50 protein-coding genes, 1 tRNA gene and 13 pseudogenes (2 of these 64 running past the window's edge) are annotated in these 56,445 nt (G+C 69.4%); 21 read left to right on the forward strand and 43 right to left on the reverse strand.

Annotated elements, in window-relative coordinates:
• The 3 genes and pseudogenes from OG392_RS00575 to OG392_RS00585 form a co-directional block, all read right to left on the reverse strand.
• Positions 1–191 (reverse strand): IS5 family transposase gene (locus OG392_RS00575; protein ID WP_443054640.1); it reaches 741 nt to the left of the window's first position. Within the gene, positions 1–191 belong to an annotated coding region that runs on past the window's edge; the region does not span the whole gene.
• Between the two features lie 244 nt (positions 192–435).
• Positions 436–639: a cold-shock protein gene (locus tag OG392_RS00580; protein ID WP_329274233.1), complete on the reverse strand. Its 204-nt coding sequence runs from the start codon at positions 637–639 to the stop codon at positions 436–438.
• A 245-nt stretch (positions 640–884) separates the two neighbouring features.
• Positions 885–1,028, reverse strand: a pseudogene (locus OG392_RS00585) (MerR family transcriptional regulator); the annotation flags it as partial.
• A gap of 1,168 nt (positions 1,029–2,196) precedes the next feature.
• Between OG392_RS00585 and OG392_RS00590 the strand changes: the two are divergent.
• The gene (locus tag OG392_RS00590) at positions 2,197–2,616 is read left to right on the forward strand and encodes an ATP-binding protein (RefSeq protein WP_329274235.1); all 420 of its coding nucleotides are present in this window, start codon (positions 2,197–2,199) and stop codon (positions 2,614–2,616) included.
• 10 nt (positions 2,617–2,626) lie between these two features.
• Here the strand turns inward: OG392_RS00590 and OG392_RS00595 are convergent.
• Positions 2,627–2,822 (reverse strand): annotated as a pseudogene (locus OG392_RS00595) (hypothetical protein); the annotation flags it as partial.
• Between the two features lie 63 nt (positions 2,823–2,885).
• On the opposite strand from OG392_RS00595, the gene OG392_RS00600 reads away from it, so the two are divergent.
• From OG392_RS00600 to OG392_RS00610, 3 genes and pseudogenes are all read left to right on the forward strand, one after another.
• Positions 2,886–4,049 carry a terpene synthase family protein gene (locus OG392_RS00600; RefSeq protein WP_329274237.1) on the forward strand — a complete coding sequence of 388 codons (1,164 nt, stop codon included), beginning with the start codon at positions 2,886–2,888 and terminating at the stop codon, positions 4,047–4,049.
• 600 nt (positions 4,050–4,649) lie between these two features.
• Positions 4,650–4,858 (forward strand): annotated as a pseudogene (locus OG392_RS00605) (IS5 family transposase); the annotation flags it as partial.
• Between the two features lies 1 nt (position 4,859).
• A pseudogene (locus tag OG392_RS00610) lies at positions 4,860–5,399 on the forward strand (transposase); the annotation flags it as partial.
• Between the two features lie 12 nt (positions 5,400–5,411).
• Here OG392_RS00610 and OG392_RS00615 read toward each other — a convergent pair.
• The 6 genes from OG392_RS00615 to OG392_RS37470 form a co-directional block, all read right to left on the reverse strand.
• Positions 5,412–5,918: a hypothetical protein gene (locus tag OG392_RS00615; RefSeq protein WP_329274240.1), complete on the reverse strand. Its 507-nt coding sequence runs from the start codon at positions 5,916–5,918 to the stop codon at positions 5,412–5,414.
• A 269-nt stretch (positions 5,919–6,187) separates the two neighbouring features.
• Complete coding sequence (locus OG392_RS00620; RefSeq protein WP_329286993.1) at positions 6,188–7,123, reverse strand: nitrilase-related carbon-nitrogen hydrolase; 936 nt, start codon at positions 7,121–7,123, stop codon at positions 6,188–6,190.
• Between the two features lie 712 nt (positions 7,124–7,835).
• Complete coding sequence (locus tag OG392_RS00625) at positions 7,836–8,030, reverse strand: hypothetical protein (RefSeq protein WP_329274242.1); 195 nt, start codon at positions 8,028–8,030, stop codon at positions 7,836–7,838.
• A gap of 1,211 nt (positions 8,031–9,241) precedes the next feature.
• Positions 9,242–9,811: a hypothetical protein gene (locus OG392_RS00630; protein ID WP_329274245.1), complete on the reverse strand. Its 570-nt coding sequence runs from the start codon at positions 9,809–9,811 to the stop codon at positions 9,242–9,244.
• On the reverse strand, positions 9,808–10,026 hold the full coding sequence (locus tag OG392_RS37465) for a Ku protein (protein ID WP_443055043.1): 219 nt from the start codon (positions 10,024–10,026) through the stop codon (positions 9,808–9,810). The genes OG392_RS00630 and OG392_RS37465 overlap by 4 nt, the downstream gene beginning before the upstream one ends.
• Positions 9,998–10,255, reverse strand: a complete 258-nt coding sequence (locus OG392_RS37470; RefSeq protein WP_443055044.1) for a Ku protein — start codon at positions 10,253–10,255, stop codon at positions 9,998–10,000. Before OG392_RS37470 ends, OG392_RS37465 begins: the two co-directional genes overlap by 29 nt.
• A gap of 315 nt (positions 10,256–10,570) precedes the next feature.
• Here OG392_RS37470 and OG392_RS00645 point away from each other — a divergent pair, with 315 nt between their 5' ends.
• Positions 10,571–11,218, forward strand: a complete 648-nt coding sequence (locus OG392_RS00645; RefSeq protein ID WP_329274247.1) for a hypothetical protein — start codon at positions 10,571–10,573, stop codon at positions 11,216–11,218.
• A gap of 59 nt (positions 11,219–11,277) precedes the next feature.
• Here the strand turns inward: OG392_RS00645 and OG392_RS00650 are convergent, their stop codons facing one another.
• The 4 genes and pseudogenes from OG392_RS00650 to OG392_RS37475 form a co-directional block, all read right to left on the reverse strand.
• Positions 11,278–11,640 carry an antibiotic biosynthesis monooxygenase family protein gene (locus tag OG392_RS00650; protein WP_329274249.1) on the reverse strand — a complete coding sequence of 121 codons (363 nt, stop codon included), beginning with the start codon at positions 11,638–11,640 and terminating at the stop codon, positions 11,278–11,280.
• 606 nt (positions 11,641–12,246) lie between these two features.
• The gene (locus tag OG392_RS00655; RefSeq protein ID WP_329274252.1) at positions 12,247–13,212 is read right to left on the reverse strand and encodes a S1 family peptidase; all 966 of its coding nucleotides are present in this window, start codon (positions 13,210–13,212) and stop codon (positions 12,247–12,249) included.
• A 173-nt stretch (positions 13,213–13,385) separates the two neighbouring features.
• Positions 13,386–13,817 (reverse strand): SpoIIE family protein phosphatase, encoded by a 432-nt coding sequence (locus OG392_RS00660; RefSeq protein WP_329274254.1) that lies wholly within the window; start codon positions 13,815–13,817, stop codon positions 13,386–13,388.
• Positions 13,818–13,860: 43 nt separating this feature from the next.
• Positions 13,861–14,166 (reverse strand): annotated as a pseudogene (locus OG392_RS37475) (PP2C family protein-serine/threonine phosphatase); the annotation flags it as partial.
• On the opposite strand from OG392_RS37475, the gene OG392_RS37480 reads away from it, so the two are divergent.
• Entirely contained in the window at positions 14,083–14,259 is a 177-nt protein-coding gene (locus OG392_RS37480; protein WP_443054641.1) for a DUF4253 domain-containing protein, read from the forward strand. The pseudogene OG392_RS37475 and the gene OG392_RS37480 sit on opposite strands and share 84 nt — an antisense overlap.
• 85 nt (positions 14,260–14,344) lie before the next feature.
• Here OG392_RS37480 and OG392_RS00670 read toward each other — a convergent pair whose 3' ends face one another.
• Positions 14,345–15,436 (reverse strand): alpha/beta fold hydrolase, encoded by a 1,092-nt coding sequence (locus tag OG392_RS00670; protein WP_329274257.1) that lies wholly within the window; start codon positions 15,434–15,436, stop codon positions 14,345–14,347.
• A gap of 108 nt (positions 15,437–15,544) precedes the next feature.
• Between OG392_RS00670 and OG392_RS00675 the strand changes: the two genes are divergently transcribed.
• Positions 15,545–16,303 carry a TetR/AcrR family transcriptional regulator gene (locus OG392_RS00675; protein ID WP_329274260.1) on the forward strand — a complete coding sequence of 253 codons (759 nt, stop codon included), beginning with the start codon at positions 15,545–15,547 and terminating at the stop codon, positions 16,301–16,303.
• Positions 16,304–16,351: 48 nt separating this feature from the next.
• On the opposite strand, the gene OG392_RS00680 is transcribed toward OG392_RS00675, so the two are convergent.
• The 3 genes from OG392_RS00680 to OG392_RS00690 all read right to left on the reverse strand — a co-directional run bounded on the left by OG392_RS00680 (position 16,352) and on the right by OG392_RS00690 (position 19,047).
• Positions 16,352–16,645 carry a hypothetical protein gene (locus tag OG392_RS00680; RefSeq protein WP_329274262.1) on the reverse strand — a complete coding sequence of 98 codons (294 nt, stop codon included), beginning with the start codon at positions 16,643–16,645 and terminating at the stop codon, positions 16,352–16,354.
• Positions 16,646–17,211: 566 nt separating this feature from the next.
• On the reverse strand, positions 17,212–17,550 hold the full coding sequence (locus tag OG392_RS00685; RefSeq protein WP_329274264.1) for a hypothetical protein: 339 nt from the start codon (positions 17,548–17,550) through the stop codon (positions 17,212–17,214).
• Positions 17,551–17,853: 303 nt separating this feature from the next.
• Complete coding sequence (locus OG392_RS00690) at positions 17,854–19,047, reverse strand: FG-GAP-like repeat-containing protein (protein WP_329274266.1); 1,194 nt, start codon at positions 19,045–19,047, stop codon at positions 17,854–17,856.
• A gap of 190 nt (positions 19,048–19,237) precedes the next feature.
• Here OG392_RS00690 and OG392_RS00695 point away from each other — a divergent pair.
• Positions 19,238–19,315, forward strand: a pseudogene (locus OG392_RS00695) (HNH endonuclease); the annotation flags it as partial.
• 348 nt (positions 19,316–19,663) lie between these two features.
• On the opposite strand, the gene OG392_RS00700 reads toward OG392_RS00695, so the two are convergent.
• The 6 genes and pseudogenes from OG392_RS00700 to OG392_RS00725 form a co-directional block, all read right to left on the reverse strand.
• Complete coding sequence (locus tag OG392_RS00700) at positions 19,664–19,918, reverse strand: hypothetical protein (RefSeq protein ID WP_329274268.1); 255 nt, start codon at positions 19,916–19,918, stop codon at positions 19,664–19,666.
• 12 nt (positions 19,919–19,930) lie between these two features.
• A complete protein-coding gene (locus OG392_RS00705) occupies positions 19,931–20,344 on the reverse strand; it encodes a hypothetical protein (protein ID WP_329287683.1) in 414 nt (137 codons plus the stop codon).
• A gap of 208 nt (positions 20,345–20,552) precedes the next feature.
• A pseudogene (locus OG392_RS00710) lies at positions 20,553–20,714 on the reverse strand (trypco2 family protein); the annotation flags it as partial.
• A gap of 291 nt (positions 20,715–21,005) precedes the next feature.
• The gene (locus OG392_RS00715) at positions 21,006–21,212 is read right to left on the reverse strand and encodes a hypothetical protein (RefSeq protein ID WP_329274270.1); all 207 of its coding nucleotides are present in this window, start codon (positions 21,210–21,212) and stop codon (positions 21,006–21,008) included.
• Positions 21,208–21,462: pseudogene (locus tag OG392_RS00720) on the reverse strand (ATP-binding protein); the annotation flags it as partial. The pseudogene OG392_RS00720 and the gene OG392_RS00715, both read right to left, overlap by 5 nt.
• Before the next feature lie 330 nt (positions 21,463–21,792).
• Positions 21,793–22,024, reverse strand: a pseudogene (locus OG392_RS00725) (telomere-associated protein Tap); the annotation flags it as partial.
• A gap of 376 nt (positions 22,025–22,400) precedes the next feature.
• Here OG392_RS00725 and OG392_RS00730 point away from each other — a divergent pair.
• The 3 genes from OG392_RS00730 (at position 22,401) to OG392_RS00740 (ending at position 25,953) form a co-directional block, all read left to right on the forward strand.
• Positions 22,401–23,702, forward strand: coding sequence for an FAD-dependent oxidoreductase (locus OG392_RS00730; protein ID WP_329274272.1), 1,302 nt, complete (start codon positions 22,401–22,403; stop codon positions 23,700–23,702).
• 11 nt (positions 23,703–23,713) lie between these two features.
• On the forward strand, positions 23,714–24,625 hold the full coding sequence (locus tag OG392_RS00735; RefSeq protein ID WP_329274274.1) for a squalene/phytoene synthase family protein: 912 nt from the start codon (positions 23,714–23,716) through the stop codon (positions 24,623–24,625).
• Positions 24,626–25,458: 833 nt separating this feature from the next.
• Positions 25,459–25,953, forward strand: a complete 495-nt coding sequence (locus tag OG392_RS00740; RefSeq protein WP_329274276.1) for a hypothetical protein — start codon at positions 25,459–25,461, stop codon at positions 25,951–25,953.
• A 266-nt stretch (positions 25,954–26,219) separates the two neighbouring features.
• On the opposite strand, the gene OG392_RS00745 is transcribed toward OG392_RS00740, so the two are convergent.
• Entirely contained in the window at positions 26,220–26,576 is a 357-nt protein-coding gene (locus tag OG392_RS00745; protein WP_329274278.1) for a PRC-barrel domain containing protein, read from the reverse strand.
• Positions 26,577–26,938: 362 nt separating this feature from the next.
• A complete protein-coding gene (locus OG392_RS00750) occupies positions 26,939–27,100 on the reverse strand; it encodes a hydrophobic protein (RefSeq protein ID WP_329274281.1) in 162 nt (53 codons plus the stop codon).
• A gap of 278 nt (positions 27,101–27,378) precedes the next feature.
• On the opposite strand from OG392_RS00750, the gene OG392_RS00755 reads away from it, so the two are divergent.
• Positions 27,379–27,555, forward strand: a complete 177-nt coding sequence (locus OG392_RS00755; protein ID WP_329274283.1) for a CsbD family protein — start codon at positions 27,379–27,381, stop codon at positions 27,553–27,555.
• Between the two features lie 461 nt (positions 27,556–28,016).
• On the opposite strand, the gene OG392_RS00760 is transcribed toward OG392_RS00755, so the two are convergent.
• The 9 genes and pseudogenes from OG392_RS00760 to OG392_RS00800 form a co-directional block, all read right to left on the reverse strand.
• A complete protein-coding gene (locus OG392_RS00760) occupies positions 28,017–28,208 on the reverse strand; it encodes a hypothetical protein (RefSeq protein ID WP_329274286.1) in 192 nt (63 codons plus the stop codon).
• Positions 28,209–28,503: 295 nt separating this feature from the next.
• Entirely contained in the window at positions 28,504–29,274 is a 771-nt protein-coding gene (locus OG392_RS37485; protein WP_443055045.1) for a GNAT family N-acetyltransferase, read from the reverse strand.
• A gap of 183 nt (positions 29,275–29,457) precedes the next feature.
• Positions 29,458–29,673 (reverse strand): annotated as a pseudogene (locus OG392_RS00770) (IS256 family transposase); the annotation flags it as partial.
• Between the two features lie 143 nt (positions 29,674–29,816).
• Positions 29,817–30,073 (reverse strand): annotated as a pseudogene (locus OG392_RS00775) (transposase); the annotation flags it as partial.
• Positions 30,074–30,096: 23 nt separating this feature from the next.
• On the reverse strand, positions 30,097–30,828 hold the full coding sequence (locus OG392_RS00780) for a hypothetical protein (protein ID WP_329274289.1): 732 nt from the start codon (positions 30,826–30,828) through the stop codon (positions 30,097–30,099).
• 140 nt (positions 30,829–30,968) lie between these two features.
• On the reverse strand, positions 30,969–31,346 hold the full coding sequence (locus tag OG392_RS00785; RefSeq protein ID WP_329286997.1) for a hypothetical protein: 378 nt from the start codon (positions 31,344–31,346) through the stop codon (positions 30,969–30,971).
• A 115-nt stretch (positions 31,347–31,461) separates the two neighbouring features.
• Positions 31,462–31,629, reverse strand: coding sequence for a hypothetical protein (locus OG392_RS00790; protein ID WP_329274292.1), 168 nt, complete (start codon positions 31,627–31,629; stop codon positions 31,462–31,464).
• 339 nt (positions 31,630–31,968) lie between these two features.
• A complete protein-coding gene (locus OG392_RS00795) occupies positions 31,969–32,376 on the reverse strand; it encodes a TipAS antibiotic-recognition domain-containing protein (protein ID WP_329274295.1) in 408 nt (135 codons plus the stop codon).
• Positions 32,377–32,877: 501 nt separating this feature from the next.
• Positions 32,878–33,924 (reverse strand): TIGR00341 family protein, encoded by a 1,047-nt coding sequence (locus tag OG392_RS00800; RefSeq protein WP_329274297.1) that lies wholly within the window; start codon positions 33,922–33,924, stop codon positions 32,878–32,880.
• 515 nt (positions 33,925–34,439) lie between these two features.
• Here OG392_RS00800 and OG392_RS00805 point away from each other — a divergent pair.
• Positions 34,440–37,652: an AfsR/SARP family transcriptional regulator gene (locus OG392_RS00805; protein WP_329274300.1), complete on the forward strand. Its 3,213-nt coding sequence runs from the start codon at positions 34,440–34,442 to the stop codon at positions 37,650–37,652.
• A 159-nt stretch (positions 37,653–37,811) separates the two neighbouring features.
• Here the strand turns inward: OG392_RS00805 and OG392_RS00810 are convergent, their stop codons facing one another.
• The gene (locus tag OG392_RS00810; RefSeq protein WP_329274302.1) at positions 37,812–39,293 is read right to left on the reverse strand and encodes an outer membrane protein assembly factor BamB family protein; all 1,482 of its coding nucleotides are present in this window, start codon (positions 39,291–39,293) and stop codon (positions 37,812–37,814) included.
• A 470-nt stretch (positions 39,294–39,763) separates the two neighbouring features.
• On the opposite strand from OG392_RS00810, the gene OG392_RS00815 reads away from it, so the two are divergent.
• The 3 genes from OG392_RS00815 to OG392_RS00825 all read left to right on the forward strand — a co-directional run bounded on the left by OG392_RS00815 (position 39,764) and on the right by OG392_RS00825 (position 41,037).
• Positions 39,764–40,060 carry a hypothetical protein gene (locus OG392_RS00815; protein ID WP_329274304.1) on the forward strand — a complete coding sequence of 99 codons (297 nt, stop codon included), beginning with the start codon at positions 39,764–39,766 and terminating at the stop codon, positions 40,058–40,060.
• 216 nt (positions 40,061–40,276) lie between these two features.
• Complete coding sequence (locus OG392_RS00820) at positions 40,277–40,522, forward strand: helix-turn-helix transcriptional regulator (protein WP_329274306.1); 246 nt, start codon at positions 40,277–40,279, stop codon at positions 40,520–40,522.
• A complete protein-coding gene (locus tag OG392_RS00825; RefSeq protein WP_329274309.1) occupies positions 40,519–41,037 on the forward strand; it encodes a hypothetical protein in 519 nt (172 codons plus the stop codon). Before OG392_RS00820 ends, OG392_RS00825 begins: the two co-directional genes overlap by 4 nt.
• Before the next feature lie 604 nt (positions 41,038–41,641).
• Here OG392_RS00825 and OG392_RS37490 read toward each other — a convergent pair.
• Positions 41,642–41,788 carry a hypothetical protein gene (locus tag OG392_RS37490; RefSeq protein WP_443054642.1) on the reverse strand — a complete coding sequence of 49 codons (147 nt, stop codon included), beginning with the start codon at positions 41,786–41,788 and terminating at the stop codon, positions 41,642–41,644.
• Between the two features lie 1,365 nt (positions 41,789–43,153).
• On the opposite strand from OG392_RS37490, the gene OG392_RS00835 reads away from it, so the two are divergent.
• From OG392_RS00835 to OG392_RS37495, 3 genes and pseudogenes are all read left to right on the forward strand, one after another.
• The gene (locus OG392_RS00835) at positions 43,154–44,416 is read left to right on the forward strand and encodes a family 16 glycosylhydrolase (RefSeq protein ID WP_329274312.1); all 1,263 of its coding nucleotides are present in this window, start codon (positions 43,154–43,156) and stop codon (positions 44,414–44,416) included.
• A gap of 190 nt (positions 44,417–44,606) precedes the next feature.
• Positions 44,607–46,271, forward strand: a complete 1,665-nt coding sequence (locus OG392_RS00840; RefSeq protein WP_329274315.1) for a glycoside hydrolase family 64 protein — start codon at positions 44,607–44,609, stop codon at positions 46,269–46,271.
• Between the two features lie 309 nt (positions 46,272–46,580).
• A pseudogene (locus OG392_RS37495) lies at positions 46,581–47,162 on the forward strand (eCIS core domain-containing protein); the annotation flags it as partial.
• Positions 47,163–49,088: 1,926 nt separating this feature from the next.
• On the opposite strand, the gene OG392_RS00850 reads toward OG392_RS37495, so the two are convergent.
• The 5 genes from OG392_RS00850 to OG392_RS00870 form a co-directional block, all read right to left on the reverse strand.
• Positions 49,089–50,312: an IS701 family transposase gene (locus tag OG392_RS00850; protein ID WP_443054638.1), complete on the reverse strand. Its 1,224-nt coding sequence runs from the start codon at positions 50,310–50,312 to the stop codon at positions 49,089–49,091.
• 588 nt (positions 50,313–50,900) lie between these two features.
• Complete coding sequence (locus OG392_RS00855; RefSeq protein ID WP_329274320.1) at positions 50,901–51,572, reverse strand: hypothetical protein; 672 nt, start codon at positions 51,570–51,572, stop codon at positions 50,901–50,903.
• 144 nt (positions 51,573–51,716) lie between these two features.
• Positions 51,717–51,835 (reverse strand) — tRNA-OTHER (locus OG392_RS00860).
• 184 nt (positions 51,836–52,019) lie between these two features.
• Positions 52,020–53,297 (reverse strand): PP2C family protein-serine/threonine phosphatase, encoded by a 1,278-nt coding sequence (locus tag OG392_RS00865; protein WP_329286999.1) that lies wholly within the window; start codon positions 53,295–53,297, stop codon positions 52,020–52,022.
• Positions 53,298–53,308: 11 nt separating this feature from the next.
• Positions 53,309–54,913, reverse strand: coding sequence for a sensor histidine kinase (locus OG392_RS00870; protein WP_329274322.1), 1,605 nt, complete (start codon positions 54,911–54,913; stop codon positions 53,309–53,311).
• Positions 54,914–55,031: 118 nt separating this feature from the next.
• On the opposite strand from OG392_RS00870, the gene OG392_RS00875 reads away from it, so the two are divergent.
• A complete protein-coding gene (locus OG392_RS00875; protein ID WP_329274323.1) occupies positions 55,032–55,823 on the forward strand; it encodes a response regulator in 792 nt (263 codons plus the stop codon).
• Between the two features lie 76 nt (positions 55,824–55,899).
• A pseudogene (locus tag OG392_RS37500) lies at positions 55,900–56,020 on the forward strand (DUF5133 domain-containing protein); the annotation flags it as partial.
• A gap of 89 nt (positions 56,021–56,109) precedes the next feature.
• Here OG392_RS37500 and OG392_RS00880 read toward each other — a convergent pair.
• On the reverse strand, positions 56,110–56,445 hold the 3' end of the coding sequence (locus OG392_RS00880) for a glycoside hydrolase family 18 chitinase (protein ID WP_329274325.1). It continues 1,527 nt past the right edge of the window; only the last 336 of its 1,863 coding nucleotides appear in the window; the start codon falls outside the window, past its right edge; the stop codon is at positions 56,110–56,112.

Here is a 56,445-nt window from a genome sequence, read left to right on the forward strand (position 1 = left end):
CGCTCGTAGACGGTCTTCCACGGCCCGAACCGTTCGGGCAGATCACGCCACTGCACCCCGGCCCGCACCCGGTGCAGAATCCCGTCGATCACCTGCCGGTGATCCCGCCACCTGCCACAACGCCCGTTGCTCACTGGCAGGAATGGCCGCAGCCGTTCCCACTCGGCATCACTCAGATCACCCCGCCCCATGCTCGTAGGAACGACTCGGGCACGGAGTAGTCACATGATCGACCGGACAAGTCCTAGCCAGGACCTGTCCGGCCGATCATGTACGGAGCCAGATGACGAGGGCTGCAGAGGTGACGGTACCGAGGTGGCGGACGCCTTATTGGTGAAGGAAGAGGGAAAGCACGAAGGCCCTGCTGCTTCTGGGACGGAACCGGAAGCAGCAGGGCCAGACGGGCAGGGTGAGCTGCCAGCGGTGCGGTAAGGGTCAGGCGGGCGTGATGTTCTCCGCCTGGGGGCCCTTCTGGCCCTGGGTGACGTCGAACGTTACGCTCTGGCCCTCCTGCAGCTCACGGAAGCCGGAGGCGTTGATGGCGGAGTAGTGGGCGAACACGTCCGGACCGCCACCGTCCTGGGCGATGAAGCCGAAGCCCTTCTCCGCGTTGAACCACTTCACAGTTCCCGTAGCCATATCCATGCCTTCCAGTCGATGAACGCCTCCCGCACCATGCGGAAGGCGGAGGTGATCGCCCTGGTTCCTGCGGCACAGCACAGCAAAAATCCCACGCCTGGAGCGTGGGCAAAGGGAACTTCCGAACCACGACAGCTGACAGGAACGCTACACGCCCACACCCTGCGTCACCACAGGAAACAGCGGCGCGTTCGAAACCGGCCCGAACAGACGATGCCCGCCGGTATTCGGCGGGCACGGCACTCTCAGGCCGCGACCGGCGGGTGGGCCGCTTCGGCGGCGCGGCGGTATGCGGCGTTGATGCGCTGGGCTTCTTCGAGCAGGTCCTCGATGATGACGATGCGACAGGCGGCCTCGATCGGCGTGCCTTGGCCTACGAGCTGGCGGGATAGTCATCGTCGTCGAGACGGCCGTAGGAGTCGTCTGCTGTCATCTGCCCCTCTCTCTGGGACGCGTGGAGGGGCCCGGAGCCAGTACTGGCCCCGGGCCCCGAAGGAACTTCTACACCACGTGCCGGCCCTGATACGGCGCCGGCCTTCTGTGTCCACAGACCCGACCTGCGTCCGGTCGGGGGTGCGGGGATCGCGGTTGCTTGACCGGAGACCACCTCACTATCGATGTCCTGCGGTACCCGGACTCAAGACTGCCGTCCGGGCGATCCTGATGGTGCTTCGTTCCTCCGTTCTTCCCTCTGGATCAATCACGTACCAAGCGGGATCCGCTTACCGCTTTCACTGCGTACTGCTGGTGTTGCGTACTGCTGGTGGCCTCTCACAGCGCCCCTTCGGCAGCCAGCCCCGTTGCCCGTCCTGCGTCTGCTCTGGCTTAGAACCCCACTGCCGAACTTCCCGGTGCGCGCGCCCGCAGCCGACGCCTTCACCAGGGGTACTGCTCACTTCACTGCTGGGTACTGCGAACTGCACTCGGGAGTACCGCATCTGCCATGACAGCGGTCCCGCCGATGGTGGCCCCTGATCACTGCGAGCCACCCGGTCCGGCCGTCAGTCCCGTCGCCGTCCTGCAACCACCGTGGCTTCGAAACTCCACCGCCGCACCGTCCTGCGAACTGCAACTGCGGTACTACTGCCCGGCAGTTCATCCCTGCCGGGCCCTGCGGTCCTTCTTCGTTACGAGAGAAACCATAACCACACCACCATTGAATGTCTACTTCCGCCGACACAGATTTTGGAGCGTTGAGAGGTGAGGTAATCGGTCTCGAACAGCGACTCGAAGGGCGCAGGCGAGGGAGCGCGCCCCGCACCGGGCGGGGGTGCGCCCGAGAAGCGCACCACCGGCTTGTAGCGCGCCCCCTGGACGGCGGTGGCGCGCACCGCGTGGATCGGACGCGCACCATCGCCAGGCGAATCCACCGCACCGTGCACCCCACCGCATCAGGGTGAGAGCGGGCAGGCCGGATCCTGCTCGTCCGGGGAGTGCCGTGAAGTTTCCGGGGTACGCGAGTCGTGCACAGATTGACGTTTGGGACGTGAGGCGGACTGTACGGACACGGCTGGGCAGGACAAGGGCCAGCAGTTTCTCGTGGAGCGTTGCCCATCGGTGTCCGCCGCGTTCGAGGGCAGCCAGGGCGAGGAAATCGCCCTGGCCCGGGACCTGACCCGCGGCTTTTTGACCGAGGTGCAGGCCGTGCACGGGCTCCCGGTATCCGTGGACGTCATGGGCACGGTGCAGCTGGTCGTGAGCGAGATGGTGACGAACGCCCGGAAGTACGCGCCTGGGCCCTGTCTGCTGACCCTGGAGGTCAACGAAGGCGCCGTCAAAGTGACCGTGTGGGACAGCGCCCCGACGCTGCCCATGGCGCGAGCCGGGGATCCGGGTCGGGTGGGCCAGCACGGCCTGGAGATCATCATGGCGGTCTGCCGGAGCGTGGAGATGCACCGCGAGCCGGTCGGCAAGCGAATCAAGGCTGCGATCTCCCTGTCCGACGACCAGCTCGGTGACGCCGCCCGCCCGCTCTGACCGCGCCGCCGGCCCGCTCGACGACCTTGCGGTGCCGGGTGATCCGGGTACGGGAGATGACCGCCGCGCGAATGTCCGGCCGCCACGTCGGCCCCAAACAGGGCACGCCTCGGCTCGCCCGGCCGCCAGTTCTCGCCCCGGGGCCGCTCACGGAGCTCACCCGGAGCGCCCTTCACCGACGCCTTGATGGCCGCGGTGACGATCGCCTGGCACACAGGACTTTCCGGGCCGGAGCAATCGACTGGAGGCTTCGTTGTCACCCTCAGCCCATGCGTATCCGCCGCGTAACGGGGGAGGCACAGAGCGCGATACCGATCCATCTGCGCAATATGCCGAAGAGGGAGCAGTTCTTGCCTGCCGATCACCGTCTCATCTGCCTGCCGGGCGTGCCCAGCGTCACCATCCACAACCCGTTCCCCATCCGTGTGCACACCGATGAGTGGAAAGCGGAAGACCACGTCCGCGAGTGGGTGCGCCGCTTTCGCCTGGTGACCACCGATGCGGCGGCCGCACACTTCGATCAGGCGGAGTTCGGGCGGTTCGCCGCCCGGATCAAGCCCGATGCCATCGATATTCGCACCATCGCCGAATGGGTGTCCTGGCTCTTTCTGGTAGACGACCAGTTCGACGACGCGGGTGATCCCGCTTCCCAGGCGCAGGCCGTCGACCGGTTCGTCGCGGAGCTGCGAGCCGTACTGCCGGTGGACCTGGGACCCACCCCGGTGCCTACCTGTCCGGGGACAGCGGCGGCCGCCGACATGTGGCCGCACACTGCGCCGCCGATGAGCCGCTCGTGGCGTATCCGCTTCATCGACCACATCTGCGACTACATCGACCTGTACCGGGAGGAGATCGCCTACCAGCGGTACACCACCCCGCCAACAGCAGACGAGTACATCCCCTACCGGCGGGTCATCGGCGCCGCCGACCCGACCTTCGATCTCATCGAAGTGGCTGAAGAATTCAGCCTCGACCCCGCCGTATTCGACAGCGACATCTACCAGCAGATGCGGCTGGCCGGGAACGACATCGCCTGCTGGACCAACGACATCCTCTCCCTCGCCAAAGAATCCGCCCGGGGCGACCTCAACAACCTCGTCGCCGTACTCCAGCACCAGGACAAACTCTCCCTGGAGCAAGCCCTGAACAAGACTGCCGCCATGATCAACCAGCGCGTCAGCACCTACGTACGGCTACGGGACGAGTTCACCAACTCATTCCACGGCTTCAAGCTCCCCGCCACCGACTGGCACAAGACCGTCAGCGCCGCGCACGGGCTGGGTACCTGGGTCGCCGGCAGCCTCGACTGGCACCTCCTGTCAGGCCGCTACACCCACATCGAACACACCGAACCCGGACAGCACCCCAGCTACTTCGAACCCGTCACCCAACCAGTCCCACAAAGAAACCACCCCACCGCCATTCCCGCCTGACCGGGATCCCACCTCGCATCGATGGAAGGACGCCTGCCCGTATCGCAGCACCGCACCACGGCGAGGAGCACGACACCGGGGGCCGGACACCGAAGTGACCCCCGCCGTGCTTTTCTGCCCCAAAGGACAGCAGCACGAGCCGGGCCAGCCCGCGGGGCTCCGCCCTGTGGGAGTGGGCGTCACCGCGAGAGAGGCAACTCGATCCGCGAGGGCGGAAAAGACGACCCGTGCCGCGCGCCGTCAGGACTTGGCGATCATGACATGGTCGTCACCGTGGCCCGGCCGCAAAAACAATCATCCGTCTTCGAACGGAGGACGCCGCTTCCTCCAGAGGGAGGCCGGCCCCTGCACCGCTGCGCAGTCCTGACGCGGCGGCACCAACGCCCTGCCCGGCACAACGCCGCGGCACCCAGGCCCCGGGCTCCCCTCGCCCCCTGTGAGGCAGCGCCGTCGTGCTCAAGCAGCAGCCGGGCACACCGCCGCTCCCGCTTGCACACCGGGGACCGCCAGCCTGTAGGACGCCGAGCCGTCACCTTGACGACACGCCCACGGACAAGGACGTGAGCGCAGCGAAAAGGCGGCCGACCGAGGCAGCGGGGCCAAGTCGCCGCCGAACACCCGGGCATCCGCAAGGTCTGGGGCGACGGCGGCTACCGCCAGCACCTCGTCGAGCACGCCGCGCCCCTCGGCATCGACATGGAGCTCACCGTCCGCAGCCCGGGACCAGGGGCTTCACCTCGGTCCCGAAACGATGGGCGGTGGAGCAGACCTACGGCTGGCTCATGCTGAACCGTCGCCTGGCCCGCGACTAAGCCGCCCGAGCACGACCTGCGGCGGATCATGGAAGCGGCCCTCTGCGTCGACCGCACCGGCATCCCCTGGCGATACCTGACGCACGACTTCCCGCCATGGGAAACGGTCTACGGCTACTTCGCCGCCTGACAGAAGGACGGAGCCTTCGACCAACTCAACGGGCTCCTCCGCCGCCTGGCCAGGGAGGCGGAGGGGCGCGACGGCGAGCCGAGTGCGTGCGTGCTGGACGCGCAGAGCATCAAGACTTCCGCGAATTCCCCGCGGCCGGCCAGGGCATCGACGCGGGCAAGAAGACCGCGGGCCGCGAGCGCCCTATCGGCGTCGACACCCTCGGTCTTCTCCTGGCCGTGCTGGTCACCGCCAGGAGCGTCCCCGACAACGCCGGCGGCATCCAGGTGCTCTCACAGATCTCGAAGGCCCACCCGCGAGTACGAGACCCACCCGCACCGGTCCGAAGCGATGATCAAGCTGGCAATGGTCGACCTCTTAGGCCGCCGCCTGACGAGGGAGTCCACCCTGAACTGGCGTGACGCCTGAACACCGACCGCGTCAATGGAACGGGTGGGACTGCTGGCTCGGACCGGGAGGGTCGAAGCTCACCCCGTTCTCGTCGAGTGCGTTGAAGACGGTCACGCGACCCGAATCGAACGCGAAGCTGATGTCGACGTTGCCCTGAGCGATATCCCTGCCTGTCCATTCGAGCAGTTCGGCCCTCTTGAGGGGCAGCCCCAGCAGAGCGTGCAGTCCCGGGAAAGGTTCGGGGCGCCACTGCAGGTCGAAGCCAGGCCACCGGACTGGGCGGGTGGGGTCGATCTTGTTCCAGGTGAGGGAGAGATCGCCGAGCTTCTGATGGTTGATCTCGACCTGTACGCCATCGAAGTCGAACAGCACCGGGCAGTCGCAGAACCACTCGTCATCCCTGAGGTCCCAGACCATCCAGACTCTCGTAAGCGTCCGGCCAGCAAGACCACGCAGGTGATTTCCATGCTCCTGCACGACGTCACTACGGCCGTCCAACCATGCTGGCCGGTAGCCCGCGATGCCGAAATCGAACATGGCGTCATCCTGTCAGAAGTGCCCCTCCTCGGGTCAGAGCAGTCCCGAACGGCGACCAACCCGTCAACTTCTCAAACACCCCTGCCGAGACAAAACGCTCCTTAGAGCAGCGCTTCGCCCGCCTATGCAGTGCCGTACGTGCGCTGCATTTCCCCCGGGCCCGGCGAGCCGAGGCACCCCACTCTCGTGCTCACCTGCGGCATCTGCCCTGTTGACCCGGTGCACGAGGACGCCGCGGACCGGCCCGCGCGTGGCTGCGGCGACCGTTCTCAGCGGGCTTCGCGTAGAACGGGGTTGAGGGCGAGGCGGTTGTCGGTGGGGTGGTGCCCCTCGGGGCTGAAGGGCGGGATGGCCGCGGGCAGGCAGTCGGCGATCAGGAGGCAGTCGTGGTGGCGGTCCTCCGTGGTGGCCGCGATGAGCGCTTCGCCGTCGGGTCCCCAGATGCCGGAGTTGCCCTGGTACTGCCACGCTCCGGCGGGTACCTGTTCCCAGCCGCGGCGGTTGGCGTAGGCGACGAACAGGCGCCAGATGCTGGCCATCGCGGGGATGATGTGGCGGGTGGCGTCCTGGTAGGGAACACGGCTCATGGTGCCGTCGGCCAGCCGGAAGTGGCCGTCCGCGGCGGTGGGCCCCAGCACGATCCGGGCGCCGCGCTCGGCCAGGTACTGGTACAGCGGCGGGAACTCGCACTCGTAGCAGTTCAGCACGCCCACCGTGATGCCGTTGATGCTGACCAGAGGCGGTAGCTCCTGGCCGAAGGAGTAGTTGCGCCGTTCCGCGGCCCCGTACAGGTGGGTCTTGCGGTAGTTCGCCGCCACCTGCCCGTCGGCGGCGATCACGCTGATGGAGTCGTAGAAATCGTCCCCCTCACGCTCGGGGTAGGGCAGAACCACCGACAGGCCGTTCTCCTTGGCCGCCAGTCGGGCCTTGTCGATCGAGGGCCCCAGGCAGTGCTCCGCCAGTTCCCGGCACTGACCGGGGTCGATGGCGTAGCCGGTGGTGTATTTTTCCGGGAACACCATCACCTGGCAGCCGTAGTCCGCGGCCAGAGCGGTGACCTCGCTCAGCCGGTCCATGTTCTGCTCCACCGCCTCGCGGCTGCCGACCGCCCCCTGCCCCTGGTACAGCGCCACCCGCAGCCCCTGGCCGGCAGCGGGTGGCCGCTCGAGGGCAGACCGGAAGACGATGCGGACGGGTTCCTTCATCACGGTCGCTCCTTCCGGCGGCCTCCTGACGACCGCGTTCGCAGCAAGAACGATCAGCTACCCCATGGGACACGTTCACAAGGAAGCCGGACAATCGCAGGTCATAGCCTCTTCGCACACACCGTGCCGCGCCCGCGATGAACAGGTGACGGCTGCGCAGAGGATGACCACGAAGGCAGGCGGGCGCAAGCCAGGCAGCGCTCAGCCATCAGGTGGCCCGTACCGCGGCCGGGGCGTGCGGTGCCGTTGTCGGTGCTCTCTCCGTGGACGGACAAGGTGACGGGCGATCAGCGCGGCGGTGAAGACAGCGGCCACGCGGGCATTTCTCGTTTCCAGGGTGCAGGAACCGGGTCGGTCAGCCGACCCGGCAGCGATGGATGTCCACGGTGACATCCACTCCTACCCAGAAAGCCTCAACTGGGATGAACCCGCCCCTGACAGCGAATCCGATGCTCCCCAACTCTGCAGGTGCGCGGGCGCGCTGGAAGAAACCGAGCCAGGGGGTGGGTGCGCACGAGTTATTCGACCTTGGCCACAAATAATACTTCTGTTCGATTACGGGAAGGGTCCGACGCGCGCGCCGGCCGGGTGACGGCAGCCCTGCACGGGAGCACCCTGACGCACGGGCTCAGTCGGCAGAGGACCGCTGGCGCTGGGTACCCCAGCCCGGCGCCGGCAGTGTGTCATCAGCCGAGCCGGCCCACCACGCCCGTCACCGCTTGACCGGCCTCTCCCCCGCCTCACTGATCAGGCTGAAACTCGAGAGCACGGACGTGGTCGTCTCGGCGATCGACTTTGCATAGGAGTGGACATCGACGCCGGGGATGGGGGAAGCGGCCTGGGCGGGTGCGGCCGCCATCAGGACGGCAACGGGCAGCATGAGCGCCGGAACGACGCGAGCAGTCATCACACCCACCCCAACGGCCACCGCCCGCCAGAGGTGACAACCCATTCCCGGAACTCACGCCTTCGGCCCGTTAGAGCGCCACCCGAGAGGCCGTTCACCCTCCCGCAAGGGCTGCTGAATTCACATGCGGAGACCACCAGCCCCCGTCCCCTCTCCCCCTTCCTGAGCACTCAGGACTGCGTCCGCGCTGCCCCGAGACGGGCGTACGGGCACGCACATGTGCCCCGGTCGGGCGTCACGTTGCGGACGGCGTCACAGCTCAAACGCGATGTGCTCGACGTCGGTGTATACGACGTCCAGGCCGTGGCCGCGGCGGGCGGGCGTGGGGCGGGGTGACCTGGCGTATGCGGGCGTCGTCGGTGGTGCTGCGGGGACGGTGAGGCCGAAGCGGGCGCGGGGTGTCGATCGGCCCGGCCGTCGTGGCGGCGGCCCTGCGGGCGTGGGCCCGTAGGTGCGGCTGCCAGCGGCGTGACCGGGCCCCTGGGCTCAAGGGGCCCGGGGTCTCCCGCTGTACGGGGCTGGGGTTCGGGCGTGCGGCTGGAGGAGTTACGCGCCGCCCGCGGCCATGGTCCGGTCGCCCGCGGGATCGTCGCTCGCCGCAACAACCAGAGATCGCCAGAACGACACCTCTGCGGATTTCGCCACACGCCGCCGATGACCGTCCGCTCCGCCCGCGCGAGGACCTCCGGGACCTTGCCGCGGCGCGGGGCCGGCTGCTGCTCGTGAGCCCCGATGCTTCGAGGAGCCAGCGAGCACCTCGGAGTGGGGTCTGGCGCCGCTCTGATTGGCGATGACGATCTCGTCGTTCCCTTTGCGCCCGGCAGGGTGCGGCACCTCCAGGGCATACGGCAGGCGGGCGAGAATCAAGGGTCACCCCGCTTCCAGTGCTGTGCGCCGACGCCCGGACTTGAGCATGCGGGCAGAGGCCCAGGCAACGATGAGGCGCCCCCTGACGGCCGATTGCCCCTCTTCGCGCGGCTGGGGCCGAGGAGGGGCACTTGGGAGGCCGATCTGCGATGGGGGCGCCACGGAGCGGCCGATCTGGGAGGTGGTCAGTCGGTGAGGTGTCTCTCGGTGAGCTCCCAGGAATGGCCGTCGGGGTGCATGGCGTGCAGCTCGCACGGGATGTCCGGCCCGACGGTGACATGGCAGTAGAGCCGCCGCTCGACCTTGTGGGGCCCTCGAGCCAGGACGGCGGGATACGGGTTGTGCTAGGTCTGCCGACCCGATTCCGATCTCGGCATCCTCGACTGACACTTCGCTGCCCCGTGGCGTCTGGTCCGCGGCAAGCCGTCGGGCCAGGCCCGCGGCGAGGTCGCGGCCTGCCCGCGGGGGGCGAGGTCGAGTGTCTCCAACAGCCACACGCACCGGCCCGCGTCCCGGGCCTCCGAAGCGGTCAGCAGGCGGAGGCGGGGTTCGCCCGCGTCGGGGTAGTCGCCGGTCATTGCCTGTTCGTCAGTCTCCAGGGATGCGCCAAAAGCCTCCATGACACGATCCGCAGGCCAGGCGGTCTTCCGGCGGAGCGTCTTCTTCTTCGGCTTCGCGGGCATCTTGTGCACGGTCGCCTCCCCCCCCGCCGACGGCAGCATCGCCGCGGCGTTCACGTGCCTGGGAGACGGACTGCTCCAGTGCGGCCATAAGATCGACGACCGCGCGGCCGCCTTCCCCTCACCCTCGGCAGCCCTCGGGGCTCGGTGCTCGGCCTTCGCCTCGATGACCTCGTGCAGTGCCTCGGTGTAGTGGTCGGTGACGTCCAGGTCGCTGAGGGAGTCGACGGTCACTTCTCCATCAGCGTCAGCGCGCCCTCGATCTCCTTCTCGCTGACCTCGGTCTCGGGCGGGGCGAGCTCGGCCGGGGAGCGGATCTCGTCGTCCCAGTGCAGACCCTGGATACTCAGAGCCTCGCCGACCGGGCGCAGCAGTCCGAGGCGTTCGCGGCCGCGCAGGGCGTACTTCACCACCGCGACCCTAGCGGTGCGGCTGAGGACCTGGCGCAGGAGCGTGTAGGGCTTCGCGGCGACCTCGCCCGGGGCGGGCGTAGGAGTCGCCGGCGCCGAAGGCGCCGGGGTCGACGCTGTCGGCGGCGATGAACGCGACGACCTCGACGGCGCGGGCGGTGGGCAGCGGCATCCCGGACAGATCGTCCTCGGTGATCGGGATGAGCTGGTCCTTGGAGACCTCGTACGCCTTGCCGATGTCGTCCTCGGCGAGAGCCTGGCCGTCGATCTCGCACCGCCTCTGATACCGGACGCGGCCGCGTCCTCCACGTGGACCTGCCGGAAGTGCACGTCGTGCGACTCAATCTCCGGCTCCAGAGCACTCAGCACCGTGACTACTCCTCCAGCAGGACTTTGGTTCCTGACCTGGGGCGATGCCGGGCGGTTGGAGTACTGGGCCACGCCGCGAGCTGCGGCCGTCACCGGGAACCGCGCGGTGCCGACCGCCGTCGGCGGAGCTGGTACGTGGACCGGGAGGGACCAGGTCGCCCCCGCCGCGCATGCCGGGTCCCGAGCCGCCGAGGGCCGCCCGTAGCCTTCCTCCATGCAGACGACTCTGATGATCTACGACGGCACGGCAGCGCCCGACTCGGACGTGCCACGGACCGGAGGAGTGCCCCTGGCTCCCGAGGGGTTCACCTGGCCGATGTGCGACGACTGCTGCGGAGGGCCGCTGCAGTTCTTCGCGCATCTGCCGGTCGAGTACGGCGTGCTGTCGGTGTTCGTCTGCCAGAACGATCCGGGCGCGTGCGAGATGTGGGACGCGACCTCCGGGGCGAACCGGGTCTTCGTCTTCCCGTCCGAGGGACTGGTGCCGATGGCCCCACCCGCGGAGGGCATGACCCTGCTGCCCGCGGTCTCGGGGGTCACGACCCGGGTCGTGACCCCCGAGCCCGACGACGGCGACGAAGGTGTCCCGCCCGACGCGTACGACCTTGCCCGTTCAGGGTGGGCGCGGGAGCCCGGCGAGCGGTTCGGGAAGCAGCGTGAGGTGCTCGGATCGCTGGGCGGCAGCCCCTCCTATCTTGAGGACGACCGCTTGCCCGCGTGCCCCTCGTGCTCCGGGGCGACGGAGTTCGCGGCACACCTCGAGGAGGGGATCGACGCACGGTCGGCCATGAACCTCGGCGGCCAACTGGGCTACGTCTTCGTCTGCCGCCCCTGCTCCAAGGGCGCCTTCCTCACCGACTGAGCGCGCCCCTGGGCCGGACCTCCCGAAGGAAGGGAGGTGCTGGCCGGGCGGCTGGAGTGCTAGGGAGCTGTGAGTTCGACGACGACGTCGTACAACCCGGGGTTCGGCGTGATCGGCTGCTTGGTCCGCTCTCGTGCAGCCTGCGTGCGCGACGCGAAGTCGGGGTCGGCGGTTGCGGCCTCCCATGCCTCCTGGCTCTCCCAGTGGGAGACGTTGACGAGCTGGAAGCGGCAGCTGGAGGAACGGGCCCTGTGCATACGGGAGTCGATGAAGCCCGGCTTGTCCCGCATAAGCCGGGCCCGCTGCTCCCACTTCACGACGAACTCGTCGAGCTCGGCGGCGTCGATCTCGAAGACGTTGATGAATGTGACGGACGAGTCTGATGAGTCGGGCGCCTCGGTACGCTGGGTTTCTGTGGTCATGTCGGCAGCCTAACGACGCATCCCAACTGGGCGTTGGCCGCCTCTGATCGACCGGACACGCCCTAGACCGAACGAGATGGCGCCGTTCCACATGGCTCGGGGCATCGGGTCGCGCTCCTCGGGGCCAGCCCCTTGAGTCCGACCTCAGGCCACGCAGACTGCCACCGTGATCGCATGCCCCGGCAGGCTGGACGCGGCAGGGTCCCACCTGCCCAAGGTGGGACCCGCGCTCTCCGTGGCGCGGGCTTCGACATGGACCTAGGGATCCCGGCGATTCCAATCTCAACCGCTCATCCGCCAAGCGAAGCGCTCAGTCACGTTCGGGGGCGCACGAGCTGGTGGGGGTGGCCCGCCGCAGGTCGAACTCGAGGTGCTCGATGTCCGTGAAGCGGACCTCTTCCATGGAGCCGGCGCGGCGGCCGCCGTCCTGGAAGTACGCCTTGAGTCCGCAGCAGGCGGCAGGCCGTGTCGATGGCCGTGGAGGCGGGCCGTTCGACTGGTCGCGGGGGCATCAAAGCCTGTTCCGGACCACGGGGCCGGGATGTCGCACAAGGGGCGGCACCCTGCTGCGGAGGGGTGCCGCCCTAGGGTTGGCGCCGGTTCTGCTCAGGCGGCGCGACGGGTCTTGCGGCGGCGTACCGCGACGGTGATGCCACCACCGGCGACGATCAGCGCGGTGGCCGCACCACCGATGGCCGCAGTGTTGTCGTTCGTACCGGTCTCGGCGAGGTCGGAGTCTTCGGCCGCAGTCGGCTGGGCGCTGTTGGTCTTCATGGTCTTGTGGATCCAGCCCGTGTAGGCGGGTGCGCTGGTGTAGAGGCCAGGGCCCTGCGAGCACGGCACCTTGGGGGCGCCGGGTCCCGAGGTGACGCCGATCAGCTCCCAGCGGCCGTCCCGGCCCTTTTGGACCTGCGGTCCGCCGGAGTCCCCGAAGCACGCCATGGCCTTGGGCACGGTGGTGGTGGTGCACAGCCGGGTCCGGTCGGCGTAGCCGGGCGCACACTCGGACTCGGCGCCCCTGCGGGTGTTCAGCTCCTGCAGCCGGATGGGGAAGTCGAACTCGGTGTCCACGGTGGTGCCGAAGCCCAGGAGTCGGGTCGGCGTGCCGGGCTGGCCGACCTTCTCTGCGATCTTGATGGGTTGCTGGGTGACCGGTCGGTCCAGGCGTATCAGCGCGATGTCGTTCTCGTTGGCGGCCTTGCCGTCGCCGCTCACGAAGCTGGGGTGAACGAAGGTCTGGTCAATCCTTCGGACGGTGCCGCCGGACTTGCGGTGGTCGCTGCCGACCCGCACGATGCCGTCCAGCTCGAGGCCGTCGCCCTTCACACAGTGCGCCGCCGTCAGGACCCACTGCTGATCGATCAGCGACGCCCCGCAGTTCCCGTCGAGAAGGCCGTGCTTCGGGGCGGACTCCGGGATGGTCGCCATGAAGGGGTAATTCTCGGTGGAGTCGGACCCGTTGACAATGGCTCCGGCGCTGCCAGCCATGACGGTGGCGCAGGCCGCGGCGGCGAGAACGCCGACGGCTGTGGTCTGGGCGGTACGGCGGCGCAGCGGCGTGAAGCTGAACACAGTTGGTTCCTTGATGCTCGGTGGATCCTTTACGCATGCAGCCTCGTCGTTCGCGGCGTGCTGGACCATCCGGGTACCGGGCCGGTCGATGCTGTGGTTAGCCCCTGTCCTGAGCTGGGGAAAGTGCGCGCGAACAGAATCACCACCGGTGGCCTCGAACCGGTGCTTCGCCGTTACCAGTCCGCGGGGTGCCTGTCCGGTAGGTCGGGTGCTTGGACGGCGGGTACTCGCGCGCAGAGGAGGGCGACATGATCGTTGTTGTCCGAAGGCCGGACCTCTTCGATGAGCCGTTCGCACAGGACACCGAGAGTGTGGTGGGCGGCAGCCGCGGCGTAGCGGCGGAGTCGGGCGAGACCGTGGTCGATGCCGTGCTTCCCGGACTCGATGAGCCCGTCGGTGTGCAGGAGCAAGGTCGAGCCGGGCGGCAGGTGGACGCGGTCCCGTCCCCGGCGGACGCCGGTGCCGGTGCCGGTGCCGGTGCCCAGGAGCACACTGTTCGGAGTGTGCAGGTATTCGGCGCGGCCGTCGTGGGGGAGCAGCAGGGGCGGCGGATGGCCGACGTTGGTCCACTCCCAGACCCCAGCCGGTTTGCGAAGAGAAGGCAAGGCGGCCCAGAACGAGGGTGGCCGTGGCCAGGTCGGTGGCGCGCGCCATCACCTGGTCGAGCTGACCGACCGCGTTGGGCGGGTGCGGCTCGGACCATGCCAGGGCACGGAGCATGTTGCGCAGCTGCGCCATGCGGGCGGCCGCCTCCAGATCGTGGCCGGCGACATCGCCGATGACCAGGCCGATTGTACCGTCCAGAAGCGGGAACGCGTCGTACCAGTCGCGTCCGACCTGTGAGACGTCGGGCGCAGGCAGGTAACTCGCATGCAGCTCGACCCCTGGTGCATCGGGCAGGCGAGGCAGGACAACGACACCGCCTTCTCTGTAGTCGTCCGCCACTGGGAGCACCGATCCGGCGCCCGTGTCATCGCGGTCGGCTTCTCCGCTCTGCACCTCAGCGTCGCCGCACCGCCGATGAACGCTGGATCACGCCCGCACTGATGGACGGGCCGGAGTCGTCGACGGCGGTGTTGCGAGACGGCTCGTTCTGGCCCGGGCCCCTGGGTATCGACCAGCCGCACCCCGGTCACATGCTTGCCGCAGCGTCCGATCTGCTGGCAACCAGGGGCCGCACTTGAGCCAGCAGCAGCTCCAGGAAACGCTCAGGCCGTCGGAGCGCTGCGAAATGGCTGCAGTCCTCGATCAGCGCGAAGCCCTTGACGGGCGCCTGAACGTCGTCGTAGAAGCCGCGGGCGAGCTCCGGCGATGTGAGAACGTCCTTCTCGCCCTGGAAGAGGAAGAACGGGATCTCGAACTCCGTGCCGTCCGCCCAGTCGTCGAACCCGGACGTGCCCACGGTGATCTGCTCCGAGAAGGTCATGCCCTTGACGAAGTGCCCGAGCTCGCGCAGCGAGTGCAGCGGCGAGAACCACAGGGACCCCATGACGACCTTCTTCATCGTGTCCAGGGTCAGCGGGTCGCTGGTGGCCAGCAGCTTGGCGTGCAGCGCGCGCTCGCGGGCGGTCCACTGGTGCTCATCGGGGTCCAGCGCCTCGACTGCCGCCAGTTCCTTACGCTTTCCGGTCGCACGCAGCCGACTGAGCAGGGCCTGGCGTACGGAGTCGTCGCGGCCGGCGTCGTGGATGTTCTGGTCGGTGCCGACGTACGCGGAGTAGCGCTCGGGGAACTCGCGGGCGAGTCGCAGGCCGAAGGCGCTGCCGTAGGAGTGGCCGAGCAGGACGACCTTGTCGACGCCCAGTCGGGTGCGTATGTGGTCGGTGACTTCTATCGCGTCCGCGTAGATCCGGTCGAAGGTCATCTCGCCCTGTCCGTCGGAGCCGTTGCGGCCGAAGGTCTTGAGGGCGCCGCGCATGTCCCAGCGGACGATCGTGAAGTGCTTCTCCCAGGGTCTGGTCCGAGGCCCGAAGATCGCGGTCGAGGCTCCAGGGCCCCCGTGCAGCTCCAGGACGACCGGGTTGGCCAGGTCCTCGCCTCGGACCGAGATCCACTGGTCGATGCCGCCGACGCGGACGAAGCCCTGCTCGTCGATGCCGTCCCGGGTGCCGATCTTCATCAGGGAGGCGTTGCGGGAGCGCTTCAGGGCCCGGTAGCCGAGGAGTCCGGCCGCGGGTGCCGCGAGGAGTGCGGCGGCAGAGGTGGCGACGATGGTGGCGATCATGACTGCTCCCCGGGTTCAGACGGTTAAACTGTATATACCGTAAGCGGTTGGCTATACGCTATAAACAGTTAGGGTTGGTCGTCAACAGGCGACGCGAGGGAGATCAGGATGGCCGCGAAGAAGCCCGGGTCGGCGAACGGGCAGGAGCCGCCCAAGCAGACTCAGAAGCAGGCCGGTGCGAAGGCGAGTTTCGCGCTGCTCTGGGGCGAGCAGGAGCCGCCGAGCCGGGGCCCGAAGCCCTCGCTCACCGCGGGCCGGATCGCCGAGGCGGCCATCCGGATCGCCGACAAGGAGGGGCTGGACGCGGCCTCACTGGCGCGGGTCGCCAAGGAATTCGGCGTCACCGCGATGGCGCTCTACCGGTACGTTCCCGGCAAGGCGGAGCTCCTCGACCTGATGGTCGACCTCGCGATCGGCCCCCCGGCCCCGGTCGCGGGCATCCCCGGCGGCTGGCGCCCGCAGCTGACCGAGTGGGCCCGGCAGTGCTCGGCCGTGTACAGCCGCCACCCGTGGATCCTGGCGGCCACCGGCATGCGCCGTCAGATCATGGGCCCCTATCAACTCGGCTGGCTGGAGACGGCGTTGGCCGCGCTGGCCGGCACCGGCCTGTCGGCCGCCCAGCAGCACGACACGTTCCTGCTGCTCGTAGGCCATATCCGCAACACCGCCCAGCAGTACGTGGACCACGACGAGGCGGCGAACACGGAGTGGGCACAGCTCACAGCCGACGTCCTGGAGCGCCACGCGGACCGCTTCCCCGCGCTCACGTCGGCGATCGCGGAGGGCGCCTTCGCACCACAGGGCGGGGACCCGCTGGACTTCGGCCTGGAGCGGATCCTGGACGGGGTAGCCGCCCTGATCCCCTAGCGAGCTGCTCCGTAGATGCCAGTCAGACACTCACCGACCGAGTGATCGTCACGCTTCTGCATCCCGCTCCCACGTTTGCCCAGTTGGTTCACCTCGAGAACCAACTGGGCCGGAGAGAGACGCCGACGTCCAGTGCCACGGGTAGGTGTTCACGTATGCGACGAACGCCGTGACCGTGTTCTCCCAGCCCTCCACCGTCGTCCGGGCCAGATTCCGCGCGAGCTGCTGGTCTGCGAACCCGGTCGGCATCGCGGTGAAGACCTGTTCCTCCGGACACAGCAGCGCGACTCCGTCCACCAGGTGCAGCCGTGCCGCACCCGGGATCGACCCGTTGAACCCCATCGGTCCACACCCTCCGTCACTCGCGTCGTATGCGACAAAGCCGCATCTGATGCGAGTCGGAGGGCAAGCCGCAGGTCAGTCAGCCGGACGAGTGACACCGACCGGCGTCATCGTCGTGTCCGTCGCCACCGTCGCCGCTAGTAGGCCGGGCAAGGCCCGTGGTCGACATGCTGGTCGACGCTGTTGCCCACGACGATTCGCGAACCGTCGCGAGTTCGCATCGGATGCGATTGGCGATGCTTGGAACATCGGTACAGCGCTTGGCGCTGAGATTGATCATGGTTGTCGAGGAGCTGTCCGTCCGACCGTGCATGGAGCCAGACCGCTTGGGCTGCCCGCCGCTGATCGGATAGCCTCCGCAAGATCGGCGAACGGCAGCCCTTCGCCGACTCCCCGCTATACGCCGTGATGCTCCGCGGCCTCTGAGCCGGAGAGATCGAAGCGCCCGCCCGGTGCAACGTGCGACGGCTTCCCGGGCGGGCTCTACCCCCATCGTCGGTCAGGGCGACCCCGCCCGCCTGCCAGGACGCTGTGAGGGGCGAACTTCGTGGGCATGGTGACTCTATTCACGGGTCGTCCACCGTCCGTGAAGCGGCCGCTTCGATACCTGATGCCCGCAGCTTCCGCGCCATGAGCTCCATCTCCGGCAGGGTCCCTGAGTACTGCCCGGTCAAGACCTTCTCCAGCACGGCCCGGACACCGTCCGGGCCGATGCCGAGTTCCGCCCGCAGCACCCGCATGATGGCGGCATTCCTCGTCGACGGGGCTACCCACAACCGTGCCCGCCCGTGCTCGGAGAGCAGTCGACCACGCAGTTCCTCCGGCAGGTCGCCGCCACACACAGCCAGGGCGAACCCGCAGGCCGGACACGTCGACTCGACATCCCACCGCAGTGCCTCGCCCACCAGTGCCTGAACACCGCACCACTCCGCCTCGGCACCGCACCCCTGGCACACGGCGGAGTACCTGATGGACTCCGTCAAGATCGACTTTTCCACAATCCCACCACCTCAAAGCGGAGAGGTCAGACGGCAGCCGGCGAACGTCTTTCCGCGCCGCCTCACATGTGCGAGACCACCGCCGTCCACTGCATCGCGGCACCATGACGGCTGTGCCCGGGCAGACCGTCTCCGCGGTCTGCCCGGGCACATGGCGGAGCGGGACCGGTCCGGCCCCGGCAGGTAGCCGACCGGCCGTTCTGGGGCGGATCAGAAGGCGGTGGTGCCTTCCAGGGCCCACCAGGACCAGTTGTAGTTGTCGACCTTGCGCAGACTGCCGGTGGCGAGCCCCTGGTACTCGTAGAGTCGGCCACTGACCGACCCCTGCAGGTCGGGGCGTCCATCGCCGGAGGTGTCGCCGACGGCGAAGATGTGTTCCATGGAGTTCCAGCCGCCCGTGCCGATGAGCTTGCGGGCACCGAGCGTCCGGGTCGACGTGCCGGGGTAGAGCCACAGCTTGCCGGTGGCCTTCTCCCGGGCGATGAGGTCAGCGCGGCTGTCCCCGGTCATGTCGCCGGCGCCGACGAGGGCGTTCAAGCTGTTCCAGCCGCCGGCGCCGATGAGCTTGCGCGCGCCGAGGCCTCCGGAAGCCGTTCCGGGGTAGAGCCAGAGCCTGCCGGTGGCCTTCTCCACTGCAAGGAGGTCGGAGCGGCCGTCGCCGGACAGGTCACCAAACGCGGCAAGCTGGCCCAGAGAGTTCCAGCCACCGCTGCCGATGAGCTTGCGCGCACCGAAGCCCCCGCTGCCAGTGCCCGGGTAGAGCCACAGCTTGCCGGTGGCCTTCTCCCGGGCGATCACGTCCTCGCGGCCGTCACGGCTGAAGTCACCGTGCCGTACGAGGGCGTCGAACGCCTTCCAGCCGCCCGAGCCAACCAGACGCCCGGTACCGTTGCCGGACATGAACCATAGTCGCCCGGCCGCGTCGCGCAGAATCGCGTCCGCCCGCCGGTCGCCGTTCATGTCGCCGAATTCGCCCGTCCTTGGGGACGCCACCGCTACCCACTGGGGATACGGCTCCGCCTCACACTCGCGCAGCGTGGGCACGAGCTTGATGGAGCTGATCTCAGCGCTACCGCCGGAGGTCGGATAGGACTGGGCAGGTTCATCCCATGAGTACCCGCCCGAAAGCCCGTAGTTCTGCTGGTCGTACATGCAGACGTTCAAGCCGGTGCGGTTGAATCGCATCCGGATCTTGTTGTCCCAGCTCCCCAGCGTGGGCACGCTCGTCCTCGTCTTGAACATCGCGCCCGTACCGGCGTCGTTTGCCCAGGCACAGAAGTAGCCCTTGGGGCAGTCGCTGATCGCCGCCTGCGCGGGCGCCGCGCCCGCCGCGAGCAGCCCCAGCGATGTGAGCCCCAGCGTCGTGGCCAACGCGGCCGCGCGCTGAAGCAGAGTGTTGCGCATGGATTCCCTCCCTTACGCGGCACGGAGAAGAGTCTCGACGTGCCGCGCCAGGAAGATATCCCAGCCTTGGGACAGCCGATCAAGCAGCTCGGAGGTCGTCACCGAATTCGAGGCCGCACCCTCCGCCAGTCAGCGACTGGGCACGGCCCCAGCTCCGAATACCGCGCACATGGAATGACGCTCCCCGCCAGCCGGCGCCAGCGCCTGGACCGCAGCCCGGCGTGAGGCATACGCGAACGACCAAGACGCGGCCGCGAGTCTTGTCGCCGGCCGGCGGTGCGAGCCAGCAGCAGGAGCTTGAGCGGACTGGTGCCGGGGTGCTCGACGGCGGCGTCGACGAGCGCGCCGAGCTGGGCGGGGCGGTCTCAGCGTAGTCGAGGACGACCAGCAGCGGCTTCGCTGCCCGCCGGACCTCCAGCAACTGGGATGCCTCGGCGTTGGCGTGTGGCCACGGCACGGTCCAGCCGACGGTGGTGAGCCGGTGGCCGAGGTGGTGGGCGAGGCGCGTCTTGCCCTGCCCGCCGGGGCCGTGCAGAAGCCATGCCCCGAAGCCGTCCCGACCGCACCACGCCTACAGGTCGTGGAGCAGTTTCTCGCGGCCGTGGAAGGGAACGGTCTACCGGCCGGCCTCCAGCAGTGCCGCGGGCGTCACCGGGGCGCGCCGGACGGCGGCGTGGATGGTGGGGTCGGCGATGTCCTGGAACTCCACCGCCTCCAGCCCGCCCGCCGTGCCGCCACCGTGCTGCGCGAGGGCGGTGCGTAAATCTTCGTCGTGGTGCAGGACGTAAGCGGGTACGAGGCTCAGGCGGCCGTGGGCGTAGTTCGTCCGGTCCGAGGCGACGACACCGGTCAGGTATCGGTCGCAGAACACCGCCGCCCCCGATCATCCGCCCCAGGGCGATGTCCCGGCATCCGGCCACCCCACGCCGGGGGTGCGCAGGTCCATGACGTACTGGTTGCCTAGGAAACCGCTGCCCGGATTCACCTCCCCGCCCAGCTGGACGGCCTCCACCGGCTGGGCCTTGCGCTGGGCCTCGTCCGGAACTCCCCAGGTCTCGCACGGCATGCCGGGGCGCTTCGTGTCCGGCCGCCCCCGCACCACCGGCACGGTCGGCGGCTGCCAGTGCGGCGAGTCGTCGACGAGGACGAGCGCCGCGTCATCCCGCCCGCCGGGCGTCCCCGCCCACACCACCGTCCCACCCGCATACCCCGAACCGGCCTCCCGGCCTGATTCCGCCCCCGAACCGGGCTTCGAACTCTTCGGCCCGGTCATCCCCGCCACCCGCAACTGCTCCACGCCTGCCCCTCCCCGGTCCCTGCCGCCTCGCCCCGGATCCGGCAATGTCGGCCGGACCCGGGGCACTGTCAGTCCGGGATGCGCCCCGACACGTCACCAGGCCCTTCCGGGCGCTCCTGCGCGGAGTGGACGAGCAGGTCAGTGCCGTTGGGACGCTTTGGCTGAGGGTGAAGGAGACCTGGTGGGTGCGGCCACGGGAGATGCCGGCCTCCAGCTCGGCGCCGACCGCCCACAGCTTGAACTTTCCCTTCGCCTTCGCGTCCGCGCAGCTCGACCGCGAACACCCCCCCGGGCCATCGCCCGCCCTCGCGGCGGCTTCGAGCAGTTCGTCGCGCACCGCCGCGACCGCGTCAGCCAGCGGAACATCCATCGGATCTACCCCCTCGTCAAGTACCTGATCTACAGTCAGGCCGATGCGAACACCGCAGGGGGCCGCGGGGGTGCTTCACAGCAACACCCGACTTCGGCCGGTGCGCCCGTTCAGCGGGACATGGAGCGAGTGCGAGATGCGCCGCCACGACCACACGGGTTCTTAGTCAGTCATGCCGACGGTCGTACGGAGCGCGGCACCCGCGCTGCAGGCCTACTGGCTACTCGGCTGCCGCAGGGGATCGCGGTCGGGTTGGGAAGGGTGTGGGGGAGCGGGCGATGACATCGGGTGTCAGGGCGGCGGGGTGGCGGCTACGGCGCAGATGAGCTTGGGGTAGGTGACGCGGTCGAGGCCGCCGCCGAGCCGGGAGACGAGTACGGGGCCGGTTGTCTCGCTGGAATGCGGGGGCTTCCATGTACGTACGGGTAGGTAGGCGTCGAGGGCCCAGGCGCTGATGTTGATGGCGGTGAACTCCCAGATCCGGCGGCCGATGGGCAACGAGTGTCGGCGTACTCGCTTGGGTCTTGCCGACTCCGGTTGGCCCGAGGAGGGCCGCGTTGGCCTTGGCCTCCACGAACGACAGGGTCGCGAGGTCCTTGATCTTGCGCGGGTCGATTCCCGGCTGGAAGGAGAAGTCGTACTCGTCCAGTGTCTTGTGGTGTGGGAGCCGGGAGAGCCGCAGGCCGTGGCGTAAGCGGCGGTCGTCGCGGAAAGCCGGTTCCTCGGAAAGGACCAGGTCCAGGAAGTCACGGTCGGCGGCCGACCTCGGCGCGGGTGGCCGCGGCCCGGTTCAGCAGGGCCTGCAGCGATCCGACTTCTCTCCTACTTGGACCCTCGCGGCGGGGTTGGGCGGGGACGTCGCCGGTGGTGGTCCGGGGTCCCTTGCCGGTGGGCAGGCCGTCCCAATGTGTCTCGTCGACGACGCGGACTCCGCGGCCGAGGGCCCGCGGGTGTATGGCCAGCAGCGTCTCCCCGCCCCCGACCATTGCCTACGCCGTCGAACTCGGATACACAGTCCAGCCGCTCGAGGGCTGGCTGCGCCCGGACGCGGGCCGCTGCCTGGTGTCGGCGTACAAGTGGTCGCGTACCAGGCCGGACCTTCGGGGCGCTCGCCGTACGGGGTGAACGGGCTGGGCAGCAGGTCGCCGCGCAGGTCGGTCCAGTTCTTGCCGACCATGACGCGGTCGAGGTCGACGTGGGATAGGTCGACCAGCCAGGAGCCGCGCACCTTGGGGTCGAAGACAGGGTTGGCCGTGTGGACGGGCGGGGTTGCCAGACCGACGACCGCGCCGTTTGGCGGCGGCGAAAGCCATGTCGGCAGGCAGTCATCACGGCGGCCGCGCTGCGCGACGCTGGTCTGCGCCTTCAAGCGGCCCGGCTTCACGCGGCTCGTACCCACAAGGGGCGTCCGGCCCCGCCGGATGCCCCTGCCGCACCACTACCAGGCGACGACACGGGGGCCTCCGACGAGCGTAGTCGGCTCCTGCTCGCCGCCGACTATCTGGACCATCCTCTCGTCGTCTCGGCGCTGCAGGGGCTGAGGTCCAGGGGCGCCTACTCTCCGCAGACCCCGGGTGACCGCGCGGTAGTGTCCTGAAAACCGACGCGACGTACGGCGTTACCGACAGCTTTTGAGGCTCGGCCATCGTGCCGGGTTGGGGGGTTCATGTGAGGCGCGCCATCGTCATGGGCGGAAGCTACGCCGGGCTGTTCGCGGCCCGCGTGCTGAGCGACTACGCCGAGGACGTCGTGGTGATGGAGCCCGACGTCATAGGGGACGACGGCCTCGGCAGGCGTACCCCCCAGCGGCACCAGCTCCATGCCCTGCTGTCCATGGGGCACACGCAGCTCGAACGCTGGTTCCCAGGCATCACCGCTGGCCTGGTCGCGGGCGGCGCTCGCCTCGGCGAGGGTGACGACGTTCAGTTCTACCTGGACGGACGTCTCAAGGCCCCCGTCGCAGGGGCGCGCATGCTGGGTGTCACGCGGCCGTTTCTGGAGCACCACCTCCGCCGGCGGGTGGAGGACCTTGAGAACGTGCGGTTCATCCAGACGCAGGTCGCCGACCTGGTGCTCCAGGGCGACCGCGTGACCGGGGTGGTCACGGCGGCGCCCGAGAGCGGCGGTGGCGAGGGTGAGACGCTCGCTGCCGAGTTCGTGGTGGACGCGATGGGACGGAACAGCCCTGTGGAGGGCTGGCTGGCCCGGCACGGCTGGGAGAGCGCACCCGTCGACAGCATGCGGATCGACCTCGGGTACGCCACCGCCGCGTTCCACCGCGGCGATGAGCTGGGCAGCACGGTCATCGCTCACTCCAGCCCGGGGCCCGCAAGCGGCTACCAGCCCACGCTGACCGAGCCCGGCGCCCTTGCCGCGGTGGAAGGCGAGCGCTGGTCGGTCGTGCTGGCCGGCTACGCCGACCACCGCCCCGGTCCCGACCGTGCGGAGTTCCTCCGGCGGATGCGCCGCTGCGTCGCCCCCATCCGGACGGTGGCGGACACCTCCGAGATGATCGGCGACGTCAAGACGTACCGCTTCGTCGAGAGCCGACGCCGCGTGCACTCCCGCCTCAGCCGGTTCCCCGGCGGCCTCGTCGTCGTGGGCGACGCTCTGGCCAGTGTCAACCCGGTCTACGGCCAGGGCCTGACGCTGTCGGCGTTGGAGGCCAACGCCCTCGGCTCCTACCTCCGCTCCACCCCCTATCCGCAGGCCCCGGCATGGGACTACTTCCGCCTTGCCGAAGCCGTCGTGGACGCCGCCTGGCAGCTCTCCACGGCCGCCGATCTCGCACAGCCCCACGTCACCGGCCCCTACCCCCGCGGCTACCGCGTGCAGAAGTGGGTCGCCGACAAGCTCACCGAGGCCTCCGTGGTCGACTCCGCCGTGAACGCGCAGTACATGGGAGTCGTGAACATGGAACTGCCGCCGAAGGCTTTGACCGATCCCCGGTTCCTCGCCCGGGCCGCCCGCGTGCTGCTCAGCAGCTGAGGCGGTCGGCCATGTGGGGAGGCGTTCTCGACCGCGCCGGGGTCCGGGAACCGGAAACACGCGAGGGATACACGGTGCAGGCGCGGGCGGTCCGGCGGTTCGCGCCTGCCGAGTACATGGCGGCACGGCTGCTCCTGCCGGCGCAGCTCCAGCCCGACCTGATCGTCCTGGTCGCCTTCATGCACGAGACAGACGACCAGATCGACCGCGGCAGCAGGGCCGAGCGCGAAGCGGCGCTGCACCGCTGGGGGCTGCTCGTGAGCGACGCCCTGGCGTCCGGCACGTCCTCGGACCCGCTGCTGCGGACCCTCGCGTGGACTGTCCGCCGACATCCGGCTCTGCGGAGCCGTATCAACGCGTTCCTCGACGGTGCCGCCCGGGAGGTGGCATGGGAGCAGTTCAGCTCGGAGGCCGAGGTCGGGCAGTACATCAAGGAGTACTCACTGCCCGCCCTGATGCTGTCCATGGGCCTGCTGGCGCCCCAGGGCGAACCGGAGGCGGCCGAGTTCGAGCGTGCTTGCCTGGCGCTCATCACGGCATGGCAGCGCCTCGACTTCCTGGAGGACCTGCCGGGAGACGTTCGGGAGGGCAGAGTCGGGATTTCCCACCAGCTGCTCGCCAGGCATGGTCTGACGGTCCATGACCTCCATCCGGAGTTGGCAGACACGGAGCCATTCGGGCAGCTCGTCGTCAGTGAGGTAGACGCAGCCGTCGTGCTCTTGAAGGCGGCATGGCCGATCGCAACCCTCGCGGCCGGGCCGCACCGCCCCTTTCTGCGGGCTGTTCTCCGGGTCCAGGAACTGCGCGCGGCAGCAGTGCGGAAGGCTGGGGTGTCCCTCCTGTCTAGCCCGTCCGGGCCCTCGAAGGTCAGGAGCGTAGCCGCCCTGCTTCTAGAGCTGGGGCGCCGGAGGCTCATCCGCTAGGAGTTGTCCGGCCGATCATGGTCCCGGCTGCACCCAGCAGCCTGCCCACCAGCTCGGGGTATGCGCGTGCCCGGCCGCGGGCCCGGATCCTCATCGAGCTCGCAGCCATACACACGGCGGTGATCATTGTTCATGCGGCCAGCCCGAAAGGTCGGCGACCGGTGAGGTAACCCGCAGGACAACCAACTGAGTAACCAGCCAGGCAACCGGTGGGGCAACCACGGCAGCGCGCGGCACTCGGCGCGCGGCACTCGGCGCGCGGCGCTCGGCGCTCGGCGCTCGGCGCTCGGCGCGCGGCGCTTGGCAGGAACCTGACGGTACGTCAGCATCCTGACGCACCGACCCAGGTAATGCCCAGAAGGTGGCCCTCGCAGGTCAGGCGGCTGGGTCAGGACAGCGGTGAGCACCCACCCCTTGCCCATGAGCGCCGACCCGCGACACCCCAGACGCAACCCCTGGGTTGCGTCTGGACGGTCGGCGTGCAACTCTGGGGTTGCATCCGAAAGTGACGGCGAAAGAGTGCCTCATGCGCGAGGACGACAGCACTCTCGTGGAGTTCACGTTGGCCCCGGAGGGCGACCGACGCGGCTGCGGGTCGCCGAGAGCGGGTTCGCTGCGCTGGCCGGGTCCCAGGAGCTGCGCAGTCAGAACCTGAAGGACCACCGCCAGGGCTGGCCTCTGGAACTCCACGCGCTCAAGACACGCGGCGAACAGCCCTCCACGTAACGGAAGAACGTCCCGGCGCCACCAAGGCCGTCGACAGCGTGCTCGCCGCGCTGCCCGACCCGACGCGACGTCAGAGTTCACCACGCCCCGAATGAAGGAAGCACGCTATGGATACGACGGCACTGCGCAGCGCCTACGACAGCCTGCTCGATGTGGCGGCCATCCCCGACCTCGGCGACGCGCACGACGGAGGATGGAACGCCGACCAGATCCTGGCCCATGTCCTGAGCGTCGACGCCTCGATCGCAGCCGTCGCTCTGGGCATCGTCGCCGGCTCGCGGCCCGCCTTCGACAACCGAATCTCCCTCGACACCTGGAATCTGGACCGGATCATCACCGAGCACTCAGGCCGGACGAACCTGATCGATCGTGTCCGGAATCAGGCCACGATCCTGTGCGACATCGCCGACCAACTCAACGAGGATGCCGCCTCCGTCGCAGTGCCCACGCTCCTCCTGTCCAACGACGCACTCATGCTGGACCAGCCGATTCCACTGGCAAGCCTCATTGCCGGCCTCGCCGAGAACCACGTGCCCGTGCACACGCAGCAGCTCCTCGATCTTCGCGTCGCCGTCCTGGGCACCCCTGAAGACGGCGCCTGAGTCCAACAACGGGCCCCGGTCCCCCAGTCCCCCTCGATGACCGACTGCGTGAACCGGGCCACTCCGGCGACCCCGAAACCGTCGGGGACTCCCCCAGCGACTCCAACCGGTACACGGCGGTGAATCTGCCGTTCGTCATACCCAGTCCCCTTTGCACATCTCCCAGTCGGACAGCGCTCCGCGGTGACCCCGTGTGGAGAGGACATGGGTGTGGGGCGGCAGCCCGGTGGCTGCCGCCCCACACCCGCACCGCCGCTGCGGCTGTCTCAGAGGCGGTTCGAGGGGTCGGCGTAGTAGCCGCCGACCTGGCGGTGGTAGTCCTCGTTGCCGAGGTGCCTGTCCTTCTCGAACTCAGGGGCGGCCTTGATCTGGTCCTTGGTCCAGCCGACGTAGACCTTCTCCTCCTGGACGTCGACCCGGTCGATGGTGCCCGCGGGCAGAAGGACCTCCTTGCCGAAGATCCACGGGCCCGTGTCGACCACGATGTAGGAGGAGCCGACCTCGTCGGAGTGCTTGTCGACCTTGCCGATAGAACCGTCGGCCGCCTCGACCTTGTAGCCCGTCAGGTCGGCTCCGGCCGTACGGCCGGACGTCTCGCGGTAACCCCACACATTCTCAGTCATTCGAACTTCCCTCCGTGAACGGGAACCCGGTCGGGAACGGAATTCCCGACCGGACTTCTTCAGATACATCACGTATACGGCGGAACTCTCGTTCCGGCCTGACCTCCGACTGCCCCGTGTTCGCAACTCCACACATCTGCGCTTTCGGTTCGGGCCGGGACGGCCGCCTTTCTGCGGAGGTGAGCAGGTTCCCCGCCGCGGTACGGCCACCGCCCCGGTCCGCATACGGCTACCCGCAGCATCCGATTCCACCGGAAGCAAGAGCAGCACCCTTCCCGGCATGACGGTGGCCGCCCGCACCCCTTCGATCGGGGGCGGGCGGCCACCGTCATGCCGACCTGAACTGTGCCAGGAGCGGCGTGCTACCAGCGGTACCAGCGGCCACTGCTGTTCTTCGGCCGGGCAACGAAGCCGATCAGCCAGATCACCAACACGGCGATCGCGACCCACCAGAGAACCTTCACCGCGAAACCGGCACCGAACAGAAGCAGAACGAGCAGAAGAACAAGAAGCAGGGGAACCATAGTTATCAACCTCCGAAGCATCGGATGCCCTGACACCCCTCACCCATGCATAGGTTTTTCAGTTGTTTCCTATCGACGCAGATGGGCATAGCGCACGCCCGGCTCCTCACTCCCCACTCCCCGACTATCTGCCTTTTCCGCTGCGTCGTGCCTCGGTCCGATTGACCGCCTCGGGGAACCGGGGGAGATCTGACGCCGATGAGCCGCGCGGGTTTGGGCCTCGGAATCGTGAGCAGGCGGTGGTCACGACCAATCCGGTACTACACGAGGAGGTCCCCATGTCGGGCACCGAGAAGGCCAAGGCACAGGCCGAGCAGGCCAAGGGCAAGGCCAAGGAGATGACAGGCCGCGCACTCGGCAACGAGCGGATGACCGCCGAAGGACACGCCGACCAGGCCAAGGGCAACGCCCGCCAGACCAAGGAAGACGTCAAGGACACCCTCCGCCGCCCCTGAACCGCACACCCCGCCACTGGGCCCCGGCCAATGCCCCCGGTCGGGGCTCAGTCGTGTCCCCGGCCAGGTGCCCCGCGCCTCTCGCCGAGACACAGCTTCCCCGGCTGCCCCGGGATGGCCGTACATTGGATGTACATATGTGCCTGTCAGTCGGCCCGGCCGGCGGATTGATCAGCTCGGGTGACAGCCGTTCTGCACGTTTCTTCGCACACGCAGTCCACCTCTCACAGATGAGATCGATACGGCTGGACCCGCGCGAGCGCATGGCCGACAGCTGCCGCTGTCAGCGGCGGCCCGTACACCGAAGCAGAGGGCCGGGAGCCACCCGCACCCCATCGATGGGGCGAGCTCGACGAAACGGCGCTGGGCCTGCTCTTCGGGAGGGACAGCAGCGGAGGCCAGCCCCTCGAGGAAGACGCCGAAACGTGGGTCGCGCGTGTCCGCCACCGGTCCCCAGACCGCTAGCCTTCTCGCCTCCTGGTCCGCCGGGTACCGGTGCCGCAGCGTGGGCTTGATGTACGGCGGAGCAGCCAGTCCAGGTCGGGGAGCCGGGCTGCGGCGTACTCGAACTCGGGGATCCGGGCGAAGTCGCGGTCGAGCGGGGCCCGGGCGAGCTGCTCGGCCTTGGCGGCCCGCAGGTACTCCAGCGGCACCGCACGCGAAGCGACGTGGCGCAGTCCGCCCCTCCCCCTCCGACGAGCGCGGCCGTCTCCCGGCCGAGCGCGGTCGCCGGGCCGAGCCCGGTGAGGACGGCCTGCACCGGTGGGTTCCGGTTCCTCAGGACCTGATCGCCCGGCCGGGGGCCTGCGGCCACCATCGCGGCGAACGCCTCTTCCTCCGCCTCGCGCCACCGCGCTCCCAGCAGCTCGTGCAGACGCAGGTCCGCGTCCGGGCTGCTTGCCGCCGCAAGGCCGGAGGGCCCGGCTCCGCTGCGTGCGGTGCCGGGCCCTACGGTGGGGCGGGGACGAGGAGCCCGGACACGGTGCGCGACGGTAGGCGTTGGCGAGGCTGCAGAAGTCCGCCCGAGATCACTCGCACCCCGGTCAGGCACCGTGCAACGGGATCAGCCCGGACTCGTGCGCGGCAACGGCAGGCACCACCTTGCTGGTCAGCCGACGCGACATCCCAGAACGCCCCACCAGCGGAAACTGCTGCACCTGATCCGCTGTCACTGACTGCGTCCGCGGCGACGAAACCCGCGCATCGCCCCCGATCCCGGCGACGGAACCCCTCGCTCTCGTAAAGATCGTAGGATCCGTACGGATTTGACAAAGTCCTGCTAGGTCCGTTTCTGAGTGAAACAGGTGTCCGCACACGAATCGACGACCGTCCTCCAAGCCGCGCGTTAGGGGCTGGTCCCGATCGGCCCCGTCCGTATCCGGCAGGGAGTTCGCTACCCGGCTCGGGCAACTGCTGCGGATCGCCCAGCTCCAGCTCGACCAGACTGACGACACGTCGGTAGCCGGCTGAGAGCAGAAGCGCTGTGGCGTCCTGCTCGGAGAGCATGGCGTTCGCACCGATCACTGCAGTCCGCGCCGTGCCATGCTTTTCGACGAGCTGGCGGATCCGCTCTTCGGCCCAGCGCAGCATGGCTGATCCGATGCCCTGGTCGCGATGCTCGGGCAAGAGGTAACCGTGATGCAGATACAGCCACGTATCGTCTCGCTCCTGCCACCACCGGATCGTCGAGTAGCCGACGACGCTCCCGTCGCGCACCACCAGAACCTGGTTCCTGGACGGCTCGTCCGGCTTGGCAGAGGTCTCGGGATCTCGGCGGCTGTCGGGAGCCCTTCCACGACCGAACGGGCGTCGACCTGGGCCCGTTCGGCACTTTGCAGCCGCACCGCGGCCATGGGGCCGTGGTCCCCGTCGCCCCGATTCGGCCGGAACCCGAAGCCGGCTGACCTCGTTGACCGCGTTCCAGATGCCGAGGGCACCGCCTCCGACGGCGAGGACCGGAGTGCGCATGCCGCGCCGCTGACAGTCTCGCAGCAGGCCGGCCCCGGACCCCGACGACTCACGGTAGCCATCCGCGATGGCGATCAGCTCCTTGGTGCCGTCCGCGCGCACGCCCATCACGACCAAGCCCGCGGCCTTCGCCTGCTCCAGCGGCGCCTTCACCTCGACCGTCCCGGCGGCAGTGGTCACCTTCGCGGCTGCTCATAGCCGTTGCGGCCCACCAGACGGCGTCCGCTCTCGTCACGCTCGTCCGCCAACTCGGCTATGTGGGCGTTGACTTCACCCCCCAGTGCGGCGGCAGCGCGGGAGAAGTTCAGAGTGTCCGCTCCGCGGATACGTGCGAGGAGAGTCTCGTGCAGCCGCGGGAAGACGCCGGCTTCGGTCCACTCCGCCAGGGGCGCCGGCAGGTCATGTCCGACCCGAAGCCCAGTTCCTGCGGGAGATGTTCCCGGGGGATCCCGGTGCGCAGCACGAACAGGATGCCCTGGAACACCAGCCGCCGCTTTCGCCCCGGATGGCGGGCCCGACGCTCCACCCTCGGCAGGAGCGGCTCGATCATCGCCCAGAGCTCATCATTGACGATCACTCCTTGACGCGTCGCAGCGCGGCACGTATCTGCCCGGCTCTCCTGGTGCCGAGCAGGTCGAGCACCGCCTCCACGACCTGCACTCCCTGCTCGGCGAGCACGGCGGCGGCCTGGTCCGCCGGAAGCGGATCGACCTGCTCAGCCAGGCGCTCGGCGAGGTCCGTCTCACGGCGAGGTGGTGGCAGTTGAGCACGCTCGGGTCGACGGGAAAGCGCCTGGGGAGCCATGGCCGGGGCTTCAGGGGTGGAGAGTTCGGGGGCCGCGAACCCTGGCAGCGTATGCCCGGGAGGCCACGTGCTGCGGTGCACCAACGCCGAGGCGACGACGCACAGCCACGGAGCCCACGCACCCGAGAAGAGCAGCGGCGGTCCCCCGGCGAAGGCGAAGTGCACCGCGCGCCCGTCGGGTGACGGCGTGATCGACAGCAGTCGCCCCATCTCGTACACCTCGGCTCCTGTTCCGAAGAACCCGATGAGCCGCTGGTCGGTGAGCACCACCCGGATCTCCCCCTCCCACCGCCACTGGAGCGCGGCCATCTGCTCGGCCTGGCGCCGCACCTTCGCGTTGTGCATCTCCCCTGTGACGATCCCGAACGCGGTGAAGAGCGGACCCCCTTGCACGGCGTACCCGCTCGCGTACTCGACCGTCGTGCCGTAGAAGGCGTGACACCCCACCATGATGTCCGTGTACTGGTACTCCCCCTGCCAGGCCACGACGGTCGGCTGCACCGGCGCAAGCACCTCCCCCGCCGTCAGCCTCCCCACCAGCTCCCGCACGGCGGCGTCAGGGGACCGCTCTCCCTCCCGCCGTCTCCGCAGCCACCCCATGGCCCTACCCCCGCCCTATAAGCCCGGCAACGTCCGCTCGCTCATAGTGCCGCACCTCGCTCCGCATCCGCAGGGGGATGCGCGGGGAGACGATTCGTTTCACGCGCCAGCGCGGGGCAGAGCAGGAGCCTGGGGGGACGGGTGGGCGGGATGACACCGTGCTTCGCGCTCTGGACGGCCATGAGCGCTTCGATTGCTCCGGCGGCGCCGAAGGGATCGCCGAGCGCCGCTTTGAGGGTGGTCACGGTGGCGCGGCCGAAGACTTCACCGATGGCGTGTGTCTCGGCGACGTCGCCGACCGGGGTCCCAGTGGTGTGGGTGTCGATGTGGCTGATGTGTTCGGGGGCCAGGCGTGCTTGCGCGAGGGCTTTACGCATGGCTGAGATCTGGCCGGAGCCGTCGGTGGCGGGGGCCGTGATGTCTGCGGGCTATCAGCAGTATCCGCCGGCTCTCGTCGTCATCGATCTCCGCGAACACCCACTCGCTCTGCCACCCGCATGGCTTGGCGGCCCGATGCCGTCCGAAGCGTCAGGTTCAGGAGGAATCTTCGGAGTCGGCTGCCGCGAGCGGCTTGCCTTCGACTCCTGACCGTGTGACGCCGTCGACTGCCACGCAGATGCCGAAGACACGATCGCGGCTGGTCCAGCCATTGATGTGGCCACGGTTATTGCTGATCTGCACCCGCTTCTTGGCGGGGTCCACAGACGAGACCAAGTGCAAGTAGACCGTACCGGCGACACGGGCGAGGACGATGTCCCGGACCTCCAGCTTCGACGGGTCGACCGCTGCATCACCCCACCGATTTACTTCCCCGTCTCCACAGGCGAGGCGAACCAGGCGAGTGCCTGCCTCCCAACGGGATCGCAGGGGATCCACGCCCCCGGAAAGTACGACAGCCTTCGAGGTGCCCCCACCGCCTGCGGTGGGGGAGGCGCGGTCGCGGCCCTTGGTCCTGAACCCCGCCCCTCCCCCCTTCGGCGGACACGCCCGGACCCCGTCCCCACGTACCCGCCCGGCTATGCCGGGGTCCGCATCACCCGACTACGACGAAGCTACGGCCCCTGTGCTGGGGGCGAACCCGCTCCCCCGCTCGGCGAACACCCTGATCGCGGCACCCATGAACTCCGCCAGCCCCAGGTGGTAGGAGTCGTGGAAGGCCCTCATGGCCTCGTCCTCGGCGTAGAAGAGCGACATGCCGACGTAAGCCTGCCTGGAGGGGACGTAGAAGCGGCAGACGATGTCGAAGTGCCTGCGGACGAGCCCCTGGATCTGCTGGTCCCCAGGCAGGGACCCGCCCTCCAGGGAGGCGGTGATCTCCCGGTACAGAACGTCCCAGTCCTGGTGGGTCTGCCCCCTGTCCACGTGCTCCCAGTCATTGGTCGAGGCAAGGCTCTTCGCCTGCTCCTCTGCCAGAGCGCGACGGCACTCGTCCTCGTCACTGTTCCCCACGGCACTACTCCCCATCGTCTCCTCGCCTCCCCGGTGAACCCGAGAGGCCGCCGACACGTCGACACCGGCCGACCGCCGGTGATCAACTGCCGGACCAGGCCGAACGCTGACACACGGCCATCCCGGCGACAAACCATTTCTCGACCCCGCACCGCTTTGTCCTGGTCAGCCGGCGACGGCGGCCGCAGCTCGAACAGCGAGCCGCCGGGCAGGGCGCTCGGCCGCTCGACTCGGATTCCCGGGAGCCCGTGAGCGCGTGCGACATGCCGCGCACCGGGAAGGGCTGATCGGGGCAACGTCCGGGCGACGATCGCAGGGCGACGTCGACGCGGCTCACCGGACGAAGACGGTCCCCGTCGGCCGTAGCCGCTGGGGTTTCCGCGCCGGCGCGAGCCGGTCGGGGAACCCACCGCATGAACGCCTGGGTAGGACCAGTCGCGCCTTTCATAGAGCAGCGGGAAGCTCGGTGAAAGGCGCGCGGGACAGATACGGATGCGGCGCTCAGCCGCCCACCTCGCCGGCGTCGATACGCCGACCACGCGAAGCATCCACCACGATGGGAATCCCGTCCGGGACCTGCCCCTCCAGCCGGTCGAGCAGGGACTGTACCGGCGGGAGTTCTCCCGGGTTACGCACCTGGATGTACATCGTTCGCGAATTCATGTCGACACTCGTCACGGACGCGCCCGGTTCGTCGGCGAGCCACTGCTGCGCCGCCTCCCTGGTCCGGCCGGTCCAGACGTTGAGCAGCAACGTGGCCACGGTGTTGGCCGTGAGCGGAACGAACACGACGACGAACAGCAGGGCCATGGCGACAGAAGCCCTGCCGGCGGGGTGCCCGGCTGCCTTGTCGGCCTCCGCGGCGTAACCGAGCGCTGCGAAGACCACCATGCCGGCGAAGACCAGGGCGAAGAGGTTCGATACGAAGAGCGCCAGAGCGCCCAGCGCCAGCCATCCCGACAACTGCCCCAGGCACACGCCGACCACTACCAGAGGCGGGACGAGGGAGATGGCGATGGCGACGCCGGGCAGCACGGCCGCGACGTCCCTGCGGGCCAAGGCGATCGCCCCGGCGAACCCGGTTGCCAGGGCGGCGATCAGGTCCATCAGGTCCGGCGACGTGCGTGAGGAGATCTGGCTGTTCGACAGCAGGTCGTAGTTGCTGGGCAGAACCAGCGACATGACCACCCCGATCGCGATCACCAGCAGGCAGGCGAGGAGGACGACCGTGACCGATCCGGTGCGCCGGCGCAGCACCGACCCGAGTGCGATGCCCATGATGGGCGTGGAGAGCGGGGCGATGATCATGGCGCCGATCACGGTCGCCGTCGAGTCGGTGAGCACCCCGCCGGCCGCGATGATCGAGGACAGCGTCAGCATCGTCCAGAAGGCCGACCGCTTGGACGTGGTGTCCCCTGTCGACAGGATCAGCTCCTGTGTCAGTTCGTCCAGAGAGCGGCGTTGGGAGGCCGGCAGAACACGGGCGCGAACCTTGCTCATCATGTACCCAAATAAACACGAGCCGGAATATTTGGACGGGTAGGACACAGGTGGATGATGTCGGCCACGGCTGCGCGGAGGGTCAGCTCCCACCACTACATGCCGCGCCCGCACACCATGCTGATCGTGGTCCCCGTCGACAACGAAGTCCCTCTGGGTCCTGCTGAGGGTGACACCATCTCGTTGCCATCCGTGGCTCCGGTCAGGTTCGAGCCTCTGTAGCGGCAGCCCTGCACCAGCGGCACAAGCAGGCAAGGGCACGGGGCGACGACCGTCTTCGGCCTCTCGTGGGGGCCTGAGGGCCAGGCGCGGACGAAGTTCTCGGCCTGGGATCCGCCAAAGTCCCTCATCTCTTCGCCGGTTCGGCGCGGCACTGACGCCGGGTCTGTCGGATGGGTCGCTGCTCATGCGCGACGGGCGATCTGGGTCGGCCCTGACTGCGCGCCTCTCACGGGCCTGACAGACTCTGTCCTGGCACGCTGCTTTTCTGAATGAAGTCCTGTTGTAGCAAGGGGGCTCCTGCGGCGAGCAGGCACTGGACGCACGGGGCATGGGGATGCGGCGTGAGCGTGAATTCATCGGGTACGGGTACCGCCGATGTCGGGGACTGTCTGCAGATCGACTTGCTCGGGCCGGTCCGGGCTCGTCGGGGCGTCGCGTCGCTGGCGCTGGGCCCGGCGAGACGGCAGGCGGTGCTTGCCGCTCTGGTCCTGCGCTCGCCGGACTTCGTGACATACCAGCAGCTGTTGGACGACGTCTGGGGGGCCACTCCCCCGGGCACCGGCCACCGGGTCCTGCCCAGCTACGTCTACGCGCTGCGCAAGACTCTGGACGAGCCGGGCCCTCAAGAGGGCCGGTCAGTGATCCTTGGGCAGCGCGGCGGCTATCGCCTCGTGCCCAGTGGGGTCCGGACCGACACTGCCGAGCTCGCCATGGAGGCTGGGAGCGCCCAGCGGGCGAAGACCGCCGGCGACCTGGATGCCGCACTCGATCATGGCAGCAGGGCCCTCGGTCTCTTCCGTGGCGAGCCTCTGCCCGGTCTGCCGGGTCCGCTCGCTGTTGTCGAGCGACTGCGTCTGGTCCGGCAGCGGCGCGCGCTGCTCCAGGACCGGGCGGAGTGTCTGGTGTTGCTCGGTAACTACCCGGCCGCGTTGGATACGCTCCTGTCGACGCCCCTCTCGCAGCCGCACGATGAGCCGCTCGCCGCCCTGCGGATGCGTGCCCTGTACGGCAGCGACCGTCAGGCCGAGGCGCTCGCCGTCTACGCCGAGACACGCCGCCGGCTCATCGACGAACTGGGCGTGGAACCCGGGGAGGAGCTGCGCCGTGTACACCAGGCCGTCCTGCGCCGGGACGATCTGCCGTTGCTCGGCCGGGATGTACGTCCGCGTCCAGCCGCAGCCTTCGATCCCCAGGGAACCGCGGTCCAGGACTCCTCGTCCGGGCGCTCGGCCTGCGGTGACCGAGACGGCCACGCCGGCAGAGCTGGCAGGCCTGGCGATCCTGCCGGGTCCGATCGCACCGGCCTGCCCGATCGGGCCCGCCCTCGGCGCCGTCGCAACGAACTTCCCGGCGACATCGCCTGCCTGGTCGGGCGTGAAGAGGAGCTTGCTCTCCTCACCACCCCCGTGCCTCCGGACGCGGTCTGCGTGATGACGGTCGATGGCACGGCCGGAGTGGGTAAGACCGCGTTGGTGGTGCGTGCCGCCTGGACGCTCGAAGACGTCCATCCCGACGGGTGTCTCTTCGTGGATCTACACGCATACGGCGCCGCCCACGAGGAGGTCCCCCCACAGCGGGCCCTGCGCCGGATGCTCCGTGCTCTTCGCGGTGAGGACGACGTTCCCCCGGATCTTGCGAAGGGTCCTGACGGACCCGATGGCGTCGGAGACGCGGCAGACGATCTGGCAGATCTTGTCTCTGCCTGGCGCGCCGCGACCAGTGGCCTACGGCTGCTCCTGGTGGTGGACAACGCCCGCAGCGCCGAGCAGGTGCGCCCGCTGGTGCCGGCCGGACCGGGCAGTCGGGTCCTGGTCGTCGGCCGTCAGCGCCTGACCGGCCTCGACGCCGACCTGCGGCTCACGGTGGAGCCGCTGCGGGCGGGGGCTGCCGTCGAACTGCTCCGCGAGCTCGTCGGGGAGTCCCGGGCCGACGGCGAGCCCGAGGCGGCGCGCGAACTCACCCGGCGGTGCGGCGGACTGCCCCTGGCACTGCGGATCGCCAGTGCCCGGCTGCAGAGCCGCCCGTCCTGGACCCTCGCCTTTCTCACCGACCGGATGTCCGACGACGGGCGCGGCCTGTCCGAGCTGCGGGCCGGGGATCGCAGCGTGGAGGCCGCCTTCCGGGTCTCGTACGATCAGCTTGCCCCTGAACTGCAGCGTGGATTCCGCGCGTTGGGAACGAATCCCACCACCCGATTCGACCCGCTCACGCTCGCCTCGATGCTGGGCGGCTCTCGCGAGGGGGCAGAGGATGTCCTGGAGGATCTGGTCGACGCCAGCCTGTTGCAGCAGCCACATCCTGGCCGATACCGGCTGCACGATCTCGTCAAGGCGCATGCGCGGCGCGTGGCCGGCGAGGCGCCCGAGGAAGCTGCCGCGGACCGCGACGCTGTCTTGCACCTCTACATCGCGGCAGGCCGCATGGCCAGCGACTGGGGCCCAGGCGGCTTTCCCCCACTCGCCGGCGGCGTGGCCGGCTCCAGCTCGGCCGCCGCCTGTTCGCCCTTCGCCGGATGGCGGGAAGCATCGGCGTGGCTGAGATCCATGGGCGGCCAGCTCGTCGATGTCGTAGCCTTCGCCGCCGCCGGCGGCCATGCCGACCAGGCAGGGCTGCTCGCGGAAGCCTTCGTCGACCACCTGGCTGGACACGGTCACCACCACGAGTGCCGCACCGCTCTGGAACTCGCCCTGGCGTGCGCCGATGCCGCGGCCGACCGACGGATGCCTGCGGCACTGCGCAATTGCATGGGTGTCCTCGATGTCTACCAGGGACGGTTCCGGCAGGCAGAAGCATGGTTCGCCGAGGCCCTGCAGTGCAGCCGCACGGAGGGCGACCTGCGAGAAGAGGCCCGCGCCATCGCCGGGACGGGCCTCGTGCTGGGGCAGGTGGGCAACACTGACGAAGCGCTGTCCGCTCTGACGAAGGCGGTGAAGCTGGCGACCGGCCTCGCCGACGACTGGCTGACGGGGGTGTCTCAATGCAACCTCGGCTCCCTTCACCACCAGCTGGGACGCCACGAAGACGCACTCCGGCACTACGGCACCGCCCTGGCACTCGCGGAGAAGAACGGCCGCCCCAGGACGATCAGCAGCACCCTGTGCTTCGCGGCCGACACCGAGCTGGCGCTCGGCCGGCACAAGGTGGCAACGGACCTGCTGAGGCGGGCCGCGGGGCTGGCCGGTGAGGTCGAGGACCTGCCCCTGCGCGCAGCGGTCCTGTCGCGGCTGGCTGCTGCGGAGCACACCCGGGGCGACCTGCGCTCGGCCGTCGACCTCCACCACCAGGCGCTGTCGACCCTCACCCCGCACGCAAGCACATGGTTGGAGATGGGGGTGCGTATCCGACTCGGCAGCACCTACGCGGCGACGGGCCGTCACACCGACGCACGGAAGGAGTTCCGGGCCGCCCTAGCCTTGCCCGGAGCCGAGGACCACGCACACGAGTACGCAATGGCATGTGAGGGGCTGGAAGCCACAGGCGCAGTCCGGCGGCCCGCCGGCCACACTCCTGAACTGGCGATGCCACACAAAGACGCGGCGCGACGAGATCCGTGAGCGCGTCAGCCTGACCTCGCGGAATCTCTCGGCAGACGAAGCGGCCGGCTGCGCAGCGCCCTGGAGGACGGCGTTCCACCAGCGGTGCGCCGCCTCGGTCTCATGCATACGCGCCGGTGCTCCGCGGCAGGATGCCGTGGAGCACCGGCTCCCATGCCCTCAGGGGGCGAAGGAGAGCATGCGGGGCTCGTGCCGGGCGTCGTCGCCGCTCAGGCCGGCGGGCGTGATCACGAGCCGGTCACCCACGTAGGCGTTCTCCCCGACGGCCCCCATCCCGAATTCGACCCTCGCGGTGGAGGCGGGGAGCCGCAGCACGTCCTTGATGGTGTCCACGCCGCCGGGACCGACCCGGAAGACCCGGCCGGGCTTGCCGTTCGTGCCCAGCTGGTAGACCATCCCGGTCCTACCCGGTCCGACGCGCAGAGGGTAGTAGCCGTACGAGGTCCCCTCGTCCTTCACGCCCCAGAGCAGCTTCCCGGTCCCGAGGTCGTAGGCACCGACGCGGTCGGTCCCGCCGAGCAGCACGAGCCCTCCTCCGACGACGGCCTCCCGGCATGCCTGGGCGTTGCCACTGGTGTCGATGGAGTCTCCGCAGTGCTTGAACCCCTTCGGGCGGGGGTCGATGGTCCTGCGGACCTTTCCGTCGGGCCCGAGGGCGACCACCCGCCAGTCCTCGGCGTGGGTCTCCCGATGCGCGGTGGTGATCACGGCCGGTGAGACGGACAGCACCTGGCCGATCCTCCGGCCCGGCTCCGTCCGGTGGCGCCAGCGAACCTTGCCCGTGGCCGGATCAATCTCCCGTACCTGGTCGTACGCCTTCTCCATCGAGTTGATCGCGCAGTCGGCGAGCACCAGGAGCCTACTGCCGCCCGCCACTCTGCCGGGGTAGCACTTCCCCGGGTTCTCCATGGGGATCTCGTACAGCTTCCGCCCGTCGGCGACCTGGTACGCGAAGGCCTTCATGCTCTGGACTATCGCGAAGGTGCCCCCGCTGATCGCGCTGTCCACCGTGATCGTGCCGTCCCCCGAGCCCGTCTCGGTCAGCTGCTCGTGCCAGCCGGCCCTGCCGGTACGCAGGTCGATCATCCGGAGCTGGTTGCACCGCGCGCCGGTCCAGGCCTCGACGTTCTGCAGGACGATGACGACCTTGCCCTCGGGTGTCGCGTTGACCGGGGTCTCGCAGACAGGGGTCGGAAGGTCGACGCTCCACAGCTGGGCGCCGTCGCTGAGCCGGTGGGCGACGACCTTCTTGTAGATCGCCTGTACGACGGTGTCACCGACGATCCAGAGGTCCTCGGTCGGGATGTTGCGGCGGGGCAGGTCGGTGCGGTCGTCGACGATCCAGGCACCGGCCTCGCCGGCCCGGCGCTGCCGCGCGATCTCCGCGGTGGTGGGGATGCGGGACGGCGACGGGGTGGGGCGGGCGCTCGCCCTCGGCGGAGGCGCGGCCGACGGGGCGTCGCTCTCCGCTCCAGCGTGGCCCGACGGGGCGCGGTCCGCTCCGGACCGATCGCCCAGGACGTACGCGCCGGCACCGAGGAGCAGCAGCGCGAGGACCGCTGCGACCAGCGGCCGACGGCGTCGGGGTGGGCGAGGGGGCGGCGTCCCGTACCCCTCGGGCGCGTACGGATTATCGGGCACAGGCCAAGGCGGTGGGCGGTGTTCGTACCAGGGGTCGTGCGACTGCGACATGCGGTTTCCCTTTACAACAAGGCGGGCGGCCGCCCCGACACGCTGGGCGCCGAGGAGGGTTCTGAGCGATGGCCGGTGCGGTCGGGTCCGCATGAGCCCATGGCTGTGGCAAGGCTTTGTGGAGCCGCTTGGTCGCCCTGTGGGAGGTCGGCAAGCGCGGGATGTACGCCGCGTCGGGTCCACGACGGACCGGATGTCCCGTCTGGCTGAGACACAGTGACCGACCTTTCTCAATGACAGGTTCGACAGTCGGGCGAACCACGCTGGAGTACCCAGCGACTCTGGTGCAGCGCGCTGCTCTTTCGCTGAACTCCTGTTGAAAAGCTGGCAGCTGAGACAGAGCAACGGCGAAGCTATGCCGCTCCTCTCGGTCAACCGGCGTCTGCACGGCGCCGTGCCGCCGGTGCTGCTGCCGCCTTGTGCTCATCGACGAGCTCCACATTCTCGACATCGGTACGCGGGTGGGCGCCGAGGCATCCGACCAGATCAAGTACCTGTCCGAGCGCATCCCGGCGACCTTCGTCCTGGCCGGCGTCGACGTCGAGGGCACCGGGCTGTTCGCCGGACGCCGCGGCGGACAGATCTCCAGCCGCTCCCCACCCTCATCCCCACCGGCGCGCAGCGCACGGACCATCGAGCGGGCGCCGGAACAGCGCACGACGGCGGGGGCCTGGTCGCGGCCCGGCCTCGTTCGCCGCCTCAGACGGGTCGCGTAGAGGCCGCTGTCGGCCGTGCCGGAGCCACGGAAGCTGTAGCGGTCCAGCCCTCGGGCCGGGCCTGCGGGGACGATCGCCGGTGGACACGCAGCGAACCGCTCCCGGACCAGTCGGCGAAACGGGCCGGCCCGCCTCCGCGATCCGACACCTGATCTCTGAGAAGTGCACCCCGTACGGATGTTGTGATTCTGGATCCAGATGTAGTACTTCTTATACATGAGTGAGCAGGTGCACAACAGGCTGGCTGTTGTCAGAGCCGAGCGGAAGGTGTCTCGACAGGCACTGGCCGAGGCAGTGGGCGTCCACTACCAGACCATCGGCTACATCGAGCGCGGCCAGTACAACCCCAGCCTCGACCTGGCCCTGAAAATGGCCCGGTTCTTCGGTCTCCCTGTGGAAGCGCTGTTCTCCCTGGAGCCGTTCCAGCTGCTCACCGACGAGTTCTACGGGAGGAACCAGTGATACCCACCACGCGCTACGACCGGCACATGTACGCGCTGATGAACGACCGCCGCGCGGCTGCGGTCCATGCCACCACGACCCGGCGTCGGTTTGCCGTCACCGCCCATGTCGCCCTCACCGCCGTCGGGGTGGGCGCCTGGATCGGCACGGTCTTCGGCCCCGGGTGGGGACCGGCCCTCGTGGTCGCGGGCGCGCTGCTGCCCTGGGTCCTGCTCACCGGCGTCCTGAACGGCTCAACTCGCGGACTCCTCGAGCTACGGGGCCGGATGCTCGACGAGCGACAGCTCGCCGAACGCGACCGGGTACGGGCCTTGGCCCACCGGATCACTCTGTGGCTGCTCGTTGCCGCGGCGATCGGCGCCGGCGCCTACAGCACCCTGGCGGATGCGCCTCTGCGCGCGGCCGTGACACCGGTCCTCGTCGGCGTGCTCGCCGCGCACTGGATGATGCCGCTGTGGGTGGCGGCCCTGCGTGTCCAGGACGAGCCGACCGACTGCCTGGCCGACGCGGCTTGAGACGATAGGCCTTCCAGTCGTTTGCCTCCCCACACGTGGGCACCGCTCCAGGGCGCGTGAACCACACCAAACGGCCAAAAGGACACGGTCCAGGCCACGGTCCTGGTCAGCTCATACGACCCGTCGGACAGGCCCTCACCCCATGTACGGGCCGACAGTGCAGACAGGACTCTGGGTATCCCGCACTCCGGGAGCGGTGTGAGCGCTGCTGCCTCGGGTAGCCGGGCCGACATGTTCAGACACCGACGTGTAAGGGTTACGTGCGTCCTACTGGTCAGCTGGGGGGTGCTCACCGCCATGGGACGCTGGGCGGAGCACTCCACTTGGCCGAGGGCCGTGGGGAACGGACTGCTGCTCGGGTGCGTGGTGGCGGGTACGTGGTGGTTCGCCGAGATGACACAGGGGCGATCGCTACGACGGAGCGATCCCGGCCTGGAGAAGCCTCGGTTCAGCAAGCGGCGCTGAGAACGATCATGGTTTAGTCGGTGCGAGCATGCTGACACGGTTCTCGTACGCACTGCCGTGCACCGGCCGGGACCGCCTTGGATGCCGTGGCCGCCGCCGACGTGCCGCCCGCGGTCGGCGGCCGCGTAGCGCTCAGGGCTCAGCGAGCCCTGAGTGAGCGGGTGGCCCGGCCGGACGGCGACCACCGGTCGGTCTCTGCCGACGAGGTGGTGGTGGAGCCGACCGCGACGACCCAGTCGAGGTCGCCCTCGGCGTCGGCCTGGGCGAGCAGGGCGGTGAAGCCCACTGGGCGTCAGTCAACGACACGCATCAACCAACGATCAGATGATCCGAAGTAACGGCCTAGACACACCACACCATTGCTCTTCTCGGTCACCACCCCTGATACGCCGGCCGTCCCACCGACCACCTACGCCTCGGGCGACAACGAGGCGGCGAAGAAGAACGTCACCAGCCTGCTCACCGACCTGGGCTGGCAGCCTGCACGGATCGAAGACCTCGGAGGCATCTGCACTGCCCGGGCCACCGAGGTCATGATCCTGGTCGGACCCCACGTCCTGCGCCGACGCGGCTTCGAGCCCTCAGCGGGCTCGCGGGGTCAGCTGAGCATCGATACCGAACGTCGGCGCGGACACCGCCCGACCGACGGTTGCACGTCATGCCCGACCTCGCCGTCGGCAGAGCCCCTGTCGAGCCCTCGCCTCGTACAACCGCCGAATTCAGAAGCTATGGACACCGGGCCAGCCCTGATCTGCTCGGGATGCACCGGGGTAGTTCAGGCTGTCAGGTGAGCGGCTCAGGCGCGGGTACCGGGCCGGGCAGTGGACCCGGATGGGGCCCCGGCTCCGGGCGGGGACCTCCCGGCTGGGGATCCGGCCCAGGCTGCGGCGGAGTCGGCGGTACGGGGTCAGGACCGCCCGGCCCGGGCACCGGACCGGGCACGGGGCCCGGTTGCGGGCCAGGACCGGGTCCAGGCGTCGGGGTGGGGCTCGGCGGGACCGGATCATTCGGCGGCGTACCCATGGTCACCTCTTCACGTCGGCGTTCGGGGCCCGGGGCCGGCTGTGGTGCCGACCGGCCGGGAAGGACAGGCGTCTCAACGGGCGCCGGCTGCGGCTGCGGCGGGCCCGGCCGAGTCGAATGCCCGGTCCGTACGTCGCTTCCCATGATCACACCTGCTCCCTGGATCGGAAGGGATTCAGCTCCCTCCTCCCTCGACTGCCCGAGGAAGTCGCACTCATGCCCGCGCACCGCCTCCGAGCTGGCGAACACGCATCCGGTCGGGGCAGACCGTGACCATGACCGCCACCTGCGGCGTCGGAGCGGCGCTGCCAGCTGGACGGCTACGGCGAGCGTTATGCCGTCGAGTGCGCGTCCGCCGAGGGGAAAAACGCGCAGATCCTGGCATGCCACCCTTCGGGCACTTCAAGCCAGCCTTAAGTAAACGTTAAGCCGCTGACGTCCGAGGAAAACAGCAGGTCAGAGGCGTGCAATGAATACGTCCAGTGTTGCCATGGGCATTACATCTCCACGATACTCACTGCCCCGGGGTGACATCGCGTCACCTTTGAGAGCGCTCTCACCGGCAGACCGACGGCTGGTCCCGCCCGGACGCGTTCTCCTCCCCTTCCTCGGAAAAGGATGACTGCCCATGGCTGCTGCTCATCGAGCGAGACGCTGGTCCTTCGGCGGCCTGGTGCTGGTCGTCACCGCCGGGCTGGTGGTGGCGGTGTTCATGTCCCTCGTGGGCTCGGGTGCTTCACAGGCCGGTGCCGCCGCGGTTGCCGCGCAGACCTGGTCCGACGAGTTCGACGGACCGGCGGGCCGCGCGCCCGATTCCGCGAAGTGGACGCTGGAGAACGGCGGTTCGGGATTCGGGAACCACGAGTTGCAGTACTACACCACCAGCACGGCGAACGCCGCGCTCGACGGCCAGGGTCACCTGGTCCTGACGGCGCGGAAGAACACCGATGCCGGGCTGCGGTGCTGGTACGGGCAGTGCCAGTACACGTCGGCGCGGCTGAACACCGCCAAGACGTTCACGCAGACGTACGGCCGTTTCGAGGCGCGCATCAAGATCCCGCGGGGACAGGGGATCTGGCCCGCGTTCTGGATGCTGGGCAATGACCTCGGCACCGTGGGGTGGCCCCACAGCGGCGAGATCGACATCATGGAGAACATCGGACGCGAACCCCAAACGGTGCACGGCACGGTGCACGGGCCGGGGTACTCGGGAGCGGGCGGCCTGGGCGCGTCGTACAGCCTGCCAGGTGGACGGGCCTTCGCCGACGACTTCCATGTGTTCGCCGTGGACTGGAGCCCGAACTCGATCACCTGGTCGGTCGACGGCACGCCGTACAAGACACTCGCCCCGGCCGGCACCAACGGCGACAAGTGGGTCTTCGACCACCCGTTCTTCCTCCTCCTCAACGTCGCGGTCGGCGGCGACTGGCCCGGTAGCCCCGACGCCTCCTCGGCCTTCCCGCAGACGATGGTCGTCGACTACGTACGCGCCTCCGGCAGCGCCTCCACCACCGCACGCCCGATACGCGGCATCGGCGGCATGTGCGTCGACGTAGCGGGGGGCTCGAACGCCGACCGTACGCCGATCCAGCTGCACAACTGCACCGGGAACGCGGCCCAGCAGTGGACCGTCGGCGGCGACGGCACCGTTCGCGCCCTCGGCAAGTGCCTTGACGTGGCCGGTGGTTCCGCCGCGGACGGCGCCGTGGTCCAGCTCTACACCTGCAACGGCACCGAGGCACAGAGATGGACGTACACCGGCGCCCGCGACCTCACCAACATCGGCGCCGGCAAGTGCCTTGACGCCAAGGGCAATTCCTCGGCCGACGGCACCCGGCTGCAGACCTGGACCTGCAACGGCGGCGCCAACCAGAAGTGGACGGTCGGCTGACCGAACCGCGGACTCGGCAGGGCCCGCCTGCCTGAGTTCTTCCCCGGCTTCCGATCCGTCCCCGTTCCCGGCTCCTCCCCCGCCCGACCGGCCCCTCCCCCGCCCCCCGTTCCGCACCTGTACCAGGCGCCTCCCCCACCCGACCTCCCACAGAACGGCCCCCACCATGACGGCTCGCCACCAGCGAACGATGTCCCGCAGGAAACTCCTCACGGCGACCGCGGGCCTTGCCCTGGCGGTGCCCGCCGTGGCCACCTGGCTCGAGGCCGACGCCGACGCTTCGACCACGCCGACGCTCCCGCTGGATCTGGTCAACACCACCGGCAACGACACGGTGTACGCCTACGTGCTCGGCCGCGACCCGGCGGCCGGCGGCAGCTGGGCCTTCATTCAGGCGGACGGATCCAGCCTCCACCACCCGCCGTCCCCGGCCAGTGACCAGACACCGCTCGACGTCGACTGCGCCCTTGCCCTCAACGCGTCCGGAGCCGGGGCGCGGCGGGTGACGCTGCCGCGGCTGTACAGCGGACGCATCTACTTCTCCGTCGGCGCGAAGCTCACCTTCCTCATGAACCGAGGCGGCGGCCTGGCCCTGCCTTCGGTGAGCAACCCGACCGACCCCAACGCCGACGTCCACCACGATTTCTGCGAATTCACCTTCAACGAAGATCAGTTGTACGCCAACATCACGTTCGTCGACATGGTCTCGCTGCCGATCGCCTTCCAGCTGGAGACCGGACAGGGTCCCCAGACGGTGCGCGGACTGCCCGCCGACGGGCTGTCCCGGGTCGCCGCAGCACTGCGGGACCAGTCCGCAGCCGACGGCAGCGACTGGAGCAAGCTGATCGTCGCCAAGGGCGGCACCGAACTGCGCGTGGTCAGCCCCAATCTGGCCATCCGGGGCAACAACACCCTGTTCCGCGGATACTTCGACAGCTACGTCGACGAGGTGTGGAACAAGTACCGCTCCACCGATCTGCGCATCGACACCCAGTTCACCTGGGGCACCGTCACCGGCCGGGTGAACGGCGACACGCTCGCCTTCCCGGGAGTGGGCACCTTCGCCAAGCCGTCCACCCTCTCCGTCTTCTCCTGCAGCGACGCCCCCTTCACCACGGGCAACGATCTGATGGGCAACCTCAGCGCGCGGCTCGCCGCCGCCTTCAACCGCACCACCCTGCTGGACAACCCCCACCAGCCGACCGCCGAGAACCCGGCCTCGTTCTACACCCGGCCGCGGACCAACCACTACGCCCGCATCCTGCACGGCACCACTCCCGACCACCTCGGGTACGCCTTCCCCTACGACGACGTGCACCCGGCCGGGGTGGACTTCGAGGGCAAGGTCCAGTCCGGCAGCCCCGGGCGCTGGACCATCACCGTCGGTGGAACCGCCGACGGCGGAGGCGGTACGCCGACGCCGACCGCCACCGCCACAGGTGGCGGGATCAGCGCCTTCGCCACCATCCAGGCCGAAGCGTTCACGTCCCAGTCGGGAGCCCAGGTGGAGGCCTGCTCCGACAGCGGTGGCGGTTCCGATGTCGGCTGGCTGTCCCACGGCGACTGGCTCAAGTACTCCTCCGTCGCCTTCGGCACCCGAGGCGCCACCCGCTTCACCACGCGTGTCGCATCCGGCGCCACCGCGGGTGTCAGCGGCCTGGTCCAGGTCCGCCTCGGCAGCCCTACCGCCGCTCCGATCGGCAGCTTCGCCGTCGCCGGCACGGGAGGGTGGCAGACCTGGCGTACGGTTCCGGCCGACATCAGCCACACCACGGGCACCCACGACGTCTATCTGACCTTCACCAGCGGTCAGCCCTCCGACTTCGTCAACCTCAACTGGTTCACTTTCGCCTAGGACCTGTCCGGCCGGTCGTCCGACCGATCCGTGCCCGAGCCGTTGCCGGAAGGCGTTTCACGGACGCCACCGGCAACGGCATCGGCCGACGTCACCGGGGAACGCCAGTAGGACGAGGCGCCGTGGCAGGGTCTCTTCGCCCGGCTGTGGAGGTCGTACGGAGGCGAGCACCTGGGACCTTCGGCCCGCCAGGGGCGCTTGGGCAGCGACCGCTGCCCTCCCTCCTGTCCGCTGAGGCATTCCTGCGGCCGGGTTCATGCGGTGTCGTGGAGTGGAACCCGACTGTCCCCGCGGAAAGGCGCCTTCTCCATGGCTCGCGAAGCCGACCGGTCTCAGGACTCAGAACACCGACACCAGCACACGACGAAGCGAGCCCCTCTCCCCGCGTCCGGAGCACTTCACACCCAACGCACCGCCGGGAACAGCGCGCTGGTCCAGCTCCTGCGCCAAGCGGGCCACCCCTGGGCCCAGGAACAGCACCAGCACTCGGCCGGCTGTGGACACCAGCAGAACGCACAGGCCGAACAGCCCTCGGTACAGCGCTCCGCCGTCCACGATGTGCTGCGCAGCTCCGGACGTCCCCTCGACGACGCCACCCGCACCGACATGGAAGCGCGCCTCGGTGCCGACTTCTCCGACGTCCGCGTCCACGACGACTCCGCCGCCCGGGCCTCCGCCGCGGAGGTCGGCGCCCGCGCCTACACCTCCGGCAGCCACGTCGTCATCGGCGTCGGCGGTACCGACCGGCACACCCTCGCCCACGAGCTGACCCACGTCATCCAGCAGCGCCAGGGCCCGGTCGCGGGCACGGACAACGGCTCGGGGCTCCGGGTGAGCGACCCCTCGGACCGGTTCGAGCGGGAGGCCGAGGCCAACGCGACGCGGTCCATGGCGGGTCCGGCGCCGTCGCACGCACCGACCGAACCGGCGCCTCTGCCGGCGCCGGCGGAGGCGCGTCCGTCCGCGGCAGTGCAGCGCGCGATCGGCCTTGAGGTGGAGGTCGACCGGCCGGTCGTCCGGCACACCGGGGAGGACGTCAAGAGCGGCGACAGCACGGGCATCGAGATGATGAGGCACTCCGGGCAGGGCATCAAACTGGTCTCGGACAGCCGAGGCACCTACACGAACGCCGAGTTCGTGGCCGAGCCCAGCGCGGTGCTCCCCGGCGAGGAGCAGCGGTTCCCGCGCACGGTGGCGCAGACCATCGACCATCTGGAGGAAGCCCACCAGCGCCTCTACGCCCCCGGTGTCGACACCCCGCAGGCCGAGAAGCAGATGAGGAGGCTCTATCCCGAGAACAAGGGATACGAGCTGGCCACCGGCTTCAAGACGGCGAGGGTGGCTCCGGAGAAGCCCCATGTCGAGCGGAACGGCCAGGAAGGGAAGGGACAGGGGCTCTTCATCCACCAGACCGTGGGCCTTCCCCTGAACGGCATGACGGACGTCTTCGCGGAGGCCGTGCAGACCCCGGAGCCGCGGAACAAGACCCGGAGCAAGGTCCGCGCCCTGGTGAAGAGCAAGGCCCACGACCACCTGGCGAGGTCGGTCCAGGTCGGGAACGAGCTCGGCGCGCGGTTCCTGCAGTCACCGGCCGCCGCCACCGCTCCCGGTCACGACGCCGCGGTGGGGGCGCAGGAGGTCCGCGGCTTCGGTTCGCTCTGCTACACCCAGTTCGCCGCGCTGGCGGACAAGCTCCGCGCGGACGATCCGGCGCGACCGGGCGAGACGGCACTAGGACAGGTGAAGAACAAGACCGCGGTGCTGGCCCGGGTGAGCCTGGGCACGGTCCAGCAGTCGATGCCGGATTCCGCGAAGGTCTTCCTCGTCGGCGACGTGGACGCGATCCGGGCAGGCATGTGGGAGCACTACTTCGCAGTGGTGCCGAGGACCAGCACGGACGTTCCGCCGATCAGCGAGGCGCACGTCCGGGAGCTCGACCGGTACCTGAACGAAGCCCTGTCGGGCATCGCCGAGTTCCTCCGGGTCCCGGGCGGGGACCCGGACCGGGAGGTGGGCCCGCAGGAGCGGGAGTTCGGCGGCATGACCGAGCTCACGTCGCTGGACTCGCCTGGCGGGGTCCCGGTCGTCCCCCTGGAGTTCCGCAGCTTCGGGGTCGGCATGGCGAGCTTCGCCGATATCCGCCAGGACGTCGGCCATCTGGAGGACTGGTCGAGGAGGGCGCACGGGACCGCGGCGAAGGCCCGCAGCGGAGAACAGCAGCGTGAGTACACTCCGATCCCGATGACGGCTCCGTGGCAGGTCGCCGCGCCCCAGGCGGCACCCCAGCCGTCGCACGAGCAGCGGTTCGCGGCGTCCTCGGGACGGTGCCGCGAGATCTACCAGCAGCGGGCCGGAGATCCGGCCATCGCGGCTCTCGCCCCCTTCCTGCAGGTCGCGGGCGTGCTCGCCGCGAAGGGCGGCAACCCGCAGGGCCCCGCGGAGACCCTCGCCGCGCTGGAGCACGTCATGACCCATGGAGGGACTCTGGCCGACGTGCAGCAGATCGCGGCCCGCTTCACCGAGTGGGCGACGGCCGTCGGCATGGCGCCGGCGATGAGCAGGCCGATCGCGAACGCCGTCGCGGCGTACGGGCGGGCCGCGGGGGCCTAGTACTCCAGCAGGACTTTACTGTCTGACCTGCGGGTTTCGCTGGGCGGCTGGAGTGTAGCGGGACTTCGGTCGTGTGGGGGCGGTCTCAGGGAGACCGCCCCTCGATCGTGCGACAACGCCGCAGGTAATGGCAGCGGCGGGCGACTGCTTGGCGTCGGCGGCGCCAGTTCGACCAGCTCAGCGCGTGATGTAGTCCTCGGTGTCCGCTCAGGTGCGGGGGCCGGGCACGACAAGCTGCCAGGAGTCGCCGAACCTCCGCCACTGTGAGTTCGATGGCCTCGGCTGTCCCATCTGTCCCGCCCCTTTTTCCCGGGGCTGGCATGCCGTGGCGGTCAGGAAGGCGTGGGCGAGCATGGCCAGAGTGATGTGCCGATACCAGCCCACGTAGCGGCGGACTTCGTACTGGTCCAGGCCGCATTCGTTCTTCGCGGCCTGGAAGCACTCCTCGATCGCCCAGCGGGTCCCGGCGACCCGCACCAGTTCCTGGACGGTGACCTGAAGGGGTGCGTAGGCGAGGTAGTAGGCGATCTCGTCGGGCTTGCTGACGCTGCGCCGGGCCAGTGCCCAGCGCATCCGGTGAGGGACCTCGCCCTGATAGTCGAACTCCGCGACGGCCGGCAGCCGCACCGCTGCCCAGTGGTAGACGCGGGGTCCCTTCGCGCCGTCGCCGCACGAGGTCTTCTCCCACGCTTCGTCCGGAGCCTGCGCGAACAGAACCTCGATCCGTGAACAGCCCACACTAAACTGGGACTTGGGGACGGCCAGCACGTAGCCGACACCCGACTGTTCCAGCAGCCGGCGGAATCGGTTGTCCTGACCGTAGGCGGAATCCGCGGTGACCCAGGCGATGGGCAGCGGCGAGGCGAGGGCCCGCAGCACCAGGTGCCGGGCCAGTTCACCCTTGGTGGCGAACTCCCGCTCGTCGGGGACCCTTGCGATGCGGCAGCGTTCCCGGTCCTCGGTCCAGGACTTCGGGAGGTAGAGCTCGCGGTCGACCAGGGCCCTGCCGCGGGTGGTGGCGTAGGCGGCGAAGACGCCGATCTGGCAGTTCTCGGTCCGGCCGGCGGTGCCGGAGTACTGGCGCTGGACCCCGGCGGAGGTGGTGCCCTTCTTGATGAACCCGGTGTCGTCAATGATCAGGACGCCGTCGGCCTCGCCGAGCTTGTCGGCAACGTATTCCTGCAGGTCGTCGCGGATGTCGTCGGGCTCCCACTTCGATCCGGCGAGGAGGTGCTGCAGGCCGTCGGGCGTGCGGTGGCCGGCCTGTTCCGCCAGCTGCCAGCTGTTCTTGCGGGCCACCGGGGCGAGCAGCCCGCGCACATAGTCACGCATCCGGCGGCGGAGCTCGACTCGGCCGAAGCGGTGCCCGATGGTCAGGAAGAGATCGTCCAGTTCGACGTCCCACTGCGCGGCGGCATACTCGGTGATCACCCTCGGAGGCTGCCCCGCTGCTGTCACTATCTGCGGCGTTGTCGCACGATCGAGGGGCGGTCTCCCTGAGACCGCCCCCACACGACCGAAGTCCCGCTACACTCCAGCCGCCCAGCGAAACCCGCAGGTCAGACAGCAAAGTCCTGCTGGAGTACTAGTACTCCAGCCGGACTTCGGTGTATGTCCTGTTCAACGGCTTGAGCGTGGGATTCCAGCTGGATGGTGCCGGGTGAGGAGCGGACTCCCCCGGCCTGTCCGGCGAACGGATGACCACGCCGTGTGGAATGACAGCGGCGGGACCGGGCCTGGCGTCGGCGGCGCCAGCTCGACCAGTGCATCCCGTGGTTGCTCTGGGCGACGGTCGCGGCCATCTCGTTCCGGTCTGCCAGGGTCAGATCGAGGGCTGCCGGGACCATCGTGGTTCCCTCGGAGCTGCCGCTGCCACGGGTCGCGTGGAAGAAGTACCGGAAGGCGTCTGGATGCGGTGCTCCACTGCTGCGGTGGGCACTGCTCCGACACGGCCATGAGATCTGCGGACGGATGCGCAGCCAGTCGGCGAGGGCGTCTTCGAGTGGTCGGGGGCGAACGTCATCCGGTCTCGCCCATGGCCCCGGCGAATTTCGAACTCACCGCGTCGACCACCGTGGCGTCCGGCGAGATCCAACTGCCGAATCGGCCGCCGATCGCACCCTCCGCAATCTCGCCGGCTCGCTCATCATCGACGCCGTTATAGGCGAGGAACCAGCCGAGCACCTGCTCACAGTGGCCGTACCAGCCGCTCTCGGCCTGCGTCCGGTCGGCCACCACGGTGACCAGCCGTGTGCAGGCCCGCTCCCAGTGCCAGGGATCCGCCGTGACCCCCGTCGAGTGCGACGGCGGCGCCAGCGTGGCAAAGCGCTCCGCAAGATCCTCCAACCAGTCACGCCACTCGAGCAGACCGGCGACGACCGATGGAGCGGTCTCTTCCGCCGTGGTCACGGAATGGGAGGTGCAGCACCACGCCTCGACGATCCCACCATCGGTGTCGCCCTCCCCTATCGACCAGTTCCACCCGCAGGCCCATCGGCCGTATCGGTCCACCAGGAACTCGGTGACGGCGACCAGTGAGCGCCCCCGGTGCTGTTCGGCAACCTCGGTGCTGGGCAGCAGGGGAGCGACAAGACCGGTCAATGTCTTCGCGGCATCCTCGTCCAGCTCGAACGGGTGCCGCGACGGATCTACTTCCGCCCAGGTCAGGGTGTGCGCCCACAGTTCAGTCACCATCTCACTCTGCCGTGTGCATCGCTACGACTCCAGTCGGTATCGAGCGGACTCCGGCAAGACGGGGAGGATCCTTGCTCAGCCTTCTGCACATCAGCTCAGCAGGGGGTGGCGCGTCGTCCTTTTCCCGACCCGACACGGTTGCGACGCCGACGGGATTCGAACCCGCGAGACAGACAGGGGCAAGGCCGCCCCGTCTCCGTCACTCGCCGCGGAGGGGCCCTCCCCCACGGCGATCGCATTGGACCGCTCTGCCACGGCACGCAACCTGCGGGACCACGCGCGGTCCCACTCCCACCCAGGATAGAGATGTCGTTCGTCCCGGACGAGTCCATATCTGGGATCCGACCGGCGCCCCGTGCGGCCCGGGATCGGCACGGTGTCCCCGGACCTCGGGTGGCCCCGTACCGCCGGAACGACCCGCCGCGGACACGGGGGCGGTTCCCCCTACCCGAGTGTCGGTTCGTCCGCGGGCGGGCCGACCCTGGACGCCTGATCGGTCGTACGTGGCAGCCGGGGGTGAGCGACGTCGTGCCGGGCGCTCCAGGCGTCGATGTTCCAGTCGAGCCTGAGCACGGCGACGTCGTCCGTGTGCCGGGCCGCGTTGAGGGTGCGGGCCTCCTTGATCAGGTGGTCGAGATGAGTCGCCGGGTCGTTGGGAGGCAGCTCGTGGATGAGTTGCAGGAGGCCCTCCACACCGAGCCGGTCACGGCCGGAGCCGTGGTGCCCTTCGGTGAGGCCGTCGGTGTAGATCGTCAGCGCTCCGGCACGCGGGAGCGGGACGACCGTGGCGGTCCAGGCCCCGAGCTCGGGGACGAGGCCCAGGGCCGTGCCGTGTGTCGCCGGTATCTCCCGGGTTCCTTCGGCCGTGGTGAGGAGCGGGCGGTGGTGGCCGGCGAGGTGGAGGGTGGCGGTCGCCGCCTCCTGGTCGAGGGTGATGATCGTGCAGGTGGCGAAGAGCATGTCGGTGCCGCACTCGGCGACCAGCACGCGCTCCATCAGCCGCAGGAGTTCCGGGCCCTGGTGCCCTCCCAGGACGAGGGAGCGCCAGGCGATGCGCAGGCACACGCCGACGGCCGCGGCGTCCGGGCCGTGTCCGCTCACGTCACCGACGACGGCGTGCAGCAGGCCGTCGTCTCCCTCGACGACGTCGAGGAAGTCCCCGCCCAGCAGGGCACCCTCCGCGCCGGGCAGATAGCGGCTCGTGACGGTGACGGCGGAGGTGTCGAGGATGGGTGGGGGCAGCAGTCGCCGTTCCAGGCGGGCGTTCTCCTCGGCACGCAGCCGGGCCTTCTGGGCCTGGGCGGCGGCGCGCTCGGTCTCGCTGCGGTAGACGGCGTAGCGCAGGGTCCGGTGGAGCAGCTCGGCCTCGACCCGGCCCTTGACGAGGTAGTCCTGGGCTCCGGCCGTCATGGCCTCGGCGCCGGCCTGTTTCTCGGACAGGCCTGTGAGGACGATCACGGCGGTGTGCGGGGCGATGGAACGGACGGCGGCGACTGCCTCGGTCCCCGAGATGTCGGGCAGGTGCAGGTCGAGGAGGATGCAGTCGATCGACCGGGCGGCGAGTTCGGTACGCGCGTCGGCGAGGGTCGTCCGCGTGGTCAGCTCGAACCGGAGCCCGGTGTCGTGGAGGAGCTCCTCGACGAGCAGGGCATCGGCCGCGTCGTCCTCGATGAGAAGGATGCGGTACGTGGGATCGGCGTCGGCCTGCCCCTGGGCGGCCATGTGGGAGAGGGTCACGACTCCTGCTCCTCGTCTGCGCGCGTCGCTGCCGGCATGGCGGAGAGCCCTTCCGGCGCCGGCGGGGCGCTCGCCAGGGTGAACGTGATGCGGGCTCCGTCATGGTGATCGGGGTCCACCGCGATCGTGCCGCCATGGAACTCGACGATCTTCTTGCACAACGCGAGTCCGATGCCGCTGCCCTTGTAGGCGTCCTTGGTGTGGAGCCGCTGGAAGATCACGAAGACCTTCTCGGCGTACTCAGGGGCGATGCCGATGCCGTTGTCGGTGACGGCGAACCTCCACAGCTCTCCGTCCCGCTCGGCGGAGACGTGGATGCGCGGTGCCGTTTCGGGGCGGTGGAACTTGATGGCGTTGCCGAGCAGGTTCTGCCAGAGCATGCCCAGTTGGGTGCTGTCGGCTGTCAGTGACGGCAGCGGGTCGTGGGTGATGGACGCGCCGGTCTCCTCGATGCTCACACTCAGCGAGGACAGCGTCCGCTCGTGGACGACGTCGAGGTCGACGCTCTCCAGCTCACGATGGACGCGTCCCACCCGGGAGAAGTCCAGGAGGTCGTTGATGAGGACCTGCATGCGGTTGGCGCCGTCGACCGCGTAGTCGATGTACTGGTCGGCCCGGTCGTCGAGCTGGCCGCCGTAACGCCGCTGCAGGAGCTGAGTGAAGCTGGACACCTTCCGCAGCGGCTCCTGCAGGTCGTGCGAAGCGACGTAGGCGAACTGCTCCAGCTCGGCGTTGGAGCGGTGCAGGTCGGCCGACTGCGCGTCGAGACGCCGTCGTGCCTCTTCGGTGTACGCCAGCTCCCGTACGAGCTGGCGGCGCATGAAGTCGATCTCCGAGCTCAGCCGGCGCAGGTCCGCCGGACCGGTGGGTGTGATGGGGTGCTCGAAGTCGCCGCCGGCGATGATCCGGGCGTCCCTGCCGAGCTGCTCCAGGGGTGACGTGATGCCCCGGCGCAGGGCCTCGAAGACCAGGACCGCGAGGGCGGCGATGACGGCCGCGATCGCGGTGAACACCCAGTTCCTCAACGCCATCGTGTCAGCCAGGTCCGCGGCGGCCCGCGTCCGGTCCGTCCGCAGCCTCTCCTGCTGGCCGGCGAGGGCGCCGCGGAGCGCGTCGAACGTCTCCTTGCCCTCCGCGGCCCGGCTGGCGGCCAGCGGAGCGGGCGAGCCGACCGGGGCGGCGGCGATGGGGCGGGCGATCCGCTCCTGCCACCTCTCCACCGCCTCCTGCACGGCCTGGAGATCCCTCAGACCGCCCGGATCGCCGCGGAGCAGCTCCTGGAGTCGCGCGGTGTGCGTGGCCTGGTCGGCCAGCCCCTGACGGTAGGGGTCGAGGGTCTCGGAGGCTCCCGTGAGTCCGTAGCCGCGGATGCCTGTCTCCTGGTTGAGCACCGCCGACTCCAGTCGGAAGGCGGTGCTGAGGGCCGGCGATTTGACGTTCACCAGGTCGTCGCTGAGCGAGGCGGTCCGTCCCAGCACCCAGGCCCCTGCGAGCCCGAGGATCGTCAGGACCGTCAGCGAAGCGGACACACCCACCCGCAGCCAGCGGCGCGTGGTCCAGGTGGTGAACCTGCCCGCGCGCGGTCCGGCGCTACCGCTCATTCCGAGAACTCCTCCGATGATGGCCGCCTCCAGCTGAGATGGACGACAGCGCACACTGTAGAACGCGGCCGACAACGATTGTTGTCGCAGGGTCGGATCTGCGCCTACAGTTCCGCATATGCCTGGCAGGAACTTCGTTCTGCGCACCACACCCGACGAGACGGCAGCCGTCGCGACGTCGGCGGTCGCTCACCTTGCGCGACGTCTTGCCCTCCAGCTCTTCGAAGAAGTCCCGTCCGCGCCGGAGGGAGCTCCGACCGGAAACCGCGAGGCGGCACAGGCCCTGACGGTCCTGCACCTGCTGGAACAGTTCCAGCAGGCCGCCGAGCAGCTCCAGCGCGGAGCCGCCCTGTCCGCAGCGCGTGCGGGTGCCGGTTACCCGCAGATCGGCGCTGCATGCGGGATGACACGCCAAGGTGCCCGACGCCGCTGGCCGGGACTCTTCGACCCATCCGACGACGCACCCATGGAGCACCCGATGATGACCACGCCTGTCCAGCCCTTCGACGTCCTGCTCGTCGAGGACGACATGGCCGACGCCATGCTCATCGAGGAGGCCCTGTCCGAGCGGGGTGCGCGGAACCTGGTGCAGGTCACCGATGGCGTGGCCGCGCTCGAACACCTCCGCACGCCCGGGACCCCCCGCCCGGACCTGATCGTCCTCGACCTGAACATGCCCCGGATGAACGGAAGGGACCTGCTGAAGGTCCTCAAGTCCGATCCCGCGTTCCAGACCATCCCGGTCGTCGTGCTCACCACGTCCTCCGCGCCCGACGACGTGAGCGGCGCCTACAACAGCCACGCCAACGCCTACGTGACCAAGCCCGTCAATCTGGACGAGTTCGAGGCCGCCGTCCAGAGCATCGACGCCTTCTACCTGGACACCGCCACCCGGCCGCCCCGCGGCTGACACGGGACGACAAGGTCACGGTCGGCCGTCGGGACGTCGCGGCCACGCGAGTCCGGCGGCGGGCTCCCCGGGGGGCCGCCGCATGGAGGATCTCGGCTACACATTGTGTCTCCACCGGGACCCGGGAAGTCGACGCCGCGCTGATCGCCGCCCGCCGCCGCCTGCCCAGGGGGCGCCCCGAGGACGACTCGGTCCTGATGGGGAGACCCGGCAGCTGGGACGCGGCCTGCCCGCCCCTGATCGGGGCGGGCAGGCTGTGTGGTCGACCCCGTGGTCGTACCCGGGGTTACTTCAGGCCGTTGCTGATCGCGTTCACGAGTTCACCGTTGCCGGTGTCGCCGTTGAACTCCCAGAAGAACGCGCCGCCCAGACCCTGGCTCTTGGCCCACGCCATCTTGGTGCCGACGGTCGCGGGGGTGTCGTAGCTCCACCAGTCGGAACCGCAGTGCGCGTACGCCGTGCCTGCGATCGTGCCGGTGGCCGGGCAGCTGGTCTTCAGGACCTTGTAGTACTGGTTGCCCGGTTCGACGCCGGCCGCCGGACCGGTGGCGCTGCCGCCAGGGGCGGACTGCGTGACGCCGGTCCAGCCGCGGCCGTAGAAGCCGATGCCGAGCAGCAGCTT

Source organism: Streptomyces sp. NBC_00691, from assembly GCF_036226665.1.
Lineage (GTDB): Bacteria > Actinomycetota > Actinomycetes > Streptomycetales > Streptomycetaceae > Streptomyces.

What these genes read in the sequence shown, in the direction of transcription:
- OG392_RS00670 (WP_329274257.1), bottom strand. Translation starts at nt 15,436, where the DNA reads ATGATCGCCACCATCGTCGCCACCTCTGCCGCCGCACTCCTCGCGGCA.
- OG392_RS00755 (WP_329274283.1), top strand. Translation starts at nt 27,379, where the DNA reads ATGTCGGGCACCGAGAAGGCCAAGGCACAGGCCGAGCAGGCCAAGGGC.
- OG392_RS00865 (WP_329286999.1), bottom strand. Translation starts at nt 53,297, where the DNA reads ATGGCCGCCCAGGGGCAGGCCGACGCCGATCCCACGTACCGCATCCTT.
- OG392_RS00730 (WP_329274272.1), top strand. Translation starts at nt 22,401, where the DNA reads ATGGGCGGAAGCTACGCCGGGCTGTTCGCGGCCCGCGTGCTGAGCGAC.
- OG392_RS00745 (WP_329274278.1), bottom strand. Translation starts at nt 26,576, where the DNA reads ATGACTGAGAATGTGTGGGGTTACCGCGAGACGTCCGGCCGTACGGCC.
- OG392_RS00750 (WP_329274281.1), bottom strand. Translation starts at nt 27,100, where the DNA reads ATGGTTCCCCTGCTTCTTGTTCTTCTGCTCGTTCTGCTTCTGTTCGGT.
- OG392_RS00645 (WP_329274247.1), top strand. Translation starts at nt 10,571, where the DNA reads ATGCAGACGACTCTGATGATCTACGACGGCACGGCAGCGCCCGACTCG.
- OG392_RS00580 (WP_329274233.1), bottom strand. Translation starts at nt 639, where the DNA reads ATGGCTACGGGAACTGTGAAGTGGTTCAACGCGGAGAAGGGCTTCGGC.
- OG392_RS00690 (WP_329274266.1), bottom strand. Translation starts at nt 19,047, where the DNA reads ATGCGCAACACTCTGCTTCAGCGCGCGGCCGCGTTGGCCACGACGCTG.
- OG392_RS00820 (WP_329274306.1), top strand. Translation starts at nt 40,277, where the DNA reads ATGAGTGAGCAGGTGCACAACAGGCTGGCTGTTGTCAGAGCCGAGCGG.
- OG392_RS00620 (WP_329286993.1), bottom strand. Translation starts at nt 7,123, where the DNA reads ATGAAGGAACCCGTCCGCATCGTCTTCCGGTCTGCCCTCGAGCGGCCA.
- OG392_RS00875 (WP_329274323.1), top strand. Translation starts at nt 55,032, where the DNA reads ATGCCTGGCAGGAACTTCGTTCTGCGCACCACACCCGACGAGACGGCA.
- OG392_RS00600 (WP_329274237.1), top strand. Translation starts at nt 2,886, where the DNA reads ATGCGTATCCGCCGCGTAACGGGGGAGGCACAGAGCGCGATACCGATC.
- OG392_RS00650 (WP_329274249.1), bottom strand. Translation starts at nt 11,640, where the DNA reads ATGACCACAGAAACCCAGCGTACCGAGGCGCCCGACTCATCAGACTCG.
- OG392_RS00870 (WP_329274322.1), bottom strand. Translation starts at nt 54,913, where the DNA reads ATGAGCGGTAGCGCCGGACCGCGCGCGGGCAGGTTCACCACCTGGACC.
- OG392_RS00625 (WP_329274242.1), bottom strand. Translation starts at nt 8,030, where the DNA reads ATGACTGCTCGCGTCGTTCCGGCGCTCATGCTGCCCGTTGCCGTCCTG.
- OG392_RS37480 (WP_443054641.1), top strand. Translation starts at nt 14,083, where the DNA reads ATGCAGCTCGACCCCTGGTGCATCGGGCAGGCGAGGCAGGACAACGAC.
- OG392_RS00675 (WP_329274260.1), top strand. Translation starts at nt 15,545, where the DNA reads ATGGCCGCGAAGAAGCCCGGGTCGGCGAACGGGCAGGAGCCGCCCAAG.
- OG392_RS00735 (WP_329274274.1), top strand. Translation starts at nt 23,714, where the DNA reads ATGTGGGGAGGCGTTCTCGACCGCGCCGGGGTCCGGGAACCGGAAACA.
- OG392_RS00740 (WP_329274276.1), top strand. Translation starts at nt 25,459, where the DNA reads ATGGATACGACGGCACTGCGCAGCGCCTACGACAGCCTGCTCGATGTG.
- OG392_RS00840 (WP_329274315.1), top strand. Translation starts at nt 44,607, where the DNA reads ATGTCCCGCAGGAAACTCCTCACGGCGACCGCGGGCCTTGCCCTGGCG.
- OG392_RS00615 (WP_329274240.1), bottom strand. Translation starts at nt 5,918, where the DNA reads ATGTTCGATTTCGGCATCGCGGGCTACCGGCCAGCATGGTTGGACGGC.
- OG392_RS00835 (WP_329274312.1), top strand. Translation starts at nt 43,154, where the DNA reads ATGGCTGCTGCTCATCGAGCGAGACGCTGGTCCTTCGGCGGCCTGGTG.
- OG392_RS00680 (WP_329274262.1), bottom strand. Translation starts at nt 16,645, where the DNA reads ATGGGGTTCAACGGGTCGATCCCGGGTGCGGCACGGCTGCACCTGGTG.